54 protein-coding genes, 2 tRNA genes, 1 other RNA gene and 1 riboswitch (2 of these 58 cut by a window edge) are annotated in these 55,411 nt (G+C 66.5%); of the genes, 26 read left to right on the plus strand and 31 right to left on the minus strand.

What is annotated here, in order from left to right:
* The 8 genes from ACXYMN_RS04445 to ACXYMN_RS04480 form a co-directional block, all read right to left on the minus strand.
* On the minus strand, nt 1–283 hold the 5' portion of the coding sequence (locus ACXYMN_RS04445) for a LysR family transcriptional regulator (protein ID WP_459012245.1). 710 nt of this gene lie to the left of the window's left edge; 283 of the gene's 993 nt are visible here — the first part of the coding sequence; its start codon is at nt 281–283; its stop codon lies beyond the left edge, outside the window.
* Between the two features lie 144 nt (nt 284–427).
* Nucleotides 428–1,369, minus strand: coding sequence for a hypothetical protein (locus ACXYMN_RS04450; RefSeq protein ID WP_459012246.1), 942 nt, complete (start codon nt 1,367–1,369; stop codon nt 428–430).
* A gap of 199 nt (nt 1,370–1,568) precedes the next feature.
* A complete protein-coding gene (locus ACXYMN_RS04455) occupies nt 1,569–1,910 on the minus strand; it encodes a hypothetical protein (RefSeq protein WP_459012248.1) in 342 nt (113 codons plus the stop codon).
* The gene (locus ACXYMN_RS04460; RefSeq protein ID WP_459012249.1) at nt 1,907–2,449 is read right to left on the minus strand and encodes a DUF3592 domain-containing protein; all 543 of its coding nucleotides are present in this window, start codon (nt 2,447–2,449) and stop codon (nt 1,907–1,909) included. The genes ACXYMN_RS04455 and ACXYMN_RS04460 overlap by 4 nt, the downstream gene beginning before the upstream one ends.
* Nucleotides 2,418–2,861, minus strand: a complete 444-nt coding sequence (locus ACXYMN_RS04465) for a DUF3592 domain-containing protein (protein WP_459012250.1) — start codon at nt 2,859–2,861, stop codon at nt 2,418–2,420. Before ACXYMN_RS04465 ends, ACXYMN_RS04460 begins: the two co-directional genes overlap by 32 nt.
* 125 nt (nt 2,862–2,986) lie before the next feature.
* On the minus strand, nt 2,987–3,499 hold the full coding sequence (locus ACXYMN_RS04470) for a DUF805 domain-containing protein (protein ID WP_459012251.1): 513 nt from the start codon (nt 3,497–3,499) through the stop codon (nt 2,987–2,989).
* A gap of 226 nt (nt 3,500–3,725) precedes the next feature.
* On the minus strand, nt 3,726–4,145 hold the full coding sequence (locus tag ACXYMN_RS04475; protein WP_459012252.1) for a hypothetical protein: 420 nt from the start codon (nt 4,143–4,145) through the stop codon (nt 3,726–3,728).
* A 13-nt stretch (nt 4,146–4,158) separates the two neighbouring features.
* On the minus strand, nt 4,159–4,608 hold the full coding sequence (locus tag ACXYMN_RS04480; protein ID WP_459012253.1) for a cupin domain-containing protein: 450 nt from the start codon (nt 4,606–4,608) through the stop codon (nt 4,159–4,161).
* A gap of 106 nt (nt 4,609–4,714) precedes the next feature.
* On the opposite strand from ACXYMN_RS04480, the gene ACXYMN_RS04485 reads away from it, so the two are divergent.
* Entirely contained in the window at nt 4,715–5,656 is a 942-nt protein-coding gene (locus ACXYMN_RS04485) for a LysR family transcriptional regulator (RefSeq protein WP_459012254.1), read from the plus strand.
* Between the two features lie 298 nt (nt 5,657–5,954).
* Here the strand turns inward: ACXYMN_RS04485 and ACXYMN_RS04490 are convergent.
* A tRNA-Ser gene (locus tag ACXYMN_RS04490) sits at nt 5,955–6,044 on the minus strand.
* A 206-nt stretch (nt 6,045–6,250) separates the two neighbouring features.
* On the opposite strand from ACXYMN_RS04490, the gene ACXYMN_RS04495 reads away from it, so the two are divergent.
* The 9 genes from ACXYMN_RS04495 (at nt 6,251) to ACXYMN_RS04535 (ending at nt 14,326) form a co-directional block, all read left to right on the plus strand.
* The gene (locus ACXYMN_RS04495; RefSeq protein WP_459012255.1) at nt 6,251–7,165 is read left to right on the plus strand and encodes an SPOR domain-containing protein; all 915 of its coding nucleotides are present in this window, start codon (nt 6,251–6,253) and stop codon (nt 7,163–7,165) included.
* A gap of 72 nt (nt 7,166–7,237) precedes the next feature.
* Nucleotides 7,238–8,437: a D-alanyl-D-alanine carboxypeptidase family protein gene (locus ACXYMN_RS04500; protein WP_459012256.1), complete on the plus strand. Its 1,200-nt coding sequence runs from the start codon at nt 7,238–7,240 to the stop codon at nt 8,435–8,437.
* On the plus strand, nt 8,434–9,066 hold the full coding sequence (gene tmk, locus ACXYMN_RS04505; protein ID WP_459012257.1) for a dTMP kinase: 633 nt from the start codon (nt 8,434–8,436) through the stop codon (nt 9,064–9,066). The genes ACXYMN_RS04500 and tmk overlap by 4 nt, the downstream gene beginning before the upstream one ends.
* Nucleotides 9,063–10,208, plus strand: coding sequence for a DNA polymerase III subunit delta' (locus tag ACXYMN_RS04510; RefSeq protein WP_459012258.1), 1,146 nt, complete (start codon nt 9,063–9,065; stop codon nt 10,206–10,208). The genes tmk and ACXYMN_RS04510 overlap by 4 nt, the downstream gene beginning before the upstream one ends.
* A 172-nt stretch (nt 10,209–10,380) precedes the next feature.
* Nucleotides 10,381–11,184, plus strand: a complete 804-nt coding sequence (locus ACXYMN_RS04515; RefSeq protein ID WP_459012259.1) for a TatD family hydrolase — start codon at nt 10,381–10,383, stop codon at nt 11,182–11,184.
* Nucleotides 11,184–11,984, plus strand: a complete 801-nt coding sequence (locus ACXYMN_RS04520) for an MBL fold metallo-hydrolase (RefSeq protein ID WP_459012260.1) — start codon at nt 11,184–11,186, stop codon at nt 11,982–11,984. The genes ACXYMN_RS04515 and ACXYMN_RS04520 overlap by 1 nt, the downstream gene beginning before the upstream one ends.
* Before the next feature lie 17 nt (nt 11,985–12,001).
* Nucleotides 12,002–12,931: an AEC family transporter gene (locus ACXYMN_RS04525; RefSeq protein ID WP_459012261.1), complete on the plus strand. Its 930-nt coding sequence runs from the start codon at nt 12,002–12,004 to the stop codon at nt 12,929–12,931.
* Between the two features lie 158 nt (nt 12,932–13,089).
* Nucleotides 13,090–13,563: a hemerythrin domain-containing protein gene (locus ACXYMN_RS04530; protein WP_459012263.1), complete on the plus strand. Its 474-nt coding sequence runs from the start codon at nt 13,090–13,092 to the stop codon at nt 13,561–13,563.
* A 187-nt stretch (nt 13,564–13,750) separates the two neighbouring features.
* Nucleotides 13,751–14,326 carry a DJ-1/PfpI family protein gene (locus ACXYMN_RS04535; protein WP_459012264.1) on the plus strand — a complete coding sequence of 192 codons (576 nt, stop codon included), beginning with the start codon at nt 13,751–13,753 and terminating at the stop codon, nt 14,324–14,326.
* Nucleotides 14,327–14,346: 20 nt separating this feature from the next.
* On the opposite strand, the gene ACXYMN_RS04540 is transcribed toward ACXYMN_RS04535, so the two are convergent.
* The 5 genes from ACXYMN_RS04540 to ACXYMN_RS04560 all read right to left on the minus strand — a co-directional run bounded on the left by ACXYMN_RS04540 (nt 14,347) and on the right by ACXYMN_RS04560 (nt 17,445).
* Nucleotides 14,347–15,219: a formate/nitrite transporter family protein gene (locus tag ACXYMN_RS04540; protein WP_459012265.1), complete on the minus strand. Its 873-nt coding sequence runs from the start codon at nt 15,217–15,219 to the stop codon at nt 14,347–14,349.
* 90 nt (nt 15,220–15,309) lie between these two features.
* Complete coding sequence (locus ACXYMN_RS04545; protein ID WP_459012266.1) at nt 15,310–15,819, minus strand: GNAT family N-acetyltransferase; 510 nt, start codon at nt 15,817–15,819, stop codon at nt 15,310–15,312.
* Nucleotides 15,820–15,936: 117 nt separating this feature from the next.
* A complete protein-coding gene (rpmG, locus tag ACXYMN_RS04550; protein WP_007799108.1) occupies nt 15,937–16,104 on the minus strand; it encodes a 50S ribosomal protein L33 in 168 nt (55 codons plus the stop codon).
* Between the two features lie 102 nt (nt 16,105–16,206).
* Nucleotides 16,207–16,610: RNase P RNA component class A (rnpB, locus tag ACXYMN_RS04555), an RNA gene on the minus strand.
* 103 nt (nt 16,611–16,713) lie between these two features.
* Entirely contained in the window at nt 16,714–17,445 is a 732-nt protein-coding gene (locus tag ACXYMN_RS04560) for an alpha/beta fold hydrolase (RefSeq protein ID WP_459012359.1), read from the minus strand.
* Nucleotides 17,446–17,583: 138 nt separating this feature from the next.
* On the opposite strand from ACXYMN_RS04560, the gene ACXYMN_RS04565 reads away from it, so the two are divergent.
* Together ACXYMN_RS04565 and ACXYMN_RS04570 are read left to right on the plus strand one after the other, a co-directional pair.
* On the plus strand, nt 17,584–18,768 hold the full coding sequence (locus ACXYMN_RS04565; RefSeq protein WP_459012267.1) for a BaiN/RdsA family NAD(P)/FAD-dependent oxidoreductase: 1,185 nt from the start codon (nt 17,584–17,586) through the stop codon (nt 18,766–18,768).
* Nucleotides 18,769–18,887: 119 nt separating this feature from the next.
* Nucleotides 18,888–19,574: a hypothetical protein gene (locus tag ACXYMN_RS04570; protein WP_459012268.1), complete on the plus strand. Its 687-nt coding sequence runs from the start codon at nt 18,888–18,890 to the stop codon at nt 19,572–19,574.
* Here the strand turns inward: ACXYMN_RS04570 and murD are convergent.
* The 8 genes from murD to mraZ form a co-directional block, all read right to left on the minus strand.
* Nucleotides 19,547–20,950 (minus strand): UDP-N-acetylmuramoyl-L-alanine--D-glutamate ligase, encoded by a 1,404-nt coding sequence (gene murD, locus ACXYMN_RS04575; RefSeq protein ID WP_459012269.1) that lies wholly within the window; start codon nt 20,948–20,950, stop codon nt 19,547–19,549. The two genes, ACXYMN_RS04570 and murD, sit on opposite strands and share 28 nt — an antisense overlap.
* 61 nt (nt 20,951–21,011) lie before the next feature.
* Nucleotides 21,012–22,094, minus strand: coding sequence for a phospho-N-acetylmuramoyl-pentapeptide-transferase (mraY, locus tag ACXYMN_RS04580; RefSeq protein WP_459012270.1), 1,083 nt, complete (start codon nt 22,092–22,094; stop codon nt 21,012–21,014).
* A 36-nt stretch (nt 22,095–22,130) separates the two neighbouring features.
* Nucleotides 22,131–23,561 (minus strand): UDP-N-acetylmuramoyl-tripeptide--D-alanyl-D-alanine ligase, encoded by a 1,431-nt coding sequence (locus tag ACXYMN_RS04585; protein ID WP_459012271.1) that lies wholly within the window; start codon nt 23,559–23,561, stop codon nt 22,131–22,133.
* 67 nt (nt 23,562–23,628) lie between these two features.
* Nucleotides 23,629–25,119 (minus strand): UDP-N-acetylmuramoyl-L-alanyl-D-glutamate--2,6-diaminopimelate ligase, encoded by a 1,491-nt coding sequence (locus tag ACXYMN_RS04590; RefSeq protein WP_459012272.1) that lies wholly within the window; start codon nt 25,117–25,119, stop codon nt 23,629–23,631.
* A 101-nt stretch (nt 25,120–25,220) separates the two neighbouring features.
* Nucleotides 25,221–27,002, minus strand: a complete 1,782-nt coding sequence (locus ACXYMN_RS04595; protein ID WP_459012273.1) for a peptidoglycan D,D-transpeptidase FtsI family protein — start codon at nt 27,000–27,002, stop codon at nt 25,221–25,223.
* On the minus strand, nt 26,999–27,346 hold the full coding sequence (ftsL, locus tag ACXYMN_RS04600) for a cell division protein FtsL (protein WP_459012274.1): 348 nt from the start codon (nt 27,344–27,346) through the stop codon (nt 26,999–27,001). The genes ACXYMN_RS04595 and ftsL overlap by 4 nt, the downstream gene beginning before the upstream one ends.
* Nucleotides 27,346–28,341 (minus strand): 16S rRNA (cytosine(1402)-N(4))-methyltransferase RsmH, encoded by a 996-nt coding sequence (rsmH, locus tag ACXYMN_RS04605; RefSeq protein ID WP_459012275.1) that lies wholly within the window; start codon nt 28,339–28,341, stop codon nt 27,346–27,348. Before rsmH ends, ftsL begins: the two co-directional genes overlap by 1 nt.
* A 3-nt stretch (nt 28,342–28,344) precedes the next feature.
* The gene (gene mraZ, locus ACXYMN_RS04610) at nt 28,345–28,866 is read right to left on the minus strand and encodes a division/cell wall cluster transcriptional repressor MraZ (RefSeq protein ID WP_459012276.1); all 522 of its coding nucleotides are present in this window, start codon (nt 28,864–28,866) and stop codon (nt 28,345–28,347) included.
* 759 nt (nt 28,867–29,625) lie between these two features.
* Nucleotides 29,626–29,816: riboswitch (cobalamin riboswitch) on the plus strand.
* 151 nt (nt 29,817–29,967) lie between these two features.
* Between mraZ and ACXYMN_RS04615 the strand changes: the two genes are divergently transcribed.
* The 13 genes from ACXYMN_RS04615 to ACXYMN_RS04675 all read left to right on the plus strand — a co-directional run bounded on the left by ACXYMN_RS04615 (nt 29,968) and on the right by ACXYMN_RS04675 (nt 45,397).
* Entirely contained in the window at nt 29,968–31,866 is a 1,899-nt protein-coding gene (locus ACXYMN_RS04615; protein WP_459012277.1) for a TonB-dependent receptor plug domain-containing protein, read from the plus strand.
* Nucleotides 31,867–31,936: 70 nt separating this feature from the next.
* Nucleotides 31,937–32,707: an ABC transporter substrate-binding protein gene (locus ACXYMN_RS04620; protein WP_459012278.1), complete on the plus strand. Its 771-nt coding sequence runs from the start codon at nt 31,937–31,939 to the stop codon at nt 32,705–32,707.
* Nucleotides 32,707–33,696 carry a FecCD family ABC transporter permease gene (locus tag ACXYMN_RS04625; protein ID WP_459012279.1) on the plus strand — a complete coding sequence of 330 codons (990 nt, stop codon included), beginning with the start codon at nt 32,707–32,709 and terminating at the stop codon, nt 33,694–33,696. The genes ACXYMN_RS04620 and ACXYMN_RS04625 overlap by 1 nt, the downstream gene beginning before the upstream one ends.
* Entirely contained in the window at nt 33,693–34,442 is a 750-nt protein-coding gene (locus tag ACXYMN_RS04630; protein WP_459012280.1) for an ABC transporter ATP-binding protein, read from the plus strand. The genes ACXYMN_RS04625 and ACXYMN_RS04630 overlap by 4 nt, the downstream gene beginning before the upstream one ends.
* A gap of 69 nt (nt 34,443–34,511) precedes the next feature.
* Complete coding sequence (locus ACXYMN_RS04635) at nt 34,512–35,120, plus strand: MotA/TolQ/ExbB proton channel family protein (RefSeq protein ID WP_459012282.1); 609 nt, start codon at nt 34,512–34,514, stop codon at nt 35,118–35,120.
* Nucleotides 35,117–35,503, plus strand: a complete 387-nt coding sequence (locus ACXYMN_RS04640; protein ID WP_459012283.1) for an ExbD/TolR family protein — start codon at nt 35,117–35,119, stop codon at nt 35,501–35,503. Before ACXYMN_RS04635 ends, ACXYMN_RS04640 begins: the two co-directional genes overlap by 4 nt.
* Entirely contained in the window at nt 35,500–35,886 is a 387-nt protein-coding gene (locus ACXYMN_RS04645) for an ExbD/TolR family protein (protein WP_459012285.1), read from the plus strand. The genes ACXYMN_RS04640 and ACXYMN_RS04645 overlap by 4 nt, the downstream gene beginning before the upstream one ends.
* A complete protein-coding gene (locus ACXYMN_RS04650; RefSeq protein ID WP_459012287.1) occupies nt 35,883–36,962 on the plus strand; it encodes an energy transducer TonB in 1,080 nt (359 codons plus the stop codon). The genes ACXYMN_RS04645 and ACXYMN_RS04650 overlap by 4 nt, the downstream gene beginning before the upstream one ends.
* A 257-nt stretch (nt 36,963–37,219) precedes the next feature.
* Complete coding sequence (locus tag ACXYMN_RS04655) at nt 37,220–37,429, plus strand: DUF1127 domain-containing protein (protein ID WP_459012288.1); 210 nt, start codon at nt 37,220–37,222, stop codon at nt 37,427–37,429.
* Between the two features lie 914 nt (nt 37,430–38,343).
* Nucleotides 38,344–41,514, plus strand: coding sequence for a valine--tRNA ligase (locus ACXYMN_RS04660; protein WP_459012289.1), 3,171 nt, complete (start codon nt 38,344–38,346; stop codon nt 41,512–41,514).
* Nucleotides 41,515–41,690: 176 nt separating this feature from the next.
* Nucleotides 41,691–42,221, plus strand: coding sequence for a heme oxygenase-like domain-containing protein (locus tag ACXYMN_RS04665; protein WP_459012291.1), 531 nt, complete (start codon nt 41,691–41,693; stop codon nt 42,219–42,221).
* On the plus strand, nt 42,218–44,797 hold the full coding sequence (locus ACXYMN_RS04670) for an HWE histidine kinase domain-containing protein (RefSeq protein ID WP_459012292.1): 2,580 nt from the start codon (nt 42,218–42,220) through the stop codon (nt 44,795–44,797). The genes ACXYMN_RS04665 and ACXYMN_RS04670 overlap by 4 nt, the downstream gene beginning before the upstream one ends.
* A gap of 186 nt (nt 44,798–44,983) precedes the next feature.
* Nucleotides 44,984–45,397 carry a c-type cytochrome gene (locus ACXYMN_RS04675; RefSeq protein ID WP_459012293.1) on the plus strand — a complete coding sequence of 138 codons (414 nt, stop codon included), beginning with the start codon at nt 44,984–44,986 and terminating at the stop codon, nt 45,395–45,397.
* 105 nt (nt 45,398–45,502) lie between these two features.
* Here the strand turns inward: ACXYMN_RS04675 and ACXYMN_RS04680 are convergent.
* The 8 genes from ACXYMN_RS04680 to ACXYMN_RS04715 all read right to left on the minus strand — a co-directional run bounded on the left by ACXYMN_RS04680 (nt 45,503) and on the right by ACXYMN_RS04715 (nt 53,304).
* A tRNA-Thr gene (locus ACXYMN_RS04680) sits at nt 45,503–45,578 on the minus strand.
* A gap of 65 nt (nt 45,579–45,643) precedes the next feature.
* The gene (locus ACXYMN_RS04685; RefSeq protein WP_459012294.1) at nt 45,644–46,609 is read right to left on the minus strand and encodes an ABC transporter ATP-binding protein; all 966 of its coding nucleotides are present in this window, start codon (nt 46,607–46,609) and stop codon (nt 45,644–45,646) included.
* Nucleotides 46,606–47,592 (minus strand): ABC transporter ATP-binding protein, encoded by a 987-nt coding sequence (locus ACXYMN_RS04690; RefSeq protein WP_459012295.1) that lies wholly within the window; start codon nt 47,590–47,592, stop codon nt 46,606–46,608. The genes ACXYMN_RS04685 and ACXYMN_RS04690 overlap by 4 nt, the downstream gene beginning before the upstream one ends.
* Nucleotides 47,589–47,996: a hypothetical protein gene (locus ACXYMN_RS04695; RefSeq protein ID WP_459012296.1), complete on the minus strand. Its 408-nt coding sequence runs from the start codon at nt 47,994–47,996 to the stop codon at nt 47,589–47,591. Before ACXYMN_RS04695 ends, ACXYMN_RS04690 begins: the two co-directional genes overlap by 4 nt.
* A 111-nt stretch (nt 47,997–48,107) precedes the next feature.
* Nucleotides 48,108–49,073 (minus strand): ABC transporter permease, encoded by a 966-nt coding sequence (locus tag ACXYMN_RS04700; RefSeq protein WP_459012297.1) that lies wholly within the window; start codon nt 49,071–49,073, stop codon nt 48,108–48,110.
* Nucleotides 49,073–50,059, minus strand: coding sequence for an ABC transporter permease (locus ACXYMN_RS04705; protein ID WP_459012298.1), 987 nt, complete (start codon nt 50,057–50,059; stop codon nt 49,073–49,075). The genes ACXYMN_RS04700 and ACXYMN_RS04705 overlap by 1 nt, the downstream gene beginning before the upstream one ends.
* A 6-nt stretch (nt 50,060–50,065) precedes the next feature.
* Nucleotides 50,066–51,622 (minus strand): ABC transporter substrate-binding protein, encoded by a 1,557-nt coding sequence (locus tag ACXYMN_RS04710; RefSeq protein WP_459012299.1) that lies wholly within the window; start codon nt 51,620–51,622, stop codon nt 50,066–50,068.
* A 104-nt stretch (nt 51,623–51,726) separates the two neighbouring features.
* Entirely contained in the window at nt 51,727–53,304 is a 1,578-nt protein-coding gene (locus tag ACXYMN_RS04715; RefSeq protein ID WP_459012300.1) for an ABC transporter substrate-binding protein, read from the minus strand.
* A gap of 241 nt (nt 53,305–53,545) precedes the next feature.
* On the opposite strand from ACXYMN_RS04715, the gene bhcR reads away from it, so the two are divergent.
* Complete coding sequence (gene bhcR, locus ACXYMN_RS04720; protein ID WP_459012301.1) at nt 53,546–54,382, plus strand: HTH-type transcriptional regulator BhcR; 837 nt, start codon at nt 53,546–53,548, stop codon at nt 54,380–54,382.
* Nucleotides 54,383–54,461: 79 nt separating this feature from the next.
* On the opposite strand, the gene ACXYMN_RS04725 is transcribed toward bhcR, so the two are convergent.
* On the minus strand, nt 54,462–55,411 hold the 3' portion of the coding sequence (locus ACXYMN_RS04725; protein WP_459012302.1) for a Hint domain-containing protein. It continues 94 nt past the right edge of the window; the window shows 950 of its 1,044 coding nt (coding positions 95–1,044); the start codon falls outside the window, past its right edge; its stop codon occupies nt 54,462–54,464.

A 55,411-nucleotide genomic window follows, 5' to 3' on the forward strand; every position in this document is an offset into this window, starting at 1 on the left:
AACTGGCGGGGTCGAACGGACCCGCACCGGCCAGGGTCTGCTCCAGACCACTCAAATGCGCACGGATCGGTTCGCGCAGTGCCCTTGCGAAGTCCGTCGGGCGCAATGCCGCCCCTTCGCGAACGAAAAGCGGATCATCCAAAGCCGTTCTCAGCCGCCCCAACGCCGCCGAGACAGCAGGCTGTGACAGACCGACACGGCGAGCGGCCCGCGTGGTCGACCCCTCGATCAGCAACGCATCGAGGACTTTCAACAGATTGAGGTCAAAGCTTGCGAGGTTCATGACCGGCCCTTCCGCAGGCGATCTTGCCGCGATCGGAGGGATTTGTCACGGTGCCTGGCGATCAGATGCCTCGACCCGACCACCCCGGACAGGGCGGTCCACAGGGGGGCGGGGCCAGGTCGGGCGTCGGACCCCGACCTTCTGTCAATGCCCTGCGGTTTCCAGGTTCGCCGCCTTGATTTCGGCGATAAGCTCCAGTGCTTCGACTTTCGTGTTGCGGATGTTGGGCCGGAACCCCTGGCTTTCCGCGCGCAGCCTGATGTCCGTCTCGGTCTCGGAGCCAGCGGCGTAGCGCGCCGATCCCAATGAGAACTCCTGATTGAGCTTCTTTCCGCGCGCTGCATATTCAGTCCAGGCAGGCGACTGGATGCGTGTGCCTTCATAGTTAATCAGAAAATACCACTTCTGACCCGTCGGCTTGATCTGCTGTTCGATGAAGTCGTAGACCTCGGTGACGTCGCGGGAATTCTCGAACGACAGATCCGAAAAATCGACCCGCATGATCTGCTCATCGGGCACAAAATCGACCCGCCAGTTGTAATCCTCGGGACTCAGGCTTGGCGTTATGACCGTCTTTTTCTTCCGCCTGGAGGGCAGCGCGCGAAGACGTTCCAGCGCTTCTTCGCGATCGTAGAACAGGTTCGGATTGAATGCCTCGGTGCCTGCGTCCCGCTCGATCTGGCGGCGCGTCACTTCGGAGGCGTCAAAGCGAACGCTGCCCATCGAATGGGCTTCGTTCAGCTCTTTTCCGCGCCGCGCAAACGCAAACCACGCATCCTGGTCGATCCGCGCGTCGCAATAGTTGACAAGAAAGAACCACAGCGGCTCGCCCGTGGCGGCAATGCGGTCTTCGATGTGATCGTAAAACACGTTCACATCCATGGAGTTCGCCAGCGTCAGCCCTTCAAAGCTGACCTCCATGATCTCGGCATCGTCATGAAAGATCACGCGCGGCGCGATGTCAGCGGTGGAAAACGTGGCTTCGACCATCAAAGGAACTCCGCAAGGCAAGATATTCTCGGGTTGCGCCCTCATAGTCGGGTGCCGCAATTGTATGCAATGGCACACAACGTCGCAGCGCAGCATACCGGCAGATTTGCACCGGGAAGGGCGCTGTCCGGTCCGTCCTGGCCTGCCTGACCTGCGCTCCGCCTCTGCCCGTCTGTCCTGCCGGGCGGTGCCTGCTCCGACCGCTGCCATATCGTCGCGACATCCTGCCTGTGCAGACGCGGTGGCGTCGGGTGATCTGACCGGTCCCGGGCGCAAGGTCTGTCGTTCCTGCGCCCTACGAAGCCATGAAGTTGGCCGCATAGATCCAGAAGCCGATATGCGACACCAGGCCCAGGATCATCAGATTGAACAGGTAGCTGCCGATCCGGCTTTGCAATTGTCGTCCGGCGACGTGACGCTTGAACGACCGGTTGGCAAGGTAGCCCGGCAGAAGTTTCTCGCGCACCCAATCGAACCTCGGTGTGGTTTCTTCGGTCTCCGCGATAACCCTGGCACCCACGAAGAACTTGTCGATCTGCCAGCCAAGAAACCCGACAAGCGCCAATATCGCCGACCCCAGCATCCACCATGTGGTCCATTCGATGTCCGAGACCGGAACGCCATAGATTGTCATCATCCTTGCTCCTTCATCCGGCGGCGCAGGCCGCGCGTTGCAGCGCCCGTCATGAACAGGTTGGCGACACCGATAAACAGCAGGATACCGATGATCGTCAGCGCCCCGCGCATCGACTTTCCGCGCATCGCAGGGTCGATTTCGCGGATTTGCGGATCGTCGGGCAAATATCGTATCGCAACCCGATCCGGCGGGTCATGGCTGTCGTAAAAGGCGCGGGTCACGGTCACGGTGCCGCGCCGCATCGTGTCGCCGACGCTGAACCCGACCGTCATGTCATAGGCATGGCGCGGGCGATCGCCGCCACCGCGACGTATCCGTTTCGAAATGATGGTCGCCTGGGTTTCGACACCCAAGGCGTCCAGATCGCCATAATAGCTGCCGGTGCTGTGATAGGTCCAAAACCCGTAGAGCATTGCCAGGATAAACGGCATGGCAAGAATGACGCCGCGCTCAAGAGAGAGTTGGCCTGCGTCACCCCCGGCTTCTCCGGGTTTTGAGCGAACGGGCTTATCCATGGGACATCGCCAGTGCGCGGCCACCCTTCAGCCATCGGATTACGAAAAACGCAGCAATGGCCGCCGGAATGAGACAGATCAGACCGATCAGAAAAATGGTCACCGGCAAGGCCCAAAGCTGCTCAAAGCGGACCTGCCTGACATTGCGTTTCAGGTCCGGATCGAACAGGATATCATGCGTCGTGCCGATATCGAAATTCCAGTTGGGTGACGACTGGCCGGTGCTGGCCTCGGTCATTTCCGTGTCGGAGAACCGATACCGGAATACCGGGGAATAGTCGGTGGTCGCGCCGTCCCAGGGATTCCATCCCTCCCAGGAATAGACGCGGACCACCTCTCCTTTCGTGCGCTCGGCATTGGCGACGAAGATATAGCTTTCCAGTGCAAGCGCCGCGGCAGTCCCGAGAAACAATACCGGAAGCAGAAAGATAAGCACCCAGACCCGCCATGACGCTTGCCGCTGTCCGTCCGGTCCTGTCCGAAACAGGAAGAGTTGCTTTGTATTCAACTGAATAAGAGCGGTACGCAGCATCGCGACATTCCTTTCCTCGCCGGTCGATCTCAGGCAGCCTGCGGCTCAGCGGTCCCGCCCAGGGGATCCGGCCCGTATTCGTTGTCGCCCGGCACACCCTTCAGGAAGCCCAGTTCGACGACCATCCACAGCGCCATCGCCGTCGCGAACCACATCACGACCGTCGCGCCAATGCCCGGCACCATGATCTGCGTGCCCGCCAGTTCGACCGGAGCATAGCCGATCTGGAAGATGCTCGTGATCTGCATGAGAATACCCGGCGCCACAAAGATGATTGCCCATGGCACGCCAGGCTTGCCGCGATCGTGCAAGCGTTTCACAAGGATCGCGGACCAGATATAGATCATCCCGGCAGACACGATCAATTGGCCCGCCATCAACGCTCCGCCCTTTGGAAAGACCGAGATCATCCCGAGACCGGCAACAAGGGAAATCCCCACCAGTCCCAGAAAGCCAAGCCAGAATCCCTTGCGGGAAATACGCCCTTCGAAGCTTGTAAACAGGTCCATTTCTTTTTTCCTTCTGTTTTGTCCCAGTGCCATTGTCGATCCTGGGTGGTGATGGTCAGTGTCGCCTTGATATCGGTGCCGTGGAGGCACCAGGGAAAAGGTCGCCCCGGATCACGGCATTGCCGGTCAGTTTGCCGGGGACAGACCTGGCCAACGGGCGGCGCGGAAATGTCCGAATTGCCACGATCTTGTGAACTCAGTTGCGCAATCGCGTCGCGAGGCCGCTGGGATCTCTTTCCGATCCTGTCAGGACAGGGATCTATTCCCCGGGTTGCGCGGCGAATTCCCGGCTGTCCGGCGCGGCCGTTTCCGGTCCAACGCCGTGACGCAGGACCATAAATCCGAACATTGCCATCGAAATGACCGCAAGGACGGACCCGATCTTCGCCACCGTCTCGCCCTGGCCGGTAATGGCCAATACGATCCCGGGTGTCAGGGTGACAACCGTCGCCACGACAACCGCGTAATGGATCATCGCCAGTCGCGTATGCGCGGCGCGCGGTGTCAGTGCGTAATAGGTTCCGAACACCGACATGGCCACAAAGCCGATCAGGTTCAGATGTCCGTGCGCGGGTGACAGCGCATGGTCGTGACTTGCCGACATCTGGATGCCCCATGCCATGCCGACAAGGGCGCAAAGCGCTGCGGTTGCGAAGAACCATTTGGAAATCGAGATCATGGGAACTGCCTTTCTATTCGTCATGAAGGGGCGGACCCGTGAAGCTCAGCGCGTATTCCGCGCCGATCTCTGCGATTGCCGCCATATCCTCGGGGATGCGAAGCTTTTCTTTCGCCATCCTGGTAAAGAACCTTTCGAAACCACCGGGGGTCAGGATAACCAGATGCCGGGACGGAATATCGCTCACGACCCGGAACGTGTGCTGCTTGCCGCGCGGCACGAAGACGGTGTCCCCCGGTCCGCGCATGACCCGCGCCCCTTCCAGCCAGAATTCCGCATCACCCGTAAGCATGACAAAGGTTTCGTCCGCATCGTGGTGCACATGACGTGGCGGCCCTGACCCCGGGGGCGACACCGAATCCGTGATCGACATGGCCCCGCCAGAGTCGGCGGAGGCGAGGATCGTGCGGTATTTCGCCCCCAGCCACTCGACAAAATGGGGCGCAAGTATCTGATCTTTCATCGTTTCCTCCAATGGCCCTGATGGAAACGAAAGCGCTTTCGATACCGTCACGATATCAAAGCCAAGGCTATATAAAAAATAGATTGTTTATATTAACACTATCCACATGGCGAATTTATCCAGCTTCGACCTCAATCTGCTACGCGTTCTCGACGCGCTCTTGCGAGAGCACTCGACAGTGCGCGCAGCCGAACGATTGGGGCTGTCGCAACCGGCGGTGTCCGCAGCCCTCGGGCGGTTGCGGATCACATTGGGGGACGATCTGTTTTTTCGTCGCGGCCAGGGACTTGAACCGACGCACTATGCGCTTTCGCTCGCGACACCGCTGCGAGAGGTTCTGAACCGGGTGGAAAATCTGATCCAGGGGCCGGACACCTTCGACCCGGCGACCTCAAATCAGGGCTTTCGGCTTTCCGGCAGCGACTTTTTCGCCGAATTGCTCATGCCGCGTCTGGCCGAGCACTTGCAGGCGCATGCCCCGCTGATGCGCGTTCATCTCGTCGATCTCGTACCCGACAACTACATCAACACTCTCGACCAATACGAGGTCGACCTGGCGCTGCTCCCGACAACCGATCTGCCTGACTGGGTCGAAAGCCAGACGGTTTTCCGGGCGGGGTTCGCGGTCGTGGCGCGGCAGAACCATCCACGACTGCAAAGAGCCGGGATCCTGCCGTCCGAAGCGATTCCGATGGACCTGTTCTGCGACCTCGGCCATGTGCTGTTTTCGCCAGAGGGAAAGAGCCACGCCATGGGGGACGCGGCCCTCGCGCGCGTCGGTCGAAAACGCCGCGTGGTGATGACCATGCCGGTTTTTTCCGGCGTCTACCGCGCGGTCGCGGGGTCAGATCTTGTGGCGCTTCTGCCAAGCGTGCTGGCCCGTCACGTGGCCCCGGCGGCGGGTCTCGACATATACACGGCACCGATGCCGGTGCCTGTCGCGCAACTCGACATGGTGTGGCACAGACGGTACTCGGCCAGTCAGGCCCACCGCTGGATGCGCACGCAGATCGCGGACCTGTTGAAACCTTTGGACGAGCAGGAATAGTGACGTTGCCCCCTGGTCCGCGCCCCTGGTCGGCGCCCCTGTTTCACGCCCCTGCCCCGCGCCCCCTGCCCCGCGATGCGGTCGCGGTCGTTCGGAACGGGCGCGCCCTGACCGCCTGGTCCGCTTCAGTGCGATGGTGCGCGGCGCGAGCTGACCGCGTGCGTGGCCGCAATGCCGCCCCCGCCCATTCTGCGTCAAGCGCCCGGTCTCCGAAGAGCGGATGGCCCGGCCAACGCCCTTGAAACAAAAAGACAAAAGGCCCCAACAGGGGCCCTTGGACGGATTCAGTGTCTGAATGTGGCGGAGGAGGTGGGATTCGAACCCACGGTACGCTCTCACGCACGCCGGTTTTCAAGACCGGTGCATTCGACCACTCTGCCACTCCTCCGGGTCCGCACGCCTTAGACCTCTTCACGCGATTCTGAAAGCCGCGGGCCAGGGGAAATTCGCCTAATGGTGCGCACGGGCTTTTCTTGTGGCCGCACGCCTTGTATCGTCGCGCGGGAACACGCGCATCCACGCAGGCGCGTCGTCCGGATTCCGGGGCGGAAGATCCCGGTGGCGGACAGGGCACAGGCAAGGCGGAGCTTCATCATGCAACACTTCTTCACGCGAGGCGGCAGCGGCGTCGTGCTGGGCGTGGCACTCTTGGCGTTGACCGCCTGCGACAGTGCCGACATGCCGGGTTTCCTGCAGGCCAAACCCACAGGCACCGCCGCATCGGGTGACCAGGCGGTGACCCGCGGTGCGACCAGCGAACGCGACGTCGAGGCGCCCGAGGTCTTCGAGGCCCGCGAAGCCGGGCTCTGGGACGGACGCCCTTCGCTTGGCGGTGTCTGGGTTGCCCACCCCTCCGTGACCGAGCCCGAGCGCGTCATCATCCGCAACGACACCAACGGCCAGTTCGTCATCGGGGCGCTGTTCAAGCGCGAACGCGAAACCCCAGGTCCGTTGCTGCAGGTGTCGTCCGATGCCGCCGCCGCGATCGGCATGCTGGCCGGTGCACCGACCAATCTGCATGTTGTCGCCCTGCGCCGCGAGGAAGCCGCCAGCCCGCCGCCGGTCGCCGCAACCGAGACCGCCGCGACGGGCGGCGAAGCGCTGCCCGATGCAGGCGCGATCGAAAGCAGCACTCTGGATCCGGTGGCTGCGAATGCCGCGGCAGCCCTGGCGTCTCCTCCGGCGTCTTCTGCCGCCCCCGCACCGACGCCCGCCGCCGCACCGGCCCCCGCGCCGGTGCCTCCCGCCCCTGCCGCGACACCCAAACCCAACGCGCTGGCCAAGCCCTTCGTGCAGATCGGCATCTTCTCGGTCGAACAGAACGCCAAGAATACCGCCGTCGCCATGCGCCAGGCCGGCATGGTCCCCACCGTCAAGAAGCAAAGCTCGTCCGGCAAGACCTTCTGGCGCGTCATCGTCGGCCCGGCCCAGTCGAAATCCGAGATCGACACCCTTCTCAAGAAGATCCGCGCCGCGGGCTTTACCGACGCCTACGCCGTGTCAAACTGATCCCACATGGTCCGGGCCGCGTGTGCCGTCCGCCCGGGCCAATTCCTGTTCCCCAGGTTCTGGAGCTGCCCCATGACCTCACGCCTCAAGACCCTTGTCGGTGCCGCCGTGGCGCTTGTCCTGGCCGCCTCGACTGCCCTTGCTTTCGACACCTCGGCCCGCGCGGCCTTCGTGCTCGACCAGAAGACCGGGACCGTGCTTCTGGCCAAGAACGCCGACGACGCCCTGCCGCCCGCCTCGATGTCGAAACTGATGACGCTCTACATGGCATTCGAGGCGATCCGCGACGGACGCCTCTCGCTCGATGAACGTCTGCCGGTCTCGAGCCACGCAATGTCCTATGGCGGCTCGACGATGTTTCTCGATACCACGGACCGCGTCTCGGTCGAGGACCTGTTGCGCGGCATCATCGTGCTTTCGGGCAACGATGCCTGTGCCGTGATCGCCGAGGCGCTGTCGCCCGACGGCACCGAACGCGGCTTCGCCGACCTGATGACCCGCCGCGCCCAGCAGATCGGCATGACCAATTCGACCTTCCGCAACTCCAACGGCTGGCCCGCGTCCGGCCATGTGATGTCGACGCGCGATCTGGTGCTGCTGGCCAACCGGATCATCACCGACTACCCGGATTTCTACAAGATGTTCGCCGAACAGCGCTTCGCGTTCGATGGGCGTGCGCCGCAGAACGTGCTCAACCGCAACCCGCTTCTGGGGCTGGGGATCGGAGCCGACGGGCTCAAGACCGGCCACACGCAGGAAGCGGGCTACGGGCTTGTCGGGTCGGCCAGGCAGGGCGACCGCCGGGTGATCTTCGCGATCTCGGGCCTCGACAGCGAACGCGCCCGGGCCGAGGAAAGCGAAGCCATCGTCAACTGGGCGTTCCGCCAGTTCGCCGAAAAGGAAGTGGTGACCGGTGGCAAGACCCTGGCCGAGGCGGATGTCTGGATGGGCGCCTCCGAAACGGTGGGGCTGGTCACCGAAGCTGACGTCACCCTGTTGATCCCGACCCTGACCGGTGCCCCCTTGGTCGCCGAGGTGGTCTATACCGGCCCGCTCAAGGCTCCGATCAAGGCCGGTCAGAAGCTGGCCGAACTGATCATCCGTCCCGAGGGCCTGCCCGAGCACCGGGTGCCGCTGGTGGCCGCGACGGACGTGCCCGGTGCCGGGTTCGTCGACCGCGTCATGACCGTCGCAGGTGTCCTGGTGGGGCGCGTTCTCGACAATGGCGACACCGGTCAGACCGACGCCAGTGCGGACGCCGACGCCACGTGAAACGCGGCACCTTCGTCAGCTTCGAGGGCATCGACGGGTCGGGCAAGTCGACGCAGGCGCGGCGACTGGCGGCGCATCTCGCCGATACAGGCCGTGACGTGGTGATGACCCGGGAACCCGGCGGCTCCCCCGGGGCCGAGGAGATCCGCAAGCTCGTCCTCGAAGGCGATCCGGACCGCTGGTCCGCCGAGACCGAGTTGCTGCTGTTTACCGCAGCGCGCCGCGACCATCTCGAACGCACGATCTGGCCCGCGCTGCGGCGCGGGGCCACGGTGATCTGCGACCGTTTCGCCGATTCCACCCGCGCTTATCAGGGCCGGACCCGTGGCGGCCTCGGCAACATGGTGGACCGGTTGCACGATCTGGTCATCGGGGTGGAGCCGGATCTGACGCTGCTCATCGACATGGATCCCGAAGCGGCGCTGGCGCGGGCCGAGGACCGTGGCGGTCCGGAACTGCGCTTCGAGGATTTTGGACTTGCAATGCAGCAGGAGGTGCGGACCTTCTTTCTCGATCTGGCCCGCGCGCACCCGGCGCGGTTCGCGGTCATCGACGGGGCCCGCGCGCCCGATGCGGTGCAGGCCGATGTGGTCGCCGCGGTGACCGCGCATCTGGACCTGACCGCATGAAGACCGTCTCGCTGCCCGATCCGACCCAGGTCGACGGCGCGCCGCACCCGCGTGAGACGCTGCGACTGATCGGCCAGGACGCCGCCGAGACCGCCTTTCTCGACGCGTTCAACGGCGCGCGGCTGCACCACGCCTGGATGCTGATCGGCCCCAGGGGTGTCGGCAAGGCGACGCTGGCCTGGCGCATCGCGCGCTTCCTGCTGGCGACCCCCGATGTCTCTGCCGACGGCGCAAGCGACGGCCTCTTCGGCCCTGCCCCGTCCCCCGTCACGCTCGACATCGATGCCGATCACCCGGTCATGCGCCGCACCCGGGCCGGATCGGAGCCGGGCCTCTTCGCCCTCACACGTGGCCCCAACGACAAGGGCGACCGTCTGGCGACCGAGATCCGCGTCGACCAGGTGCGCAAGCTCAAGTCGTTCTTCGCCCTGTCCTCGACCGATGGCGGACGCCGCGTGGTGATCGTCGATGCCGCCGACGACATGAACGTAAACGCCGCCAATGCCCTGCTCAAACTGCTCGAGGAACCCCCCGCCCGCACGGTGATCCTGCTGGTCTGCCATCAACCCTCCCGACTGCTGCCCACCATCCGCTCGCGGTGCCGCGAATTGCGCCTGTCCGCGCTCGGGCCGGATGACATGAAATCCGCGCTCGACCAGGCCGGTGCCACGCTGTCGCCGCAGGAAACCGACGCCCTGTCGGAGCTTTCGGCAGGCTCCGTCGGCGCGGCGATGCGGCTCGCCGGTCTGGACGGTCTGGCGCTCTATGCCAGCCTCATGGACGTGATGGCCAGCCTGCCCGAACTTGACCGCCCGCGCGCGCTCAAGCTTGCCGACAGCCTCGCCCAGCGCGGTCGCGAAGACCGGCTCGACCTGTTCTTCACCCTTGCCGACCTGGCCTTCGCCCGGCTCGCCCGCACCGGTGTCACCGGCGCCGCCCCGGCCCGCGCCGCGGCACCGCAGGAGGCGCGTCTGCTGGCCCGCCTGGCCCCGGACCCCGCCGCCGGACGCGCCTGGGCCGACATCGCCCAGATCGCCGCCGATCGCGCCCGGCACGGCCGCGCCGTCAATGTCGATCCGGCCTCGCTGGTCTTCGATACGGTGATGAAGATGCGCGAAACCGCCGCCGCCATCCTCCGCTGAGCCGCCTCCCGGAAAACGCCGCCCTGCCAGCCTTTCCATTTTCCAAATACGCATTCCCACATCGCCACCGCCTGCCGCCCGCACGGCAAGGGCGCGCCGCCCCGCCACCTTGACCCTGTCAACGCCATCCTAGATACCGACGCACGAACCCGCCCCGGCCCACGGAGTGTCCATGAGCGAGCCACGCATCACCGACAGCCACTGCCACCTCGATTTCCCGGATTTCGACGCCGAGCTTGACGCGGTGATCGCGCGCGCCGAAGCCGCCGGCGTGCACCGCATGGTCACCATCTGCACCCGGCTGCGCCAGGAACCGCAGGTTCGCGCCATCGCCGAGGCACATCCGTCGGTCTTCTACGCCGCGGGCACCCACCCGATGAGCGCCGCCGACGAACCGCTGGCATCGGTCGACGACCTCGTGCAACGCGCGCAGCATCCGAAATTCGTCGGCATCGGCGAAACCGGCCTCGATTATCACTACACCGCCGACAGCGCCGACATCCAACAGCAATCGCTGCGCATCCACATCGCGGCGGCGCAGGAAACCGGGCTGCCGCTGATCATCCACGCGCGCGATGCCGATGACGACATCGCCGACATCCTCGAGGCCGGGTTCAACCGCAAGCCCTATACCTGCGTGATGCACTGCTTCTCGTCCGGGGCCGAACTGGCGCGCCGGGCGCTGGCGATGGACTTCTACCTGTCGATGTCCGGCATCGCCGCCTTTCCCAAAAGCCGCGACCTGCGCGCCATCTTCGCCACCGCCTCGCCGGACCGCATCCTGGTCGAGACCGACAGCCCCTATCTCGCCCCGCCGCCCTATCGCGGCAAGCGCAACGAGCCGGGCTACACGGTTCACACCGCCCGCGTCGGAGCCGAGCTTTTCGGTATGGACTATGCCGATTTCGCCGCCCGGACCGAGGCCAATTTCGACCGCCTGTTCGCCAAGGCCGCGCAGTATCCCGAGGCCGCGTGATGGCCGAGTTGCGCTTTACCATCCTCGGCTGCGGCTCCTCGGGGGGCGTGCCGCGTCTCGGCGGGCATTGGGGCGACTGCGATCCGGAAAACCCGAAGAACACCCGCCGCCGCTGCTCCATGCTGATCGAGCGCGAAACCGATGCGGGCGTGACCCGCGTCCTCGTCGACACCTCTCCCGACCTGCGCGCACAGCTTCTGGGCGCGGGCATCGGCACGCTCGATGCGGTGGTCTATACCCACAGCCATGCGGATCACGTCCACGGCATTGACGATTTGCGCATGATTGTCTTCAACATGCGCGCGCGGCTGCCGGTCTATGCCGACGGCGCCACCCAGGACAGTCTCTATTCGCGCTTCGGCTATGCCTTCACCCAGCCCGCCGACAGTCCCTATCCGCCGATCCTCGACATGCACACCATCTATGACCGTCCCTTCACCATTCAGGGGGCCGGTGGCGACGTCACGCTGACCCCGTTCGAGGTCAATCACGGCTCAATCGACGCGCTAGGCTTCCGGGTGGCGGACCTTGCCTACCTGCCCGACGTGGCCGCGATCCCCGCGGCCAGCTGGCCGGTGCTGCAGGACCTCGATTGCTGGGTGCTGGACGCGCTGCGCCGCAAGCCGCATCCGACCCATGCCCATCTGGACCGGGCGCTGGAATGGATCGAACGGGTCGGCCCGCGCCGTGCCGTGCTGACCAACATGCATATCGACCTCGACTACGACACCGTCGACGCTGAAACCCCCGACCATGTCACCCCGGCTTTTGACGGCATGGTCATCCGCTATGCGCTCTGAGCCGGGCTGAGCGGCGCATGCAGGCTCTGCTGGACGTCATCCTGCCGGTTTTCGTGCTGATCGGTGCGGGCTATGTCGCGACCTGGCGCGGCCTGCTGTCGAACGGTGCCGTCGACGGCTTGATGGTCTTCACCCAGCAATTTGCCATCCCCTGCCTGCTGTTCCGCGCGATCTGGACGCTGGATCTGGGCGGCAGTTTCCATCCGGCGCTGCTGATCTCGTTCTATACCGGGTCGGCCACGGGCTTCACGCTGGGGCTTCTGGCGGGCCGCTATGTCTTCCGGCGCGACTGGGAAGACGCGGTCGCCATCGGCTTTTGCTGCCTGTTTGCCAACTCGCTGCTGCTGGGCCTCGCGATTACCGAACGCGCCTACGGGTCCACCGCCCTCGAGGCGAACTTCGCCATCATCGCCCTGCACTCGCCGTTCTGCTACGGCATCGGCATCACCGCGATGGAGATCGCGCGGGCACGCGGGGCCTCTGCCGCGGCGCTTCCCGTCACCGTGCTCAAGGCCATGTTCCGCAACGCTCTGGTGATCGCGATCCTGCTCGGGGCGGGCTTCAACCTGCTCGACCTAGGCCTGCCCGCCCCGATCGAGGAAGCGCTCGACATGATGGTGCGCACCGCCCTGCCCGCAGCGCTTTTCGGCATGGGCGGCGTGCTCTACCGCTACCGCCCCGAGGGCGACCTCCGCATCATCGCCTTCATCTGCGTCGTCACGCTGGTCCTGCATCCGACGATCACCTGGACGCTGGGGTCGCTATTCGACCTCTCGGTGCCGGAATTCCGCTCGGCGGTGATTACCGCCGCGATGGCCCCGGGCATCAATGCCTATGTGTTCGCCAACATGTACGGGCGCGCCCGACGCGTCGCCGCGTCCTCGGTGCTGCTGGCCACCGGCCTGTCGGTGCTGACCACCTGGGTCTGGCTCGCGCTTTTGCCCTGAGCCCGGGAACCCGACGCCCACTGGCACGTTGACCCGCAGCACCACATGCGCGACGGGCGCGGGTTATGAACCTCGGCCCGTGACCGCCGCGCATGTCGGTCAGTCATGCCCATGCCCGTTGCGCATGGTTCCGCACCATCACCGCCAGGAGACCGCCCATGTCCATCTATGACGCCATCAAAGCCGATCACGACCAGCACCGCACCCTTCTGAACAAGATCGCCGACACGTCCGGTGCCAGCGATGCGCGGGTCGATGCATGGAAGGAATTCTACTACGACGTCAAAAGCCACGCCGCCGCCGAGGAAGAGACCTTCTATTCCAAGCTGATGTCGAAGACCTGGGGCCAGGACAGCGCCCGCCACTCGGTCGAAGAGCACGCAGAACTCGACACCCTGATGGAAGAGCTGAACGATATGGACATGTCGAGTTCGGGCTGGCTCAACAAGTTCAAGACGCTCAAGCACGATTACGAGCACCACATGGACGAGGAAGAAAAGGACGTCTTCGGTCGCGCCCGCGAGGTCATCCCCGAGGACGAGATCAAGGGCTACGGCGAACGCTTCAAGGAGCGCAAGCAGGAAGAACTGAAGCTCGTCGACAAGAAGCGCGAAGACTCGCTCGAAGACTGATCTTACGCCGGGGCGTCCTGCCACGCCCCGGGCCACGCAACTGCCGGGCCGCGCATCCTGCTGATCGGGACGCGCGGCCTTTTTGTGTCTGCGTCCGCGCGGCCCGGCGCATACGGGCGTCCCCTCCGCCGGTTGACATCGCTCCGGCGGTGCGCTTGCCTCTGACGGCCCGAACCGGAGCCGCCCGATGACCACGCCCAAGATCGCCATCCTCGTTTCGCCCGGATTTGCCGATTGGGAATATGCCCTGATTGCCGGCACAGGCGGGCCGTTCTACGGGCTCGAAGTTGATTTCTACGCCACCGAACCGGGCCTGGTCGCGTCACAGGGCGGGCTGATGGCTCAGGTCTCCCGCGGCATCGACGATCTGGCCGACGCGCAGCCGGACGTCGTGGTGGTGGTCGGCGGCATGATCTGGGAAACCGCCGACGCCCCCGATATCGCGGCCCCGCTGCGCGCGCTGCATGACCGCGGCGCTGTGATCGCGGGTATCTGTGGCGGCACCCTGGCGCTGGCGCGCGCGGGGTTGCTGGACGCCACGCCGCACACCTCGAACGATCTTGGCTTTCTTGCGACCCATGCCCGGGGCTATGACGTTGCCGCCCGGTATCGCCACAGCGCGGCAGCCGTCGTGTCGGACAGGATCATCACCGCCCCCGGAACTGCCCCGGTGTCGTTCACCGCCGCGGTGTTCGAAAGCGCAGGCCTCGCGCCCGAGGCCGTCTCGGCCTTCCGGGCGATGATGGCGGCCGAGCACGCCTGACGGCACCCGGCGCGACAGCACTACTTCCGGCCGTTGGTCTCGGGGTCGATCTCCCATGCGACCTGGCCATAGGCCAGCAGCGCGAACAGTCCGGTGCCGCCCAGCACGTTGCCCAGGAAGGCAGGCAGGATCAGGCCGAAGACCGCCTTGGCCGCCGAAATGTCGCCTGCCAGCATCAGCAGGAACGCCTCGTTCGACCCGGCGACCACATGGGTGAACTCGCCCATCGCGATCAGATAGGTGAACAGGAAGATCACGAAGATCTCGAAGCCTTCGGACGACGGCAGCATCCACACGATCGAGGCGATGAAGAACCCCGCCGGGATGCCGTACTTGAACGCCTCCAGCGCCGAGTAATCCGAGAAGTGATGCGAGATCGCCTTCATACCCGCGACATATTCCGGCACCACCGTGCCGCCGTGGATCGTCAGCAGCGCCACGATGAAGGTGCCCACCATGTTGGCCGCGAACACGACCCCCCAAAGCCGCGCGGCGCAGCTCAGCATGCTCAGCGACTTCTCCTTCAGCACCGGCAGCACGACGGTTATGGTGTTTTCGGTGAACAGCTGGATCCGCGCGAGGATCACCAGGATGAAGCCCACCGAATAGCCCATGTTCTCGATCGCCGCCTGATAGGGGTGGCCCTCGAACATCGTGTGCAGGATGCCCTCGGCCAGGACCGAAGTCGAAATGCAGATCCCGGCGGCGATACCGGACCACCACAGCGACCACAGCGGACGCTTGAGCTCTTCGCGACCCTCGAGGTTGATCACCTCGTAGACGGCCCGGGGGGCCAGCGCGCGGTGCTTGGCGATCTGGATCGCTTCTTCGCGGGAATAGATCTCCTTGTCGGCGCGGCTGTCTTCGACCTCGCGGTCCGTCTCGTTGCTCATGTCAGCCCTTCACGCCAAACGCCCGGTGCCATCGGGGCATCGGGTCTGTGATGGAGGAACCGGTCAAAGCCGGTCCGGTTCCCTCGCACACTACAATATGGCGTGCATGCGCACGGCGGGAAAGGCCACCCCGGCGGTCATCGGCACATTGACCGGCCCCACCTCGGCAAAGCCCATGGCCTTGTAAAACGGCACCGCGTTCAGCGTCGAAAGGCAGCTGAGCGCGCTCAACCCCTGCCCGCGCGCGTTGATCATCAGGTAATCGAGAAGCCGCCGGCCGATGCCCTGACGCTGGAACCTGTGGTCGCTGACCACGTGCCGCACATGGCCCGTGCCGGGCGTCTCGCAGCCGCTGCCCGGTGCCGCGCGTGTCCATCCGCCCGCCCCCAGCAGACGGCAGCCGCGATGCACCAGAAAGAATGTGCCCGAGCGCACTAGATCGGGCTGCGCGCGCGAAATGACCGGCATCACCGCGACCCGCACAGAGGGCGCATAGGCCTCTCTGAGCAAGACCGGGTAGCTGTCTGAAAAAAGCCGGTCGACGGCGGCGAAATCCGAGGCTTCCGCCACACGGATGGTGAACGGATCGATCATGCTCATTGGCGCGGCTCCTCCTCCTGCCATGGAGGTCAAGGATACGCGGAACCGGCGTCATGCCCAGAAAAAACGCCGCCCGGGGTACGGACGGCGCGGTCAGGCGTCAAACAAGAGGCACTCTTACTTGATCTTGCCTTCCTTGTACTCGACATGCTTGCGCACCACCGGGTCATATTTCCGGACCGTCATCTTTTCGGTCATGGTGCGGGCGTTCTTCTTGGTCACGTAGAAGTGGCCGGTGCCTGCGGTCGAGTTCAGGCGGATCTTGATGGTGGTCGGCTTCGCCATGGTCGTGTCTCCTGCAACGGACCGGCACGGGGCCCGTGAAATCCTTGAAGCCCGCCTTTTACCGACGCGCGCACCCGAGTCAACCGGCGGGCGTCGGAAATCATGCGCGGAGGGCCTGTAAGCCGGATTTTGTGTCGGGCGGGTTGCCCCGCCCCAGACGACCATTCCTCTGGGCCGGATCTTGCGATCCGGCTCTAGCTGCCAACCCGGACCCCTCGGGCTGAAGCGGCCCTGCGGCGATATCCCCGAAAGGATCAGCCCGCGCGGGGTCCCTATTTGGCATTGCTCCCGGTGGGGCTTGCCGTGCGGGTCCTGTTGCCAGTCCCCCGGTGGGCTCTTACCCCACCGTTTCACCCTTGCCGCCGGTTGCCCGGCGGTGGTCTGTTTTCTGTGGCGCTCTCCGTCAGGTTGCCCTGCCCGGGCGTTACCCGGCACCGTTGCCTCAGGGAGTCCGGACTTTCCTCTCAACCGGGTTGCCCCGGCAAAGCGGCCGTCCAGCCCTCCGCGCATGCGGGGCATAGGCCGGTGCGGCGGCGCGGTCAATCGTGCGGGTGCGATCCGGGGTGCTGTGCAGCCAGATCGTGGCGCACCGGACAGCGCCGCGCGCGCTCAGCGCAGGACAAACGGCGCCTCCAGCGCGGCCTCGAGCGCGGCAGTCACCGCATCGGGCGCATCCAGCATCGGGAAATGCCCCGCGCCGTCGATCCGCGTCAGGGTCGCGTCCGGCACCAGCCCCGCCAGCACATCCTGCCGCCGGATCGGGTTGATCGGATCGGCATCGCCGCAGATGAAGGCGATCGGGGCGGCGCAGCGCCGCAACACGCCCTGGTAGTCGCCGCGCCGTTGCAGCGCGCGGGACTGGCGCAGAACCGCCTCGGGGCCCAGCGTTTCCGCCATCGCCGTCAGCCGCCCCAGGATCGCCGTGCGCGTCGCCGGATCGCCGGGCACCGAGGCGCCGAACTCGGCCTTCACCCAATCGGCGACCCGCCCGGCGCGCAACGCGATCATCCGCGTCTCGCGGTCCGCCGCTTCGGCGGGGGTTTCGGGAAACGGCTTGCAGGCGATCAGCGCCAGCCGCGCCACCCGCTTGGGGATGCGGCGCAAAAGTTCCAGCGCGACAATCCCGCCCAGCCCGTGACCGACCAGCGCCACGCGCGGCGGCAGGTGCGGAAGGATGCCCGCGGCGATATCCTCGACCCGTTCGCCGCGTACCGGCAGCGCCAGGGTCACGGGCCGGTCCTGCGACAGCCGGGCGATGGCATGATCGAAAAGCCGGGCATCGGTGCCCAGACCCGGAATCATCACCAGGGCCTCGGTCGGTTCAGCGTTGCGCAACGGCATGTTCACGGCTGGGACTTCCTGCTCGGCACGCCTGTTTCGCGGCGCTTTGACACAGAGCGTAGCAAATCCGGCGCCCCGGGCCAGCCTCGCGCGGCCGCGACCCTTGCGAAAAGCCGCGGCCCGTGCTTTCCGCGCGACATGAAGGTCAACACGCTCATACTCGGGGCCGGTGCCGCCGGCATGATGTGCGCCGCCCATGCCGGGCCGGGCACTCTGGTGATCGACCACGCAAAAGCTCCGGGCGAGAAGATCCGCATCTCGGGCGGCGGGCGCTGCAATTTCACCAATCTCGATATCCAGTTCGACCGCTACCTGGGCCAAAACCCGCACTTTCCGAAATCCGCCCTGTCGCGCTACACGCAATGGGATTTTATCGCCCGCGTGTCCGAAGCCGGAATCCCGTGGCACGAAAAGACGCTCGGGCAGCTTTTCTGCGATTCCAGTGCCAAAGACATCATCGCCCTCTTGCGTCACGATATGGCCGCCGCCGGGGCCGAGCTTTGGCTGCGTACGGCGCTGATCGACCTGACCCATGCGGACGGGGTGTTCACCGCCATCCTCGAAAAAGAGGGCACGCGCCACCGCATCACCGCGCGCAACCTCGTGCTGGCCACCGGCGGCAAGTCCATCCCCAAGATGGGTGCCACCGGCCTGGCCTATGACATCGCCGCGCGCTTTGGACATGCCATCTGCGAAACCCGCCCCGGGCTGGTGCCGCTGACCTTTCCCGACGGGCGGTTCAAGCCGCTCTCGGGGGTGGCATGCCCCGCGCGGGTGGCCTGCAACGGCACCGGTTTCGACGAGGCGCTGCTGTTTACCCATCGCGGATTGTCGGGGCCGTCGATCCTGCAAATCTCAAGCTATTGGCGCGAAGGCGACAGCCTGACGCTCGATCTGCTGCCCGGTAGGTCGCTGGCAGCCCTGTTGTCCGACAAGCGCCGAAGCGACGGCAAGAAACAGATCGCGACCGAACTGGCCCGCCACCTGCCGCAACGTCTGGTCGCCTATCTGGGCGACAGCCTCGATCTGTCCGGACGTCTGGGCGATCTTTCGGGTCCGCGCATCGCCGCGCTCGAGACCGCGCTGAAGTCCTGGCAGGTCCGTCCCGGCGGGTCCGAAGGCTATCGCACCGCCGAGGTGACGCTGGGCGGCATCGCCACCGACGCGATCTCGTCGCAGACCATGATGTCGGCGCAGCTGCCCGGCCTCTACATGATCGGCGAGGCGGTGGACGTCACCGGCTGGCTGGGCGGCTACAATTTCCAGTGGGCCTGGTCCTCGGGCTGGGCGGCGGGTCGGGCAATTGCCGCACGGTCCGACTGACCCCGATGGGAAAACCGCCCTCGCGCCCGCTTGCCTGCGCCGGACCATGCGCCCCGGCATCCCCCCATCGGTCGACGCACCACCTTGAAACCTTCCGCCAGCAAGGCCACCCTCAGCACATGTCCCGCCGCACCTCGACCTCCCCCCTGGCCGCCCTGCGGCGCGCGCTCGATGCGCAGGTGCCGCAGAAAGCCCTGCGCGACCTCACGAACCGCCTGACATACGGCCCGGACGCGCCGCTCAGCGATGAATGCATCTGGGTCGATCCGCTGGCGGTCAATCATTTCTACACCGGCCAGAAGGCCCGCCCGCTGCGGCGTGGCAATTCCGGCCAGGTCATTCCCGGCGACTGGGACCTCGACCGCGCCCCCTGGACCGAGACCGAAAAGGCGCAGTCCTGTCGCCTGCATTTCGTTCAGGGCGTGCCCTGGTCCGAAACCCCGATCTATGCCCGCCTGCTGCGCGAAATCGCCGCCGGCAAGCGCCCCGACGGGCTGAACAGCCAGGCCGACCTCGATGCGCGCTATGCAAGGCTCGATACGCTCTGGCACGACGCCCGGCGCAACGGGCTGTCACCGCGCAGCGAAACGCCCGCCGGCTACCGGCGCGAACATGGCGGCATCCTTGTGCATGTGGGCCGCGACGGCACCCTGATCCGGTCCGGCGGCGCGATGCACCGCTTCGCCATCGCGCGGCTTCTGGAACTGCCGAAGGTTCCGGCGCAACTGGGCGCGGTCCACCCCGAGGCGCTGGCCGCCGGGCATCTGCGGACGCTGCGTCAGCCGCCAAGTACCCGGGCGACCTGAGCCGCGAAGTCGTCGCCGCGTTGCTCGAAGTTGTCGTACTGATCGAAGCTGGCCGCAGCCGGTGCCAGCAACACCACCTCGCCCGGGCGCGCATCTTCCGCCGCGCGGGCCACCGCTGTCGCCATATCGGTGCAGACCTCGGCATCCAGCCCCGTCAGACCCATGGCGAATTGCGCCGCCTCGCGACCGATCACATAGGCCTTGGCGACATGGCCGAACCCCGGCTCAAGCGCGCCCAGACCGCCCTCTTTCATCAGCCCGCCACAGACCCAGCGCACCCGGTCAAAGGCCTGCAGCGCCTTCAACGCGGAATCCACGTTGGTCGCCTTGCTGTCGTTGACAAAGCGCACGCCGTCCCGCTCGGCGACGATCTGGCTGCGATGCGGCAGGCCCCTGAAGGTGTGCAGCGCCGCCTCGATCTGGCGCGGCCCCAGCGCGAGGCTGCGGCAGGCGGCGTAGGCCGCACAGGCATTCTGATGGTTATGCGCGCCCGGCAGCCCGGCGATGTCGCGCAGGTCGATCGACCCCACCTGCCGCCCCTTGCGCCATTCGGAAAGATACCCCTTCCGCGCGTAGACATGCCAGCCCGGCCCGGTCAGCTTCTGCCCCGATGACACGCGGATCACCCGGTCGTCGCTGCGCGCGGTCGACAGCTGATTGGCCAGGAACTGCCCCTCGCGCTCGTCGACGCCGATCACCGCGCGATCCGGCCCGCCCTCCGAGAACAGCCGCCGCTTGGCCGCGAAATAGCCGCCAAGCCCTGCGTGCCTGTCCAGATGATCGGGCGTAAGGTTGGTGAAGACCGCCACATCCGGCGTCAGCGCCCGGGCCAGTTCGGTCTGGTAGGACGACAACTCGAGCACCACCACGCCGCCCTCGCCCGGCGGATCGATATCCAGCACACCGCGCCCGATATTACCCGCCAGCCGCACGTCCCGGCCCGCCGCGTCGAGAATGTGATGGATCAGCGCCGAGGTGGTCGACTTGCCGTTCGACCCGGTGACCGCGATGACCTTGGGCGGCACGTCGAAACCGTCCCAGTCTCCCGCGCCCAGCGCGCGGAAGAACAGCCCGATATCGTTGTCGACCGGCACCCCCGCCGCGAAAGCCGCCGCGATCACCGGGTTCGGCGCCGGGTAAAGATGCGGAATGCCGGGGCTGGTGACCAGCAGCGTGAGGTCGTGCAGCGCGCCGGTATCCGCCAGCGCGCGGATCTCGAAGCCTTCCCTGGCGGCGGCCATGCGCGCGTCGGGGATGTCGTCCCAGACGATCGGCAGCGCCCCGCCCTGGCGCAGCGCGCGCGCAGTGGACAACCCGCTGCGCCCGAGGCCCAGGATGCCGATCTTCTCGTCCTCATAACCATGCACCGGTATCATGCGCGCGTCCCTTGCCCTTGCCTGCCTGTCATGTCTCAAGCGCCCGGCGCGCCTGGCCCGCTCAACGCACCTTCAGTGTCGCCAGCCCGATCAGCGCCAGGATCAACGAGATGATCCAGAACCGGATTACGATCTGCGGCTCGGCCCAGCCCTTCTTTTCGTAGTGGTGATGGATCGGGGCCATCAGGAAGACACGCTTGCCGGTGCGCTTGAAATACAGCACCTGGATGATCACCGACAGCGCCTCGACCACGAACAGCCCGCCGACGATGGCCAGTACGATCTCGTGCTTGGTGGCCACCGCGATGGCGCCCAGCGCGCCGCCCAGCGCCAGCGATCCGGTATCGCCCATGAACACCGCCGCGGGCGGCGCGTTGTACCACAGAAAGCCCAGACCGCCGCCGAAGATCCCCGCCGTGAAGATCAGCAGCTCGCCGGTGCCCGGGACGTAATGCACATCGAGATACTCGGTCACGTCGACCCGCCCCACCGCATAGGCGATGATCCCCAGCGTGCCCGCCGCGATCATCACCGGCATGATCGCCAACCCGTCCAGCCCGTCGGTCAGGTTGACGGCGTTGGCCGCCCCCACGATCACGATGATCGCGAAAGGCACGAAGAGAATGCCCATATCCAGCAGGAAGTTCTTGAAGAACGGAAAGGCCAGCTGTCCGGTCAATGCCTCGGGGTGATAGAGACTTGCCCAGAACCCCGCGATCCCGGCGATCAGAAAGCCCAGTCCCAGCCGGACCCGGCCCGATACCCCCGCCGAGGTCTGCTTCTTGACCTTGGCGTAGTCATCCGCAAAGCCGATGGCCGCGTAGGACATGGTCACGAACAGCACCAGCCACACGAATGGATTGTCAAGCCGCGCCCAGAGCAGCGTCGAGCTCAAGAGCGCGCCGACGATCAGAAGCCCCCCCATGGTCGGCGTTCCGGCCTTGGCCACATGCCCCTCGGGGCCATCGTCGCGGATCGGCTGGCCCTTGCCCTGCCTGCGTCGCAACACGTTGATCAGCGGTTGCCCGAACAGGAACCCGAAGACCAGCGCCGTCAGAAAAGAGCCACCGGCGCGAAAGGTGATGTAGCGAAACAGGTTGAACGCGCCGCCCCCGTCCGACAAGTCGGCCAGCCAGTATAGCATGAGGTGTGATCCCTTCTCAGATCGCCAGTGCAGATATCACTCTGGGTCAGCGCCGTGGCGCATTTTGCGAATTGCGTCAACCAGGCGACCCAGCCCCATCGACAGCGATGCCTTGACCAGCACCACATCCCCGGCATCGAGATCCCGCGCCAGCCTCAGCCGCATGTCCTCGACCTCCGGCGCCCAATGGCCGCGCTGGGTCTCGGGCAAGGCCTGCCAGAGCGCGCGCATCAGCGGGCCCACGCAATGCACCCGGTCGATCCGCGCCATCGCCGGATGCACCGCCAGCCCGACATGCATCGCCTCGGCCTCCGGGCCCAACTCCTTCATGTCGCCAAGATAGGCGATCCGGCGGCCCTTGCTGACGCGGCCCACATCGTGACGCGGCACCGCCCCGGCCAGAACCTCGAGTGCCGCCGCCATCGAGGCGGGGTTGGCGTTGTAGCTGTCGTCGATCAGCTCGAGCCAGGCATCGGTCGAGGCCATATCGAGGCTGATGCGTTCGCGATGCCCGCGTCCGGCCCCGGGCGTCCAGGTCCCCAGATCGCAAAGCGCCGTCGCCCGATCAAGCCCCAGCGCATCGACCGTGGCCAGCACCGCCAGCGCATTGACCGCGAAATGCCGCCCCGGCACGGCAACCTTGTAAAGCACGTCCTCGTCGCCAAGACGCATCCGCGCCACCGTGGCACGATCGCCCACCTTGATGTCGCGCGCGCGGCAGTCGCAGCCCTTTGTCACGCCGAAACTGACGCCGTGCGCGCCCTGCGCGCGCGCCGCCTCGGCCAGGATCGCTGCGGTCTCGCCGTCGCCGTTGAAGATCGCGGTGCCGTCCGGCTCCAGCCCCTGGAAGATCGCGGCCTTCTCGTGGGCGATGCCGTCGATATCCCCGAACGCCTCCAAATGCGCCGGTGCCACGATGGTCACCAGCGCCACATGCGGCCGCGCGATCCGCGCCAGCGGTGCGATCTCTCCGGGATGGTTCATGCCGATCTCGATCACCGCGAACTCGGTGTCCCTCGGCATCCGCGCCAGCGTCAGCGGCACCCCCCAATGGTTGTTGTAGGAGGCCTCGGCGGCATGGGTCCGGCCCTGCCCGCCCAGCACGCGGCGCAGCATGTCCTTGGTCGAGGTCTTGCCGACGGATCCGGTCACCGCCACCACCCGCGCGTCGGTCCGGGCCCGCGCCGCGCGGCCCAGCGCCTCGAGCGCGGCCTGCACATCGTCCACGATCAACAGCGGCGCGTCCTCGGCCACCCCCTCGGGCACATGATCGACCAGCGCCGCCGCCGCGCCGCCCGCCAGCGCTTCGGCGACAAAGTCATGCCCGTCCCGCGCCGCCTTCAGCGCCACGAACAGATCGCCTGGCTTCAGCGTCCGCGTGTCGATCGACACGCCCTTCGCGACCCAGTCCGACGTCGCGCGCCCGCCCGTCGCCGCCGCCGCCTCGGCGCTGGTCCAAAGGCTCATCGCTGGTTCCTCCGCGCAGGCCCCATGGCCTTTCCATTTTCCAAATACGCACACACCACACCGGCCCTCATGGCACACCGCCGTCAAGCGCGGCCACCGCGACAGAAGCCTGTTCGGCGTCGTCGAACGGATAGACCACGTCGCCGACGATCTGACCGGTCTCGTGGCCCTTGCCGCAGATCAGCAGCGCATCGCCCGGCTCAAGCGCATCGACGCCGCGCAGAATGGCCTCGGCGCGGTCGCCGACCTCGATGGCCCCGGGCGCGCCCGCCAGCACCTCGGCCCGGATCGCGCCAGGCACCTCCGAGCGGGGGTTGTCATCGGTCACGATGACCAGATCAGCATGGTCGGCAGCGGCCTGCCCCATCAACGGGCGTTTGCCCGCGTCGCGGTCGCCACCGGCGCCGACAATGGCCACCAGGCGGCCCATCACATGCGGGCGCAGCGCCTGGATCGCGGTCGCCACCGCGTCGGGCGTGTGGGCGTAATCCACGAACACCGTCGCGCCGTTCTCGCGGCTGGCGGCAAGCTGCATGCGGCCGCGCACCGTCACCAGCCGCGGCAGCACATCGAACACCGCATCGGCGCTTTCGCCGCAGGCGATCACCAGCCCGGCGGCGATCAGCACATTCTCGGCCTGGAACCCCCCGATGAGGTTCAGCCGCAACTGCCGGACGGCACCGCGATGACGCAGCCGAACATCCTGGCCCGTCGCATCGAAGCGCTGCGCCATCAGGCACAGATCCGCCCCCTCGGCGCGCCCCACGGTGATCAGGTCCTGACCGCGCGCCCGGGCGATGGCGGCCATGTCGATGCCGCGCGCATCGTCGATATTGACCACCGCCGTCGCGTCCTCGGGCAGCACCCGGGCAAACAGCCCGGCCTTGGCGGCAAAGTAATCCTCGAAACTGGCGTGATAATCGAGGTGATCCTGGGTGAAATTGGTGAACCCCGCCGCGCGCAGCTGCACCCCGTCGAGCCGGCGCTGCTCAAGCCCGTGCGACGACGCCTCCATCGCGGCGTGATCGACTCCCGCCGCCGCCGCCTGGGCCAGGGCGCGGTGCAGGGTGATCGGCTCGGGCGTGGTGTGTTTCAGCGGTGCGAACCAGTCGCCCTCGACCCCCGTGGTGCCCAGATTGACCGCCCTCAGGCCCAGCTCCTGCCAGATCATCCGGGTAAAGCTCGCGACGCTGGTCTTGCCGTTGGTGCCGGTCACCGCGACCATGGTCTCGGGTTGCCGTCCGAACCAGAGCGCCGCGGTATAGGCCAGCGCCTGGCGCGGATCGGCGGCGATGATCAGCGCCGCGTCCGAACCCTCGAGCACGTCGCGCGCGATCTCGGCGCCCTCGGCATCGGTCAGGATGGCCGCCGCGCCCTGTCGCAGCGCGTATTGGATGAATTCGCCGCCATGCACCCGTGTGCCCGGCAGCGCCGCAAACAGGGTGCCTTCCTTCACCTCTCGGGAATCGACCGCAAGGCCGCTGATCTGGACCTCGCGCCCGCCGCGCGCGGTCAGGCCCAGTTCGCTCAATGGTTTCAAGCTGTTCTCCACGTCCATCGTCCCGCCCCGCAAATCGTCCGATGGCGCAGGCCGCGCGCGGCCTGCCCCGACAACCTGTTGCCCTGTTTCACCCCTTGGTTTCAAGGGGCAAGACCGGCTCAGTCCGATGCCAGATGCATCGGATCGGGGGTGCCGTAATCGGGACGCAGGCCCAGAAGCGGCGCGATCCGGCCGATCATCTCGGCGGCCACGGGCACCGCTGTCCAGCCCGCGGTGCGGCGCGGCTTCTCGCCCATGGTGTCCACCGGTTCGTCCAGCGTGACGATCAGAACGTATTCGGGGTCGTGGGCCGGAAACATCGTGGCGAAGGTCGCGATCACCTTGTCATTGTAATAGCCGCCGCCGCGTTCCTTGGGCTTGTCGGCGGTGCCGGTCTTGCCGCCCACATGGTAGCCCTTGACCTCGCCGAAGCTGGCGGTGCCCTCGGTGACCACCTTGCGCAACATGATCCGCGACCGCTCTGCCGAGCGTTCGGACATCACCCGCGGGCCGTATTGCGGGCCGGTCTGCTTGAGCAGCGTGGGCTTGACCGCGAAGCCGCCATTGGCCACCGCCGAATAGCCCGCCGCAAGATGCAGCGGCGACGCCGACAGGCCGTGGCCGTAGGAAATCGTCACGCTCGACAGGTCGGTCCAGCGCTTGGGAAGCAGCGGCTTGCCGCCCTCGGCCTCGGATATCTCGAACGGGGTCGGCTCGAAAAAGCCCAGCCGTTTCAGGAAATCCTGCTGCCGCGGCGTGCCGATCTGCAGCGCCAGTTTCGCGGTGCCCCGGTTCGAACTTTTGACGATGATGTCCTCGACGCTGAGCGTGCCGTAGTTCTTGCCGTGAAACTCGCCGATATTGAACCCGCCGACGCGCATCGGCGGTCTGGTGTCGATCATCGTGCCGGGAGCCACCAGGCCCAGCTCCATCGCCTGGGCGGCGGCGAAGATCTTGAAGGTCGAGCCAAGCTCGTAGACGCCCTGCACCGCGCGGTTGAACAGCGGGCTGTCGGCGGGCGTGCCTTCGGTTGGCGGCGCCGGACGGTCGTTGGGATCGAAGCTTGGCAGCGACGCGATCGAGATCACCTCGCCGGTATGCACATCCATCAGCACCGCGGCGGCGCCCTTGGCGTTCATCAGCATCATGCCGCCGGTCAGGACCCGCTCGACCGCGGCCTGCACCGTCAGGTCCAGCGACAGCTGCAGCGGCGCGCCTTCGCGGGCCGGATCGCGCAGCGCGTCGTTGAAATAGCGCTCGACCCCGGCGGTGCCCACGACCTCGGCGGAATGCACGCCCTCCTGGCCGAAGCGGGTGCCGCCCATCACATGCGCGGCCAGCGACCCGTTGGGATACAGCCGCAATTCGCGCGGCCCGAACAACAGCCCCGGCTCGCCGATGTCATGCACCGCCTGCTTCTGCTCGGGGCTGAGTTTCTTGCGTACCCAGACGAACTTGCGCTTGCCCGAGAAGTCCCTGAGCAGGCGCTCCTTGTCGAGATCGGGGAAGATGGCCGCCAGCGCCTCGGCGGTGCGTTCCGGCTCGATCATCTGCTGCGGATGCGCGTAAAGCGAAAAGGTTTCCATGTTGGTGGCCAGGATGCGGCCGTTGCGGTCGACGATATCGGCGCGCTGCGACACGATCGAGGCCCCTTCGGTCTGCGCGCGCGGCTCTGCCGGCTCCGACGCCGCCAGCGTGGCCATGCGCGCCCCGGTCACCGAGAAGGCACAGAAGAACGCCACCCCCAGAACCAAGAGCCGCCCCTCGGCGCGCAACCGCGAACTGTCGCGCATCTGCTCGTGCCGGATGCGCAGGTTCTCGCGTTCGATGGCATCGGGGTTTTCGCCCTTCTGGCGGGCCTCTAGGATGCGCGCAAGCGGGCGCAGGGGTGTGCGGATCATGGGCGCTGCCCTCCTTGGCTGGACAGATCGACAGGTTGGGTCAGCTCCATCACCGGTGGGGCCGGGTACGAGATCTGATCGACGCGCCCGAACTGGTCGGGGCGGAACGACAACAGGCCCAGCCGCTCGAAATTCAGCTCGGCCAGATCGCGCAGCCGGTCGGGCCGGTTCAGAAACGCCCACTCGGCGCGCAACACGCCAAGACGTTCGCGGTTGGCCCCGATGGCGCGGCGCAGATCCTGCACCTGCGACAGGGTCTCCTGCGTCTTGTAGTTCTCGTGGTAGGCCCAGAAGGCCAGCCCGATCACCGACATGAAGGTGAGGATATAGAGAAACGTGCGCATCAGCGTCCGCCTTTCCTGAGTTCAGGCATGTTCAACGACTTCGAGTCGATCTCGCCCGGGGGCGCGTCGGTGCGGCGTGCGACCCGCAGCTTGGCCGACCGCGACCGGGGGTTTTCGGCCAATTCCGCGGCGTCCGGCCCGATGGCCTTTTTCGAGATCAGTTCGAATTGCGGATCGGGTTCATCGCCCTGCGGTTGAAAGCGGTTGGCGCGGCCCATCTGGCCGGCGCGCGACTGCAGGAACCGTTTGACCATGCGATCCTCGACCGAATGGAAGGTCACGACCGCCAGCATGCCGCCGGGCTTCAGCGCCCGTTCCGCCGCCATCAACCCTTCGTAGAGCGCGCGGTATTCGTCGTTCACCGCGATGCGCAGCGCCTGGAAGGACCGCGTCGCGGGGTGGGACTGGTTGGGCTTGGGGCGCGGCAGGCAGCCCTCGATGATCCCGGCCAGCCGCAGCGTCGTGGTGATCGGCTCGATGTCGCGCTCGCGCAGGATGGCCTTGGCGATACGACGCGAGGCGCGTTCCTCGCCATAGGTGAACAGGATGTCCGCCAGCGCCACCTCGTCGGCTTCGTTGACCAGATCGGCCGCCGATGGCCCGTCCTGCCCCATCCGCATGTCGAGCGGACCGTCACGCATGAAGGAAAATCCACGCTCGGCCAGATCGAGCTGCATGGACGACACGCCAAGGTCCAGAACGACCCCGTCGACGCCCGTCGCCACGTCGTCCATCTGTGCGAAGTTGGCCTCGACCACGCGGATCTTGCCGCCGTAGTCCGGCAGCCAGTCGGCGGCCATCTGGTGCGCCAGAGGATCGCGGTCGATACCGATGACCTGCTCGGCCCCCGCCGCGATCAGGCCGCGCGCATAGCCGCCCGCGCCGAAGGTGCCGTCGATCCACACGCCCCGCACCGGCGCCACCGCGGCCAGGAGCGGTCGCAGCAGAACAGGCACATGCGGCGCATCAGGCTGGGGCGCGGTGCCCGTGGTCATGGGTCAGTCTCCCGATGCAGGCTTTTCCGGCAGAAAGGTCAGCGGATCCACGTCTTCGGGAAGCTTGTCGAGCCACTCGTCGGTGCGGGATTGCTCGACCTCCTGATAGGTTTCGGGGTTCCAGATCTGGAAGGTGTCGCCCGAGGCGATAAAGAAGGCTTCGCTGTCCAGCGAAACGCCGATCTTGTCGCGCAGTTTCTGGGTCATCACGAAGCGGCCGGTCTCGTCGACGGCGGCGTCCACGCTGAGGCCCGAATAAAGCCGTTCCAGCATCTTGCGCTCGTTCGACCCGCGCTGCAGGGCCTCGATCCGCTCTTCGACGTCCTCGATGGCCTGGATCGTGTAGCATTCAAGGTATTTGCGGCGGTGATCGCCATAGACGATCACGAATTCAGGGGATTTGCCGGTATCCCAGCCCGGGTCGCCCGCTTCGAGGACACGGCGAAAAGAGGCCGGAATCGAGACCCGCCCCTTCTTGTCCACCTTCTGGTGGCCTTCACCTCTGAACCTCAGCCTGCGGCCCACTGCCCGGCCCCTTCACTGTCTGCCCCCGAAACGGAAAAACGGCGAGTTGATCTGCTGCCATTGATCAACCCGCCGCCTTGGTCCCGCTTGGGCGGGAGGATCCCGATCGCGCGCGCCACCTGGGGGGATGCTGCTCGCCCGCGCGCCGGAATTCGGTTTTGTCGACGAGAGCGAGGTGCCTGTATGAAACCCGCTCTATTATTTTTATTCGGGAGAAGTGTTGCGGTTGGTTTTTGTGTCCGCTGTCTTCCCTGCCCTCGTCGATGAAACATGGATGGCATGGGATTTTATGGGGCGCAACGGTTTTTTTGCCGCTTCCGGCACCGGATATTGTTCCGCGGTCCCGGTTTGAACAACATCTTGACGCAGGTCGATGCGCGGATTCCAGCCTATATAGACGCGATTTACCCAAAGACCACCATATGTAGCGACCCATCGCGCCGACCAACCAGGCCCATGAATTCCAAGAATTTTTCTTCCAGGGCGATTTCCTATGTCCTCGATTGCTCAAAAGTCCTGCATTCTGTGGCGAAACGAACACACCAAAACGCGGGAATCCCGGTGAATCACCCGCAATTCCCGGAATCACCCCGATGCAGAACCGCAATTCCCCGCCCGCGACCCATCCCATCCCATACGGGTGCCCATCATTTCCCAAACCGGCGCCTTCCAGGACCGGACACCGGGACCGAAACGCCGATCCCCGACGCGAAAGTCCGGTCTTGCCACATCGGCTCTTGATTTCACCCCGCGACGCTTCTAGGCGAGGGACGCCTCGGTCCGGGTGTCATGCCCGGTGAATAGGGAACGTGGTGAAACTCCACGGCTGCCCCCGCAACTGTCAGCGGCGAGCGCGCGCGGCACATGCCACTGGGCCAGATCGCCCGGGAAGGCCCGCGTAGCGTGATGACCCGTGTAGCCAGGAGACCTGCCGCGGCGATCACCCTTTTCGGGCGCGGGGCGCGTCCCGGGAAACGGCCTTCCGGCGTGGTGATACTCTATTCGCCGTTCACCGGGGGGGCCTGCCCTTTCCAAGAACACATCACAGACTGGCCCCGGACGCCTGCACTGGCTTCGGGGCACGGAAAGGAAAGGACAGACATGTCCCGTTTCTTGCTTGGCGTTTCCGCCATAGCGCTGCTCATGCCAGCCGCCGCCCGGGCCGAGGTTCTCGACCTTGCCCCGATCACCGTCTACGGCAATGTCGGCAGTCTGCCGCTGTCGCGCACCGGCGCAACCGTGTCGATCATCGACGCCGAAGAGCTTGAGGACGCGCCGTCGGAAAACCTGGCCGAGACGCTGGCCCAGATCCCGGGCGTCACCTATTCGCAGAACGGCCCCACCGGACAGACCGGCTTCGTGCGCCTTCGCGGCCTGCCCCAGCGCTATGCGCCGGTACTGCTGAACGGCATCAACATCTCGGACCCGACCGGCGTGCAGACGCAGTTCGACTTCGGCAACATCCTGCAGGGCGGCCTTGGCAGCGTCGAGATCGTCAAGGGCGCGCAATCGGCGCTCTATGGCTCTGACGCGGTTGCGGGCGTGATCGCGCTGACCGGGGCCACCGCGCCGCGCGATCCGGGCCGCTTCCTGACGCTGGGCGCGGAATACGGCAGCTTTGATACGCTGCGCACCCAGATCGAGGCCGGGTTCGCCACCGAACGCGTGGGCGTCGCCTTCTCTGTGGCAACGCTCGATGCCAGCGGCCCGTCGGCCATCGCCAGGGGTGGCAATGTCAGCCTGTTCGACCCGGTGACCTTTGCCAGCGCCAGCCCGGAATACGACTATGACGAAGACGACGCCGTCTCGGGCCGCCAGTTCACCTTCGATGCCTATGTCGATGCGACCGACACCATAAGGCTGGGCCTGACCGGCTTTGGCCAGCGGTTCCTGTCGGACTACGATCAGGGCTTTGCCGATTACGATTCCGTCACCGGCGCGGTGCTGACCGACCCCGAAACCGGCGATACCGAAACCGACCAGCGCGGCCTGCGCGCCTATGCCGAGATCGAGGCGCTGGGTCTTTTCCACACCATCGAGGCGTCGCGCTTCGAGATCGACCGCGCCTCGACCAATACCTTCGGCACCAACGACTTCGACGGCAGCCGCACTGACTTTGGCTATGTCGGCGAATGGGCCTTCGGCAGCGGCTCGATCCTCAGCTTCGGCCTCGACCGCAAGACCGAGGAGGCCGACGCGGCCCCCGACGACGTGACGGTCACCGGCTATTTCGGCGAGGTGGTCTATGCCGCGCGCCCCGATCTCGACCTGTCGCTGTCGCTGCGCCGCGACGACCATTCGGAGTTCGGCGAATTCGTCGCCGCGCGTGCCGCCGCCACGTGGCGCGCCCGACCGGATCTGACCTTCCGCGCCAGCGTTGCCAACGGCTACCGCGCGCCGTCGCTCTACGAGCTGTTCGATCCCACCTACGGCAATGCGTCGCTCGATCCCGAGGAAAGCATCACCGCCGATCTGGGCGTCGAGAAGACCTTCGACAACGGTGCCGCGCTGACCGCCACACTGTTTTATGCCGAGATCGAAGAGCTGATCGCCTTCGACTTCGTGGCGGGCTATCAGCAATCGAACGGCATCTCGGTCAGCCGCGGGGTCGAGCTTTCGGGGCTCTATCCCGTCTCGGACCGGCTGACCCTGACCGGGGCCTTCACCTATACCGACGCCCGCGAAGCGGATGACGACCCGCAGGTGAACGTGCCGCGCTACGACCTCAGCCTCGGCGTGCAGGCGGACATCACCGACCGGCTGTCCGGCGGCATGACGCTGCGCCACGTGGCCGACCTGCCCCCGGCCTCGAACGCCGCCTTCGGCACCGAGACACTGGACGATTACACCGTCGTCAACGCCCAGGCCTCCTATGCCATCCGCGATGGGATCGAGGCCTATCTGCGGGTCGAGAACCTGTTCGACACCGACTACGAGATCCTGCCCGACTACGAAGCGCCCGACCGCTCAGCGTATTTCGGGATCCGTGCGTCGTTCTGAGCGCATAACGCGCAAAGCCGCGCTGGCCTTGGCCGGTGCGGCTTTGGCGGCGTCTGTCTGGACGTCGGCAATGGCGCAGTCGGGTGCGGATATCGCACCGGCGCGCGTGGTGTCGCTCAATGTCTGCACCGATCAGCTGGCCTTCCTGCTCGCCGCCCCGGGGCAGTTGGTGTCGGTGTCCCGCCTCGCCCGTGATCCGCGCTCGTCCTCCTATGCGGCGGACATGGCGCATTTGCCCACCAACGGCGGCGGCGCCGAAGAGGTAGTGCTGCTGGCCCCCGACCTGGTCCTTGCGGGCACCTTCACCACCCGCGCGACGGTCGCGATGCTGAAGCGGCTGGGCTATGACGTCGCGGTCTTCGCGCCGGTCACGTCGCTGGACGAGGCCGCCGCCAACATGGCCCGCATGGGCGCGCTTCTGGGCCGCGACGATGCGGCGTCTGCCATGATCGCCGATTTCAACGCCCGCCGCGCGGCGATCCGGCCTGCCAAGGCGGGACCGCGCACCCTGCTTTATTATCCCATGGGGGCCACCGCGGGCCGCGGCACCATGGCCGATGCCCTGCTTGAGGCGGCGGGGCTGACCAACATCGCCGCCGAAATGGGCCTGACCTACGGCACCCTGCATCTGGAAGAGGCGGTGCTGTCGAACCCGGAGCTGATCCTTGTTCCGCAGGCCTATGCCCGCCCGACCCGTGCCACCGATGCGCCCCGCCATCCGGCCCTGCGCCGCGCCGGGGCCGTCCACGAAATCGACGCCGGGGCCGACTGGAGTTGCGAGACCCCGGCCCTGCTGGACGCCATTGCGCGCCTGAAGACCCTGGCCGAGGCGACGCGGTAATGCGCAGCCTCGTCCCCTTCCTCGGCCTTGGGCTTGTCGCAGCACTGCTCTTTGTCGCCTCGCTTCTGGTGGGCTACGCGCCGCTGTCGCTGCCAGAGGCGCTGGCCGCGCTGTTCGGGCAAGGCGACGCGCTGACCGTCATCGTGATGCAGGACATCCGCCTGCCGCGCGCGCTGCTGGCCGCGTTGGTGGGGGCCGCGCTTGGCATGTCGGGCGCGGCGATGCAGGGCTATCTGCGCAACCCCTTGGCCGAGCCGGGCCTGATCGGTGTCTCGGGCAGCGCCGCCCTGGGCGCGGTCATCGCCATCCAGACCGGCCTTGCGGGTGCTTTCGCGCTGGCGCTGCCGCTGGTGGCGCTGGTGTTCGCGGCCTCTGCCGTGGCGCTGCTTCTGGTGCTGGCGGGGCCGCGCGGCGGGTCGCTGACCCTGATCCTCGCGGGCATCGCGGTGTCGTCCCTGGCGGGCGCGCTGACCGCGCTGGTGCTGAACCTGTCGCCCAATCCCTATGCCGCCGCCGAGATCGTGTTCTGGCTTCTGGGCTCGGTCGCGGACCGCGCCATGTCGCATGTGTGGCTGGCCGGCCCGGTGATCGTGGCGGGCATGGCGCTGCTGGCCACCTCGGCGCGGAGCCTCGATGCGCTGACCCTGGGGGAAGACGCCGCCGAGGCGCTTGGCGTGTCGCGCCGCGCCCTGCGGGTCAAGGTCCTGCTGGGCACCGCCGCCGCCGTGGGGGCCGCCACCGCCGTCGCGGGCGCCATCGGCTTCGTCGGGCTGGTGGTGCCGCATCTCTTGCGCCCCGCGATGCGCGCGCGCCCCGGTGCGCTGCTGCCCGCCAGCGCGCTTGGCGGCGCGGCGTTGCTGCTGGCCGCCGACCTTGCCGTGCGGCTTGTCCTGCCCGAACGGGATCTCAAGCTGGGGGTGGTGATGGCGCTGATCGGCGCGCCGCTGTTCCTGCACCTGATCTTTCGCACGCGAAAGGATTTGATGTGACGCTTTTGACCCTCGATGGCCTGACCGTGCGCCGGGGGGCCTGCCCCGTGGTCGATGCGGTCGACCTGCGCGTGGCACCGGGCGAGGTGCTGGGCCTTTTGGGGCCGAATGGCGCGGGCAAGACCACGCTGATGCGCGGCGCGTTGGGGTTGATGCGCGCCGAGGGCGCATCGTCGCTGGCCACCCTGAACGCGCGCGCCCGTGCCCTGGCCTGCGCCTGGCTGCCGCAGGCCCGCGAGATCGCCTGGGGTCTGCGCGTCGAGGATGTGGTGGCGCTTGGACGGATGCCGCATGGCAGCGGCAGGACCGAGGCCGACCGCGCCGCCGTGACCCGCGCCATCGACCACATGGGCCTTGCCGGGTTTCGCCACCGCATCGCGACCGAACTGTCGGGCGGCGAACAGGCCCGCGTCCTCATCGCCCGCGCATTGGCCCAGGAGGCCCCGCTGCTGATGGCGGATGAACCGATCGCGGGTCTTGACCCCGCCGCCCAGATCGCCACGCTGCAGGTGTTCGGCGATCTGGCCCGCGCGGGCGGCGCGATCCTGACATCGCTGCACGATCTCGGGCTTGCCGCGCGCTACTGCACCCGGCTTGTGCTGCTCGACCAGGGCCGCAAGGTCGCCGACGGTGCGCCGCGCGACGTGCTGACCGAGGCCAACCTTGCCCGGGTCTTCCACCTTGACGCGCGCATATCTGAGACCCCGCGCGGGCTGATCATCGAACCCGTCGGGGTGCTGGCATGACCGGCCCCCGCCCCGCCGCAACGCCCGCGCGTCCCCGCGCCGCGCCCGCGCCCGAACAGGAGTGACATGATGGACAAGCTGACAGCCTTTCTCGACCGGGGCGGGCCCGCGCTTTGGGTGATCGCGGGCCTGTCGGTGGTGACGCTGGCGATCATCCTGTGGAAGACCTGGGCGCTGGTGCGCATGGGCGCATGGCGGCGCGGACCGGCGGAACGGGCGGTCACGCTGTGGGAAGAAAACCGGCACGACGCGGCAGTGGCGGCGCTGGCCGGGCGGTCGGGCCTGCGGGCGCGGGTGCTGCGCGCCACCATCCACGCCGCCCGCACCCGCCCCGCCGAGGCCGCCCGCGAAGAGACGTTGCGCATGGCCCGCGCCATCCTGATGGAGGCAGGCACCGGGCTGCGCGCGCTTGACCTTATTGCCACCATCGCGCCGCTGGTCGGGCTGCTGGGCACCGTGCTTGGCATGATCGACGCGTTCCAGGCCCTGCAGGAGACCGGCGCGCGAGCCGATCCCGCGGCCCTTGCGGGCGGCATCTGGGAGGCGCTTCTGACCACCGCCGCCGGCATGGCCGTGGCGATCCCGGCCTCGGTCGCGCTGTCGTGGTTCGATTCGGTCACCGACCGGGTTGCCCATGACCTTGACGATCTGGCCAGCCGGATCCTCAACGGCGCATGAGCCTCGGGCTGGCATATGCACGCGGGCGCAGGCGGCCTCCGTCGCTGACGCCGATGATCGACGTGGTGTTCCTGCTTTTGGTCTTTTTCATGCTGGCGGCGCGGTTCGGCGCCGATCAAGCGCTGGCGCTGGCACCGGGCGGCACCGGGGCGCTGGCCTATACCGGCCCGCCGCGTCTGGTCGCGGTGGGACCTGAGGGGCCGACGCTGAACGGGCAAAAGGTCGACGGCGATGTCTTGATCGCGGCGCTGCGCGATCTGACCCGGGGGCCGGACGATGTGATCGTGCTGCGCGGCACGCAGACCGCGACGACCGCCGATCTGGTGGCGATGATTGCGATGCTGCGCGGCGCAGGCTTTGACGCGCTGGCGGTGGTCGAATGATGCGCGCGCGGCTCGTGCCACGCCGCCGCCGCACCGCGCGCGAGACGGTGGTGCCGATGATCAACGTGGTCTTCCTGCTGCTGGTGTTCTTCCTGCTGACCGCCCAGATCGCCCCCGCGCCACCCTTCGATCTGACCCTGCCCGAAGCGTCCGCCGAGGCCGCCGAGCGTTCGACCGGCCCGCTTTATGTCGCTGCTGACGGACGGCTGGCCCTGGGCGATCTGCGCGGCGCGGCGGCCCTTGCGGCGGCGGCGATGGCGGGTGCGGTGCATCTCGAGGCCGACGCCGCGCTGCCCGCCCGCGACCTTGCGCGGCTGCTGGCCCGCCTTGCGGACGCGGGCGCGACCGAGATCACCATCGCAACCGACGCGCCGCCCACATGAGGGTGCTCGAGGCCCTTGCCTTTGGCAGCTGCGCCGCTGTGCTGCATGTGGCGGCCTTTGCGCTGGTGACGCTGAGCGAGGCTCCGGGTTCGGTGGGGGGCGGCGACGGCGGCGCGGCGGATGCGACGGTGCTGGCCACCGGCGGGCAGATCGCCGCGCTGGTCGCCCGGTGGCAGCAATCGCCCGACGCGGTGCAGGCGGTTGCGGCCCCCGTGCCGCCACGGTCGGACGTGGCACCGCGCCGCGACACGCCGCAGGCCCCGGTGCCGCGGCGTCTGGCACAGCCGGGCACGCTTGTCGCGACCGACACCGCGGAGGGACGCACGGCACCCGCACCGGACCTGCCCGCGCCGCCGCCGCCCGCACCTGCCGCCCTTGTCGCGCCCGAGAGCCTGGCCGCGCTGCCGGTGCCCCGGCCCGACGCGCTGGCCAGCCCCCGCCTGCCCGATCCCGCAACACCGCGTCTGGTGGCCCCCGCGCCGATGCGCCGCCCGGATGCCGCACGAGAGGCGGCGCCGCAGGCCATGACGCAGACCGCGCGGGCATTGACCGACCCGACCAACACCGCGTCCCTGGCACCGGACCGGTCCGCCCGTCCGGCGCTGCGCCCCGACACGCTTGCGCCCCCGCCACAGGCGCGCCCGGCCAAGGCCAGACCATCCGGCCCGCAACCGGCCCCGCCCGCGCGCGCCGCGCAACGGGCCAAGGGGGCGGGCGCGACGGCGGCTCCGGCCCCTAAAGCGCAGGTCAGGACACAACCCAAGGCGCAAGCCGGGCCCAGCGCGGGTCAGGTGCAGGCGGCGCAGGCGCAGTGGGGCGCGCAGATCCGCAGCGCGGTGGCGCGGGCACAACGCTACCCCGGCAACACCCGTGCGACGGGTCGGGCGACGGTCCGGCTGGACGTCGCGCCTTCGGGCCAGCTGCGCGCGGTGCGACTGGTGCAATCGTCAGGACATTCGGCGCTCGATCAGGCGGCGCTGACGGCGGCGCGGCGTGCCCGCCTGCCCCGCGCGCCGGGAATTCTGCGTGCGGCCAGCTACAGTTTCAATCTGCCATTGAGTTTCGCCCGCCGCTGATCGCGCATTCCGGGCGCACGCGCCGCATCGCAGCGTTAGCGGGTGTCATTTCTGCCTGAAAAGCGTGCAAATCGGGGTCCATGACGTTAGGTCAAAGGCCCGGCCACCTCAGGAACCTTTTTCAAAGCATTGTTTTTGAACTACTTTAACTATGCGCGAGACGCATATCAGGTTTGAACCAATTGTTATTGTGCAACTGCAGCATTGGCCCCATCTTCAATCCAACAGACGAACACATACCCAAAAGGTTTCACACCATGGCACACGCACAGACACAGACTGACGCTTCCCGCGGCGGCTTCTTTGCTCGCCTGATCGACGACATCCGCGACCGCCGTGCACGGCGTCGCATCTACGTGCAGACGCTTACCGAACTGCAGCGCCTTTCCGATCGCGAACTGAACGATCTGGGTCTTGGCCGCTCGCAGCTTCCGAATGTCGCATGGCAGGCAGCCTACGAGCGCTGAGCGCAACATATTCAGCGGTCGGTCGACACGGCCTGTCCGCAACACAGGTCTTCTTGCAGGCATCCTGCAGGACTTCAACACGGGAAAGCAGCGTTTTCCCACCATATTCGAGAGCTGATGTCCTCCCCTGAGGCTCTCGGACAAAAGCGGCGGCACGTTTCTCCTCCCTGGTGTCGCCGCACCTTATTCGAAGCCCGGACGCGCTTGCGGCCCGCGCTTCACCAGAGCTGAAGGCCTTCTCCTCCCTTGGGCCTTTGGACCCTGCGGCGGTTCCCCGTTTCCTCCTCCCTGAGGGGACCGCCGCTTCCAGTTTTCGCCCCGGCGCTTCGGCCCGCGGCACACGAGACGGAGCCCCCTCTCCTCCCTTGGGGTCTTCGATAGCGGCGGTGGCTCCCTCCTCCTCCCTTGGGGGCCGCCGTCCACAACCATTCGGAGGGCATGATCGCCATGGCGCGGATGCTTTCTACACGAGACGAAGGCCCTTCTCCTCCTCCCTGAGGGCTTTCGGAACTGGCGGCGATCCTCTCTCCTCCCTGGGGATCGCCGCTTTCAGGAATACGCCAGCGGCACGATGCCGTGGCGACAGGACTGAAGGCCCTCCTCCTCCCTGGGGCCTTCGGGATCGGCGGCGGCCCTCTTTCTCCTCCCTTGGGGGGTCGCCGCCACTCTATCCTGGCCTCGGCAGGCGCAACGCGCGTGCCCGGGCCGACGAGACGAAGGCCTCACCTCCTCCCGGGGTCTTCCATCTGGCGGCGGTCCTTTTTTCTCCTCCCTTGGGGCCGCCGCCGCTTTTTGTCCCCGCTCGACCACCCGACTTGCGCCTTTCGGCCCCCGCATCTGCGTGCGGCGCTTTCCCTTGCGCCCGCGCTTCGCTAGGAAACAGGGCAACGAGACGAAGGAGGCTTGGGCACACCATGGCGATGGACAAGAATTTCGACGCGGCATCCGCGGAACAGCGCATCTGCGAGGACTGGGACAAGGCCCGTGCCTTTGCCGCGGGCGCGAATGCCGCGCCAGGGGCGCAGACCTTTTCGATCATGATACCGCCGCCGAACGTGACCGGCAGCCTGCACATGGGGCACGCCTTCAACAACACCTTGCAGGACATCCTCGTGCGCTGGCACCGGATGCAGGGGCACGACACGCTGTGGCAGCCCGGCACCGATCACGCGGGCATCGCCACGCAGATGGTGACCGAGCGCGAAATGGCCGCCAACAACGAGCCCACCCGCACCGAGATGGGCCGCGCGGCGTTCCTCGACCGGGTCTGGCAGCAGAAGATCGCTTCGCGCGGAACGATCATCGGGCAGTTGAAACGGCTCGGCGCGTCCTGCGACTGGTCGCGCGAGGCGTTTACCATGTCCGGCGCGCCCAATGCGCCCGCGGGCGAAGACGGCAACTTCCACGACGCGGTGATCCGGGCCTTCGTCGACATGTACGAGAAAGGCCTGATCTATCGCGGCAAGCGGCTGGTCAACTGGGACCCGCAGTTCGAAACCGCGATTTCCGACCTCGAGGTCGAGAATGTCGAGGTGCAGGGGCATATGTGGCACTTCAAGTACCCGCTGGCGGGCGGGGCCACCTATACCTATGTGGAAAAGGACGAAGACGGCACTGTGCTGTTCGAGGAAGAGCGCGACTACATCTCGATCGCCACGACGCGGCCCGAAACGATGCTGGGCGACGGCGCGGTTGCGGTGCACCCGTCGGACACGCGCTACGCGCCGATCGTCGGCAAGCTCTGCGAGATCCCGGTGGGGCCGAAAGAGGACCGCCGCCTGATCCCGATCATCACCGACGAATACCCCGATCCGACCTTCGGCTCGGGCGCGGTGAAGATCACCGGCGCGCATGATTTCAACGACTACGCGGTGGCCAAGCGCGGCGGCATCCCCTGCTACCGGCTGATGGACGCGCGCGGCGCGATGCGCGACGACGGCGAGGCCTATGCCAATGCCTCGGCCATGGCGCTGGCGGTCGCGCGGGGCGAAGAGACGCTGACCGAGGCCGAGGCCGACGCGGTCAACCTCGTGCCTGACGACCTGCGCGGGCTCGACCGGTTCGAGGCGCGCAAGAGGGTCGTGCGGCAGATCACCGACGAAGGGCTCGCCGTGATGGTCCCCGCCCACGATCCGCGGCTGGGCAAGAAGGCCGCAAAGCCGCTCGCCCCCGAGGAAGGCGGCGAAGCACGCGCGGCGGACCTGGTGCCGCTGGTCGAGGAAAAGCTGATCATGCAGCCCATGGGCGACCGCTCGAAGGTGGTGATCGAGCCGATGTTGACCGATCAGTGGTTCGTAGATGCCGAAAAAATCGTCGGCCCCGCCCTCGATGCGGTGAAGGACGGCACCGTCGCGATCCTGCCCGAGCGCGACAAGAAGGTCTATTTCCACTGGCTCGAGAATATCGAGCCCTGGTGCATCTCGCGGCAGCTCTGGTGGGGGCACCAGATTCCGGTCTGGTACGGTCTCGACGTGTTCAACACCGGCTTCGTCGATGACGAGGGCGACGGCGATCTTGACGAGGTCGAACTGGGCCGCCTGCTGATCGACCGCGCCTTCAACCATGCCGATCCGACGTTCCATTGCGCCGCCGATCTGGACGCGGTGGCCGACAAGTTCCATGCGGACCTGCGCGCCCTGCCCGCGCCGCTGCACGCCGCGCGCGTGGTCGAGGTTGCCGATCGCGACGCCGCCATCCACCTGCTCGCGGAGAGCCTGGCGGACTACAATGTCAACCAGGACCCGACGCATCTGGTCTACCCGGTCTGGCGCGATCCCGACGTGCTCGATACCTGGTTTTCCTCGGGGCTGTGGCCGATCGGCACGCTGGGCTGGCCCGAACAGACGCCGGAGCTTGCGAAATATTTCCCGACATCGGTGCTGATCACCGGTTTCGACATCATCTTCTTCTGGGTCGCCCGGATGATGATGATGCAATATGCCGTGGTCGGGCAGCGGCCCTTCGACACCGTCTATGTCCATGCCCTGGTGCGCGACGAGAAGGGCAAGAAGATGTCCAAGTCGCTGGGCAACGTGCTTGATCCGCTTGATCTGATTGACGAATACGGCGCGGACGCGGTGCGGTTCACGCTGTCGTCGATGGCCGCCATGGGCCGCGATCTGAAGCTGTCGAAAGAGCGGATCGCGGGCTATCGCAACTTCGGCACCAAGCTTTGGAACGCCTGCCGGTTCGCCGAGATGAACGGCGTCTTCGAGGGCCGCAGCGCCACCGCCATGCCCCCCGAAGCGCGCGAAACCGCCAACCGGTGGATCATCGGCGAAACCGCCCGCGTGCGCGAAGCCGTCGACGAGGCGCTGGCGCAATTCCGCTTCAACGACGCCTCGAGCGCGCTTTACGCCTATGTCTGGGGCGTGGTTTGCGACTGGTACGTGGAGTTCTCCAAGCCGCTCTATGCCTCCGAGGATGCAGCCGTGATCGCCGAAACGCGCGCCACGATGGGCTGGGTTCTGGACCAGTGCATGATCCTGCTGCACCCGTTCATGCCCTTCATCACCGAAGAACTCTGGACCCTGTCGGCCAAGCGCGACGGCCTGTGTGCCCATGCCGACTGGCCGACCTACAAGGCCGCCGATCTGGTCGATCCGGTCGCCGATACGGAAATGCACTGGGCCATCGCGCTGATCGAGGGCACGCGGTCCGCCCGCGCCCAGATGCGCGTGCCGGTGGGGCTTTATGCGCCGATGCTGGTTACCGGTCTCGATGCCGACGGACAGGCCGCATGGGATCGCAACGCGGCCCTGATCAAGCGGCTCGCACGGATCGAAAGCCTTGAAATCGTGGACACATTCCCGAAAGGCTGCGTCACCATCCCGGTGGGCGCCACCACCTTCGGGCTGCCGCTGGAAGGGCTGATCGACGTCGGAGAAGAGATCGCGCGCCTTGAGAAGACCCTTGCCCGGGTCGAGAAAGAGGCGAAAAGCCTGCGCGGACGGCTGTCCAACCCGAAGTTCGCCGAAAGCGCGCCCGAGGATGTCGTCGCCGAAAGCCGCGACAACCTTGCCGCCCGCGACGCGGACATCGCCACGCTGCAGAACGCCTTGTCGCGGCTGCGGGAAATCGGCTGATCAAACAACGGCCTTGCAGTCTTGACGATTGCAGGGCCCGCGCCTTTTGGTTCACAATGTTGCGTGAAGGGATGGTTTGGCCTTGCCTGCCCGACATCGGCGCGTGACAGCATTGGTTTTCCGACATGCGACAAAACCGTATCATAACCCGGGACGGCGTCGCGCACCGCTGCGCGATGTCCCTGCTTCGGGACGAAACCGCGGCGGCGCATGCCGAGGTCGAGGCGCGCTATGCCGCATTCATGGCGGCACCGGCGCCCCACATGAGGCGCTTTCTGACCGCGCAGCTGATCGCGTTCCGCGCGCTGTCGGCGCATGATGCGGGCCCCGCGCGGCCCGGCGACGCGGTGCTGCTGTCGGGGGTGATCGCCGATCTGACCCGCGATCTCGGCGGGCAGGACGGGCCCGATTTGCCGCTGGGCGCGCCGTTATGCACCGATGCGGTGGCCTATCTCACGCTTGGATCACGGCTTGGAACCGAGGTCATCAAGCGTCACCTGACCGCCCATGGCCTGCAGCACCCCCGCGCCTTCGACGCGCCGCCGCCGAAAGCCGCGTGGCTGGCGTTCCGCCAGCGTATCGATGCGATGGATCCGCAGGAGCCCGCGTTCGCGACCCTGCTGCGGGACGCCCGCACCGGCTTTGGATTCTTCGCGACCGCAGCAACCCTGACCGGTTTCGCGCCCCGGCGGGAGGCCGCAGCATGAGCGTGAACCAGACAACCCTGTCCGGACAGGCACGTCAGGACCCGGACGGTCCCGATCTGACCGCATGCGACCGCGAGAACATCCACTTGCTGGGGCGGGTGCAATCCTACGGTGCCCTGCTCGCGGTGACGTCGGACTGGGTCGTGCAGCACGCGTCGGAAAACCTCGGGGCGGTCCTGCACATCGCGGCGCGCAATGCGATCGGGGCCAGCCTCGCGACGCTTCTGGGGGTCGAGCCGCTGAACCGGATCCGCCAGCGCATGCGCGACGGAGACGGCGATCCGCGCACCATGCGGATGTTCGATTTCACCATCGGTCGAAGGCGCTACGACCTGTCGATCCACCAGAGCGGCCGTTACCTGGTGTTCGAGTTCGAGCCATGCACCACGGTCTCCGGTCGCGACGTTCTGAGCGACACCTACCTGCTTGTCGACCGCCTGCGCCGGGCAACGACGCTTGATGCGCTGTGCCGCGAAGGCGCGCGTGGCCTGCAGGCCCTGTCGGGCTTTGACTCGGTCATGGTCTACCGGTTTGGCCGCGACCGGTCTGGCACGGTGATCGCCGAGACGCTGCGCGGCAATGGCCCGACCTATCTGGGCCTGCGCTTTCCGGCGTCGGACATTCCGCAACAGGCCCGCGCGCTGTACAAGCGGTCGCTGCTGCGGCTGATCGCCGACGTTTCGGACCCCGGTGCGGTGATCCTGCCTGAAAGCACGCCCGGCGACAGCCCGCTCGACCTGTCACTCGCGGTCACCCGCGCGGTGTCGCCGGTGCATCTGGAATACCTGCGGAACATGGGGGTTCAGGCCTCGATGTCGGTGTCGATCCTGAAGGATGACGACCTTTGGGGGCTATTCGCCTGTCACCACCCGACCCCGCGCTACATCACCTTCGAGCAGCGCACCGCGATCGAGTTGTTCGCGCATCTGTTTGCCTTCGAGCTGATGCAGTTCGCCACCCGGCAGGCGAACCGGACCGAAGCGCTGGTCGCACAGGTACAGACGGCGGTACTGCTTCAGGTGACGGTCGGATCGGACCTGGCCCCGGCGATCCGCGACGTTGCGGGCGAATTGCGCTCCGTTGTCGCGCATGACGGCGTGATGCTCTACACCGACCGGACGCTGACATGCTGGGGCGATACCCCCGACCGCGAAACCTTTCCCGATCTGCTGCGGTTTCTGCACACCAACACCACCGAGACGATCTTCGTCTCCGACAGCCTGAGCGAGGACTACCCGGAGGCGGCGACTTTCCTGCCCGGCTGCGCCGGTATCCTGGCCATTCCGTTTTCGCGCAGCAAACAGGACTACCTGATCTTCTGCCGCCGCGAGGTCGCGGGCACGGTGTCCTGGGCCGGCAAGCCCGAGGCCAAGCAGGACAAGGTCGCGGCTGACGGTCGCCTGACGCCGCGCAAGAGCTTCGAGACGTGGCAGGAAACCGTCATGGGCAAATCCGAAGCCTGGAGCGACACGGACCTGCACGCCGCCAAGCTGCTTCGGGCCTTGCTGCGCGAGGTGATCCTGCGCGTGGGCGACGAGGTGGCCGACGAACATCACCGCGAGCAAGAGCGGCAGGCGCGGCTGATCGCCGAATTGAACCACCGCATCCGCAATATCCTGACATTGACGCGGGGCCTGGTGTCGCAATCGCGCGACGATACCATGACCGTCGAGAGCTTCGCCCAGAACCTCGACGGACGGTTGCACGCGATGGCGCTGGCCCATGACCAGTTGTCACGGACATCCCGGGAACCGCTGTCGGTCGCCGACCTGCTGGGCCTGGAATTCGCGGCCTATGCAACCGGGGCCGCGACGCGGCTGCGGCTGTCCGGGGACGATGTCCTGGTTTCGCCCGCGGCCTATGCGGCATTTGCACTGGTGTTTCACGAACTGGTCACCAACGCGGCCAAGTACGGCGCACTCAGCGTGGCCGACGGCCATGTGGAGGTTGCGCTTGGCAGAACCTCCGAGGGCGACTTGCGGATCGACTGGAAGGATGTGGGCGGCCCGCCGGTGTCCGCGCCGACGCGGCGGGGCTTCGGGTCGTCGATCATCGAAAGCGCCATTCCCTTCGATCTCGGCGGCACCGCCGTCATCGACTATCCGCCGGACGGCCTGACCGCGCGGTTCACCGTGCCGGGAAAGCACCTGACCGACGCGGCGCAGGATCTGCCCGCAGGCGAAAGCGCCGGGTCCGCCACGGGCAAGATCCCGAGCCTGACCGGCAAGGCGCTGGTGGTCGAGGACTCGATGATCGTGGCGATGGACGCGAGCGGCATCCTGAGCGATTTCGGGGCCACGACGACCGAGGTCGCGGGCACCGTCCACGACGCATTGGCGCTGATTGAGCGGCATGATTTCGAGGTGGCGCTTCTGGATGTGAAGTTGGGGCAGGAGCAATCAGTCACGGTCGCGCAGCGGTTGGCCGATCTTGGTGTGCCCTTCGTGCTCAGCACCGGGCACGGCGATGTCGATGCGCTGCGGCGTCGCTATCCCATGTGCAAGGTGGTGCAGAAACCGTTTTCGACCGAATCGATCGCGGCGGCGCTGGTGCAAAGCGGTCTGCGCACGCGCTGACCGGGCGGCGGTTTTGCGCTTTGGGCTTTATGCGCTGCGCATTGCGTGCAGAATGGTGACACAGGCAGCGGCACCGCCTGCCACCGCCCGCCGCCGTCCCCGTCACGCGCGCCCGGCTTGACCGGGATCAATGTGGCCGCGGCGGATCGGCCCTAACCTGTGGATCACTCAGCCGGAAGGTGCGCCATGTCCCGCCGTATCATGCTTCTCCCCTTGCTCGTCATGGGGTGCACGCCCGAAACGCCCGCCCCCGGTCGCGCGCTCTATGTGGAAAATTGCGCGGTCTGTCACGGGATGGACGCGGGCGGCAACGGGCAGATGGCGGCAAGCCTGACCAAGAAGCCGCCCGATCTGACCCGGATCGCAGACCGGCGCGACGGCGTCTGGCCGATGCTCGAGGTGATGTCGATCATCGACGGATATTCCAGCGGCATCCAGCCGCGCGAAGGCATGCCGGTGTTCGGAAAGTTCCTCGATGAACAACTGGTCGATTTCGACACCGGCAACGGCGTCGTCGTCGCCGCCCCGCGCAACCTGATAGCACTGGTGGAATACCTCGAAGCGATCCAGTCCCCGGCCGCCACCAGCTACGTGCCGTGAGAGATGCAGGAGCGGTCGGTAAGGGACCGGTCTGTCGCAACGCCGGAAAAACCCCGGCCCGTCCGCCCGCCGCAGGGTCGGTGACACGTCTCGCTTGCCGGAAAATGGTGCCCCCACACGGACTCGAACCGCGGACCTACTGATTACAAATCAGTTGCTCTACCAGCTGAGCTATAGGGGCACTGAGGGGCGGTTTACTGCGACAGGCGGCACGGTGCAATATGCCCCGTGCGCTTTTTCCGCGCCCTATTCGGCAAGATGGCAGGCGACGCGCGTCTCGCCCAGGGGGCGCAGTTTCGGGCGTTCGCTGCGGCAGCGATCGACGGCAATCGGGCAGCGCGGATGAAAGGCGCAGCCCGGGGGCGGATTGATCGCATCGGGGATTTCGCCTTGCGGCGGGTCGATGTCGCGCCCGAAGGCGTCCATGCGGGGGGCGGCATCGAACAGCATCTGGGTATAGGGATGTTTGGGTTCCGCATAGAGCGTGTCGCGCGGGGCCTCTTCGACCAGCGCGCCCAGGTACAGCACCCCCACCTTGTCGGCCATGTGGCGCACCACGGTCAGATCGTGGCTGATGAACAGATAGGTCAGGCCCAGTTCTTCGCGCAGGTCGGTCATCAGGTTCAGAACCTGGCTCTGCACCGACACATCGAGCGCCGAGGTCGGCTCGTCGCAGACGATGATGCGCGGACCGGAGGCCAGCGCGCGGGCGATGCAGATGCGCTGGCGCTGCCCGCCCGAGAACTCGTGCGGATACTTGCCCGCATCCTGCCCCGACAGGCCCACCTGTTCCAAGAGGCGCTCTGCCAGCCCCTTGGTATCGCCGCCGCGCGCGGCGACCGGCTCGGCGATGATGTCGCGGACCCGCCAGCGCGGGTTGAGCGAGGCATAGGGATCCTGGAAGATCATCTGGATGTTCTCGCGCACGGCGGCGCGGCGGGGCCCCTCGGGTTCGGTGGCCAGATCGACGCCGTCGATCACGACCTGGCCCGAGGTCGGCGGCACCAGCCCGACGATGATCTTGCCGATGGTCGATTTGCCCGACCCGCTTTCGCCGACCAGCGCATAGACGGAGTTTTCCTCGATCTCGAAGGACACGTCGGACACGGCGGTCAGCAGCGCCTTGGGCGTGCGTTCGATCACCCGGTTGAGCCAGGGTTTCGAGACGTCGAAGATGCGGGTGAGGTTCTCGACCTCGATGAGCGCGCTCATGCGGGGGCCTTTTCTTCTACGGTCAGCGGGAACCAGCAGGCGGCACGTCCGTCGCAACTGGCCAGATCCGGTCCGGGGTTCTGGCGGCAGCGGGCCTCGGCGCGGTCGCAGCGGGGATGGAAGGCGCAACCGTCGGGCAAGGCGTCGAGGCGGGGCATCGCACCGGGGATCTGGCGCAGGCGCTTCTGCCCCTGACTGGCCAGCGGGGTCGAGCCCATGAGTCCCGCGGTATAGGGATGGCGCGCGCGGGTCAGCACCTCGCGCACGGGGCCGAGTTCCGCCAGACGCCCCGCATACATCACCGCCACGCGGTCCGCGGCCTCGGCGATCACGCCCATGTCGTGGGTGACCAGCATCACCGCGACGCCCTTGTCCCGGCAAAGCCGTTTCAGCAGGGCGATGATCTGCGCCTGCACCGACACGTCGAGCGCGGTGGTGGGTTCATCGGCGATGACGAGATCCGGTTCGGCGCAGAGCGCAAGCGCGATCACCACGCGCTGCCGCATGCCGCCGGAAAACTCGTGCGGGTAGCTGCCGATCCGTTGCGCGGCGGCGGGGATGCCGACTTCGTCGAGCGCGGCGATGGCACGTCTGAGGGCCTCGGACTGGCTGACGTCGAGATGTTCGAGGATGGTCTCGGTCAGCTGGTCGCCGATGGTCAAGAGCGGGTTGAGCGAGGTCAGCGGGTCCTGGAAGATCATGCCCATGCGCTTGCCGCGCAGGCGGCGCAGCGCCTCGCCGCGCGCGGTATGGACCGGCGCGCCCTTCAGCAGCACCTCGCCCGCGACGATGCGCGCGGGCGGGTCCAGCAGGCCGATCACGGCGTTGCCGGTCATCGACTTGCCCGCGCCGCTTTCGCCGACAACGCCAAGGATCTCGCCCTCGGCGATGTCGAAACTGACGTTGTCCACGGGCCGCAGCACACCGCGACGGGTGGGGATTTCGACGGTCAGGTTGCGGACGGAAAGGACGGGTGTGGTCATCGCATGCTCGCAATCAGTTTTTCTTCGGCTTCTTCGATAGCGTCATTCAAAGTCCTGATTTCACCTATCAGTTCCGATGCCTGTTCTCTGGATATGTTACCTTCAAAAGTAAGAGCCTCATTGAGCAGATCTTTCACCTTCTGTCGTATTCCCGCTTTTCCGTAGGAAATTTCGCCCAATACTCGGTTCGCTCGCAGTGATAGGTTTCCTCTGACAAGGTCTGCAGCCCTGTCTAAGTCGTGCCTCGCCCTGCCGACATGAAACTCTCGGTCATTGAACTCAGGGAGGACTGTCGCGATTTTGTTTTCGGAAGGATACCGGCCGCTTTCAATCTCACGCAGAAGAGCCAACACACCGGCAGGGGTGAAATAGATTTGTCGAAGGCAATCTATCAGTCTCTGCATGGACCGCAAATCCCGAGGCCCCGACGAATTCTGTCTGGGTTCCACAGTACGCGCTAACTCAGCCGCTCCCCTGACAATTTCAATCAGTGAAGAGTATTCCATTAGGATTCATCACCTCAGCTTCGGATTGAGCGCATCGCGCAGCCAGTCGCCCAGCAGGTTGATCGACAGTGCCAGCGCCAGAAGGGTGACGGCGGGGAAGAACAGGATCCACCATTCGCCGGAGAACATGAATTCCTGCCCGATGCGGATGAGCGTGCCGAGCGACGGCTTGGTCGGCGGCGCGCCGACGCCCAGGAAAGACAGCGTCGCCTCGGCGATGATCGCCAGCGCGAGGCTGATGGTGGCGATCACCAGCACCGGGTTCATCACGTTGGGCAGGATGTGGCGGACCATGATCGAAAACGGCGAGCGCCCGATCAGCCGCGCCGCCTGCACGTATTCGCGGTTCTTCTCGACCAGCGTGGCACCGCGCACGACACGGGCGAACTGCACCCAGTCCGACAGGCCAATGGCCAGGATCAGTACCCAGATCGCCATCTGGTCGCGGTATTCCGGCGGCGTGATGCCCTTGGCGATGCCGAAGATCAGCATCGCCACAAGGATCGCCGGAAAGGTCAGCTGCACGTCGGCGACGCGCATGATGATGGTCTCGGTCCAGCCGCCCAGATAGCCCGCGAGCAGCCCCAGCACGACGCCGATGACCAGCGCCAGCATCACCGCCGAAAAGCCCACGAACAGCGAAATGCGCATGCCGTAAAGGATGGTCGAGAACACGTCGCGGCCCTGATCGTCGGTGCCCAAGAGGAACAGATCGCCGGTGAAGGCATTGGCCGTGCCGGGGGGCGTGAAGCCGTTCATCAGGTTCAGCGTGGCGGGGTTGAAGGGGTCGTGCGGCGCAATCAAAGGGGCCAAGAGCGCCGACAGCACCAGCAGCACCACCACGAAGGTCGAGAGCATCGCCACCGGCGCGTGGCGGAAGGACCAGGCCAGATCGCTGTCCCAGGCACGCGCCAGCCGAGAGGGTGCGCGCGCCGGGGCGGGTGCGGGCGGGGTCGTGGTGTCGGTCTTTGCCATCAGTGCCCTCCGGCGGCGGTACGATCGGCGCGCAGGCGCGGATCGATCGCGAAATACAGCATGTCGACGATCAGGTTGATGCCGACGAACATCACCGAGATCATCATCAGATACGCGGCCATAACCGGGATATCGACGAACTGGATCGCGTTGATGAACAACAGCCCCACCCCCGGCCACTGGAACACCGTCTCGGTGATGATGGCGAAGGCGATGATCGAGCCCAGTTGCAGGCCGGTGATGGTGATCACCGGCACCAGCGTGTTCTTCAGCGCGTGGCGGAAGTTGATCGCGCGTTCGCGGATGCCCCGCGCGCGGGCAAAGCGGATGTAGTCCATGCGCAGCACCTCCAGCATCTCGGTGCGCACCAGCCGCATGATCAGCGTCATCTGGTAGAGCCCCAGCGTGATCGACGGCAGGATCAGCGCCTTGAGCCCGCTTGCGGTCAAAAACCCGGTGGACCAGCCGCCCAGCTGCGTGACCTCGCCGCGCCCGAAAGAGGGCAGCCAGCCAAGCTCGACCGAGAACAGGTAGATCAGCAGGATGCCGATCAGGAAGGTCGGCAGCGACACCCCGATCAGCGACACGGTCATGATGACATTGGCCGCGACGCCTCGCCTTCGGATCGCGGTGAAGATGCCGAAGCCGATGCCGCCCGCCAGCGCCAGCACGCCAGAGACGAAGGCCAGTTCAAGCGTGGCGGGCGCACGCTCGACCAGGATGTCGGCCACCGGACGGCCCTGGCGATAACTCAGTCCGAAATTGCCCTGTACCGCCTGGCCAAGGTACTTCCAGTATTGCACCACGAAGGGTTGATCGAGGCCAAGCTCGATCCGCAGGCGTTCGATATCGGCCTGCGTCCTTTCCTGCCCGAGCATGTTGTCGATGGGGTCGCCGACAAAGCGGAACATCGAGAACGCGACAAGCCCGACGACGAAAAGGACAAGGATCGATTGCGCGATCCGGCGGATGATATAGGCGAGCATGGCGCCTCAGTTCACATCGACCCAGCGCAGGATGAAGAAGTCGTCCTCGCGCTGGGTCAGGTCGATATTGGTGGCGGTCCCCCACAGCAGCGGCTGCACGTAGAGCGGCACATAGACCATGTCGTCCTGCACCAACCCCGCGATTTCGTCGAGCATGGCCTGACGGGCGGCGGGGTCGATCTCGGACTGGATCATGGGGATCAGGTCGTCGACGCGGGCGTTGGAATAGCCGCCGAAGTTCCAGGTGCCGATGTTGTCCTGCGGCGTATGGACAAGGAAGCGGAACGGGTGTTCGGCATCGAAGGTGCCGGGCGACCAGCCCAAAAGGTACATGTCGTATTCGTCGGCCCGCAGTTCCGGCCAGTAGTTGCGCACCGGCACCGCGTCGAGCTGCGCCTCGAGCCCGATCTGCGCCAGCATCGCGACGGTCGCCTGGCAGACGGATTCGTCGTTGATGTAGCGGTCGTTGGGGCATTTCAGCAAGAAGCGGAAGCCGTCCGGATAGCCCGCCCCGGCCAGAAGCGCCTTGGCGCCGTCCACGTCCAGCGGCGGGCGGTCCGACAGGCCGTCGGAATAGCCCGACATGGCGGGGCTGACCAGTTGCGCCGCAGGCTCGGCCGAGCCGCGCATGATGGTCTGCAGGATCGCGGGCACGTTGATCGCCTGGGCGACGGCCCGGCGCACGTCCGGGTTCCTGAACGGATTGCCCTCGACCGATCCATCGCCGCCTGCCAGCGTGTCCTTGTCCTGCGAAAAGCCGAACATCATCACCCGCGCCTCGACGCCGCGCTTGAGCGTCACGCCATCGGCCCGGTCAAGCCGGTCGGCATCCTGCACCGGCACCGGGTTGATCATGTCGACCTCGCCCGACAACAGCGCTGCCACGGCGGTCGCGGAATTGTCGATGGGGGTAAAAATGCCCTCGGTGACGTTGCCGCGGTCGTCGCCCCACCACGCATCGAAGGGCGTGAGCACGGTGCGCAGGCCCGGATCGCGGTCCGCCACGCGATAGGCGCCGGTGCCATTGGTGTTGATGGTGGCGAAGTTGCCCTGCTCGATGTTGGGGCGGGTGACGCCGTTCGCCTCTGCCCAGCCCTTGTCCATGATCATCCAGTTGGCGATGCTGTCGGGAAAGATCGGGTTCGGCGACGATGTGCGGATCTCGACCGTGTAGTCGTCAGGCGCCGTGACCTCGGTCACGGATGAGAACCAGCTTGCGGTGTCGGCCTCGGCAGAGGACGCGCGTTCGTAGGAAAAAACCACGTCCTCGGCGGTGAACGCCGCGCCGTCATGGAAGGTGACGCCTTCGCGCAGGGTAAAGCGCCAGCCCTCACCGTCGCCGATGGGGTCCCACGCGGTGGCCAGCGCGGGTTCGATCGCCATGTTGCGGTCGCGCCGGACCAGGCCCTCGTAGACGTTGTTCAGAAAGCCCAGCACGGGCGCGGAATTGCCGGCATGCGGGTCCATGGTGTTGGGGTCGGTCTGGCCGGCCCAGCGAAACGTCTCGGCGTTTGCGGGCAGCGCCAGCGCGCAGAGCGCGGCGAGCATCACGGGCGTTTTCATGTCGGCGGTCCTTCTTGTGAAAGAAAGCACCCGGGCACGCGTGCCTGTGCCCGGGTTCCGGTCTCGGTCCTCGCCCCCTTGGGTGCGGGGCGGATCGGTCGGGATCAGTTCATTTCCATGAACTTGAACTTCGGATCGTCCTCGGGGCTGACCTCGATGCCGACCGCGTCAGTCATCCCCCAGTTTAGCACTTGGTGGTGGATCGGGATATAAAGCTGTTGGTCCTGCACCACTTCCCAGATCGCGCCGATCTCGGCATTGCGCGCATCGAGATCGGTTTCAGAGGCAAGCCCGACGATCTTCGCATCGACATCCGCGTCCGAAAAGCCGGTGCCGTTCCAGCTGCCGCGATCCGCGCCACGGGTGTGCACCAGGAAGTTGAAGATGTATTCGGAATCGTAGGTCGGCACGCCCCAGCCCAGCATGTAGAAATCCGTCTGGCCATTGGTGATCAGCGGGAAGTGCTGCGCTTTCGGTTTCGCATCAAGGTTCACCGTCACGCCAATCTGCGCCAGCATGCCGACGGCGGCCTGGCAGATCGCCTCGTCGTTGACGTAGCGGTCGTTCGGGCAGTCAAGCTGAATCGAGAATCCGTCGCCGTAGCCCGCCTCGTCCATCAGCGCCTTGGCGGCGTCGATGTCGGTCTTTGCGGCGGCATCCATGGCTTCGGTCCAGCCGTTGACGAAGGGCGGCGCGATCATGCCCGCGGGCTGCGACTGGCCGCGCATCACCACCTGCCGGATGGCGTCGCGGTTGATCGCCATCGACATGGCGCGGCGCACCCGCACATCGGCCAGGGGGTTCTTGCCCTCGACATTGTCATTGGCGATATCGTCCGCGCCCATGTTCATGCCGAAGAAGATCACCCGGTTCTGCGGCGCGGTCTTGACCACAAGCCCGTCGGTCGCGCCGACGCGGTCCAGATCCTGCACCGGCACGTCCTGGATGAAGTCGACCTCGCCCGAGAGCAGCGCGGCCACCCGGGTCGCGGCGTTCTGGATCGGGGTATAGACGATCTCGGTGACGTCCATCGGGAAGTCGTCCATGCCCCAGTAATCGGCGTTCTGTTCGAGTACGGTCTTCACGTCCGGCTCGCGGCTGACCAGCTTGAACGCGCCGGTGCCATTGGTGTTGGTGGCGGCAAAGGTGGTCTCGCCGCCCTCGATGTCCTGCACCTTCACGGCGTCGTTGGCCTCGGTCCAGGTCTTGTCCATCATGAACAGGTTGGTGAGGTTGGACGGCAGGATCGGGTTCGGCCCGTCGGTGACGATCTCGACGGTCAGGTCGTCTACCGCGCGCACTTCGGTGATGGAGTTCAGCAACTCCTTCATGTCCGAATCCTCGGTCTTGGCGCGGTTGATCGAGAACACCACATCCTCCGACGTGAAGGCCGCGCCGTCATGGAAGGTCACGCCGTCGCGCAGGTTGAACACCCAGACGTTCGGATCGCCTTCTTTCGGGGCCCAGTCGGTGGCAAGGGCGGCCTGAAATTCACCGGTCATGTCGCGGATGATCAGCGGCTCGTAGATCTGATGCGCAAGCGTGTGGGTCGGGCCTTCGTTCTGCGCATGCGGATCGAGGGTCAGCGAATCGCCCGTCCGCGCCCAGCGCAGGGTTTCGGCCGACGCGCCAAGCGTGGTGCCGGCCAGAAGGGCCGCGGCAAGGATGCCTGTGGTTTTCATGGAAGTCTCCCTGGTTCGTCCGGTCGGGCTTGGTGCCCGAACTCATGAACGGCAATCCTAGCGATCACGCCGCGCGCTTCAAGCCACGAGGCAGATGACGCGGGATAAACCACCGCTGCCGCTGCGCGACGCGGGCGCACCCCCTGCCCGGCCCCCGATCCGCATCCGAAATTTCGCTTTGAAAACGTTTTTCAGAAAGCTAGACCCGAAGGTGCAGTCGAGGTCATCTGGCAATCAGATCATGCAACCCCCGAAACGGCCACGCGGTCGGCCCAAGTCGCAATTCACCGAAAGCTCGGCCGGGACGCTGCAATCGCTCGACCGGGCGCTTGGCGTGCTGATCGCCATATCGCGGGCGTCGCGGTTGACGCTGACCGACCTGTCGCAGGCCGTCGGCGTGCCCACGGCGACGACGCACCGCATCCTGATGACGCTTCAGAAGCACGACTTCGTCACATTCGACGAGGAACGCCAGGACTGGCAGATCGGGATCGAGGCGTTCCGCACCGGGTCGTCCTTCCTCAAGCGCAGCAACCTTGTGGATATCGGGCGGCCACTGATGCAGCTGCTGATGGAGGAAACCGGCGAGACCGCCAACCTTGCCGTGCCGCAACATTCCGAGGTGGTCTTCATCGGGCAGATCGAGACGCTGAACCCGATCCGGGCGTTCTTTCCGCCCGGCACCCGCACCGCGATGCATGCCTCGGGCACCGGCAAGGCGATCCTGGCCGAGATGCCCGCCGACAAGGTGGCCAGACTGCTGGCGACGGCGGGGCTCGAGGCGTTCACCGCCAATACCCTGACCACGCCCGAAGATTTGTCCGCCGATTTTGCCCGCACCCGCGCGCGCGGCTGGTCCTTCGATCGCGAGGAACGCCACGAAAGCATGTCCTGCATCGGCGCGGCGATCTTCGACGAACACGGCAACCCCTTTGCGGGCGTGTCGATCTCGGGGCCGAGCATCCGCTTCGACGCGGACCGCATCCCCGCCTTCGGAGCGGCGGTGGCCCGCGCGGCGGAAGAGATCACCCGTCGATATGGCGGCTTGCGGCCAGAGCGGCGCGGCACGCCGACCTAGCGCGGCCCGGCCCGGCCTGACGTACCCTGAATGTCCATGCGCGTGGGCGGTACGGTCGGTGCGGTCGGTGCGCCGCGGCTCAGCCCGCCCGCAACGCCCGGCCCGCGCCCGACGCGACCGCGGTTTGCGATGCGGGCAAGGTCGCCGCCAGCAACCGCCCCTCCGCGACGGTCAGCATCGCGCGCGCGGGAACCAATGACAGCGCCGCCGGACAGGGCTGTTCCCCCGGCCCCTGCGAGACGATCATGGCGTCATCCGAAAGGGCCAACCCGGATTGTCTGGCCATCAGCAACGACTCCGCCGGGCAGCCCTCGGCGTTCAGGATCGCGTGCCGGTCGAGCAGGACGTGATAGTAGTCGGCGGTCAAAGCCGACGTGTCGGGATGGATATGCACCCCGTCGATCAGCGCCTTGACCGGCACCAGCGCCTCGTCCATTCCGAACAGCATCTGCACCTGCCAGCCGCGTACCAGCACGCGGTGCAACGGCGACAGCCGCAACCGGCGGCGCGGCATGCGGTGCCCCAGGGCGCCGGCCTCGACGATGATGGGACGCAAGCCGGGATGCGCGGCAAGTTCGTCCGCCCGGACCCTGCGATGGCCAATCCAGCGCACCGGCTGGAACCCCGCGTCCTGCGTGAAGACGCAGTCCCAGGGTTTCAACTGGTCGACGCGCTTCCAGCCCAGGGTCGTCTGCAGTTCCGTCTCTGCCGAAAAGCAGATGATGATCGGCGCGGGATTGGCGGTGAAATCCTTTTCACCATTGTCCTTTGCAAGCACGGCGGCGGCGTAGACATTGCCGTCGGCGCCGGTGTATTCAAACCCGAATTCACCGACATTGTTGGGGTCGACATTGGTGTTGTAGGCCCCGACAAGATTGATTGCATCCGTCGGGTCGTAATCCTTGATGTCGATCTTCAGGCCATCGGAGTTGAACGTTCCCAACATGACAGTCACGCTGTCGGAATGGGAGTCGTCCTCGAACTCGATCCGGATCTTCTTGATCGACGTTTCCGAAGGATCGGCCACGA

The organism is Roseivivax sp. CAU 1753, assembly GCF_054482575.1.

Excerpts from the sequence above, each read along its gene's own strand:
- ACXYMN_RS04450 (WP_459012246.1), bottom strand. The coding sequence starts at position 1,369 with ATGCTGCGCTGCGACGTTGTGTGCCATTGCATACAATTGCGGCACCCG.
- ACXYMN_RS04455 (WP_459012248.1), bottom strand. The coding sequence starts at position 1,910 with ATGATGACAATCTATGGCGTTCCGGTCTCGGACATCGAATGGACCACA.
- ACXYMN_RS04470 (WP_459012251.1), bottom strand. The coding sequence starts at position 3,499 with ATGGCACTGGGACAAAACAGAAGGAAAAAAGAAATGGACCTGTTTACA.
- ACXYMN_RS04475 (WP_459012252.1), bottom strand. The coding sequence starts at position 4,145 with ATGATCTCGATTTCCAAATGGTTCTTCGCAACCGCAGCGCTTTGCGCC.
- ACXYMN_RS04480 (WP_459012253.1), bottom strand. The coding sequence starts at position 4,608 with ATGAAAGATCAGATACTTGCGCCCCATTTTGTCGAGTGGCTGGGGGCG.
- ACXYMN_RS04485 (WP_459012254.1), top strand. The coding sequence starts at position 4,715 with ATGGCGAATTTATCCAGCTTCGACCTCAATCTGCTACGCGTTCTCGAC.
- ACXYMN_RS04495 (WP_459012255.1), top strand. The coding sequence starts at position 6,251 with ATGCAACACTTCTTCACGCGAGGCGGCAGCGGCGTCGTGCTGGGCGTG.
- ACXYMN_RS04500 (WP_459012256.1), top strand. The coding sequence starts at position 7,238 with ATGACCTCACGCCTCAAGACCCTTGTCGGTGCCGCCGTGGCGCTTGTC.
- ACXYMN_RS04510 (WP_459012258.1), top strand. The coding sequence starts at position 9,063 with ATGAAGACCGTCTCGCTGCCCGATCCGACCCAGGTCGACGGCGCGCCG.
- ACXYMN_RS04515 (WP_459012259.1), top strand. The coding sequence starts at position 10,381 with ATGAGCGAGCCACGCATCACCGACAGCCACTGCCACCTCGATTTCCCG.
- ACXYMN_RS04520 (WP_459012260.1), top strand. The coding sequence starts at position 11,184 with ATGGCCGAGTTGCGCTTTACCATCCTCGGCTGCGGCTCCTCGGGGGGC.
- ACXYMN_RS04525 (WP_459012261.1), top strand. The coding sequence starts at position 12,002 with ATGCAGGCTCTGCTGGACGTCATCCTGCCGGTTTTCGTGCTGATCGGT.
- ACXYMN_RS04530 (WP_459012263.1), top strand. The coding sequence starts at position 13,090 with ATGTCCATCTATGACGCCATCAAAGCCGATCACGACCAGCACCGCACC.
- ACXYMN_RS04535 (WP_459012264.1), top strand. The coding sequence starts at position 13,751 with ATGACCACGCCCAAGATCGCCATCCTCGTTTCGCCCGGATTTGCCGAT.
- ACXYMN_RS04540 (WP_459012265.1), bottom strand. The coding sequence starts at position 15,219 with ATGAGCAACGAGACGGACCGCGAGGTCGAAGACAGCCGCGCCGACAAG.
- ACXYMN_RS04545 (WP_459012266.1), bottom strand. The coding sequence starts at position 15,819 with ATGAGCATGATCGATCCGTTCACCATCCGTGTGGCGGAAGCCTCGGAT.
- rpmG (WP_007799108.1), bottom strand. The coding sequence starts at position 16,104 with ATGGCGAAGCCGACCACCATCAAGATCCGCCTGAACTCGACCGCAGGC.
- ACXYMN_RS04560 (WP_459012359.1), bottom strand. The coding sequence starts at position 17,445 with ATGCCGTTGCGCAACGCTGAACCGACCGAGGCCCTGGTGATGATTCCG.
- ACXYMN_RS04565 (WP_459012267.1), top strand. The coding sequence starts at position 17,584 with ATGAAGGTCAACACGCTCATACTCGGGGCCGGTGCCGCCGGCATGATG.
- ACXYMN_RS04570 (WP_459012268.1), top strand. The coding sequence starts at position 18,888 with ATGTCCCGCCGCACCTCGACCTCCCCCCTGGCCGCCCTGCGGCGCGCG.
- murD (WP_459012269.1), bottom strand. The coding sequence starts at position 20,950 with ATGATACCGGTGCATGGTTATGAGGACGAGAAGATCGGCATCCTGGGC.
- mraY (WP_459012270.1), bottom strand. The coding sequence starts at position 22,094 with ATGCTATACTGGCTGGCCGACTTGTCGGACGGGGGCGGCGCGTTCAAC.
- ACXYMN_RS04585 (WP_459012271.1), bottom strand. The coding sequence starts at position 23,561 with ATGAGCCTTTGGACCAGCGCCGAGGCGGCGGCGGCGACGGGCGGGCGC.
- ACXYMN_RS04590 (WP_459012272.1), bottom strand. The coding sequence starts at position 25,119 with ATGGACGTGGAGAACAGCTTGAAACCATTGAGCGAACTGGGCCTGACC.
- ACXYMN_RS04595 (WP_459012273.1), bottom strand. The coding sequence starts at position 27,002 with ATGATCCGCACACCCCTGCGCCCGCTTGCGCGCATCCTAGAGGCCCGC.
- ftsL (WP_459012274.1), bottom strand. The coding sequence starts at position 27,346 with ATGCGCACGTTTCTCTATATCCTCACCTTCATGTCGGTGATCGGGCTG.
- rsmH (WP_459012275.1), bottom strand. The coding sequence starts at position 28,341 with ATGACCACGGGCACCGCGCCCCAGCCTGATGCGCCGCATGTGCCTGTT.
- ACXYMN_RS04615 (WP_459012277.1), top strand. The coding sequence starts at position 29,968 with ATGTCCCGTTTCTTGCTTGGCGTTTCCGCCATAGCGCTGCTCATGCCA.
- ACXYMN_RS04620 (WP_459012278.1), top strand. The coding sequence starts at position 31,937 with ATGGCGCAGTCGGGTGCGGATATCGCACCGGCGCGCGTGGTGTCGCTC.
- ACXYMN_RS04625 (WP_459012279.1), top strand. The coding sequence starts at position 32,707 with ATGCGCAGCCTCGTCCCCTTCCTCGGCCTTGGGCTTGTCGCAGCACTG.
- ACXYMN_RS04635 (WP_459012282.1), top strand. The coding sequence starts at position 34,512 with ATGGACAAGCTGACAGCCTTTCTCGACCGGGGCGGGCCCGCGCTTTGG.
- ACXYMN_RS04640 (WP_459012283.1), top strand. The coding sequence starts at position 35,117 with ATGAGCCTCGGGCTGGCATATGCACGCGGGCGCAGGCGGCCTCCGTCG.
- ACXYMN_RS04645 (WP_459012285.1), top strand. The coding sequence starts at position 35,500 with ATGATGCGCGCGCGGCTCGTGCCACGCCGCCGCCGCACCGCGCGCGAG.
- ACXYMN_RS04650 (WP_459012287.1), top strand. The coding sequence starts at position 35,883 with ATGAGGGTGCTCGAGGCCCTTGCCTTTGGCAGCTGCGCCGCTGTGCTG.
- ACXYMN_RS04655 (WP_459012288.1), top strand. The coding sequence starts at position 37,220 with ATGGCACACGCACAGACACAGACTGACGCTTCCCGCGGCGGCTTCTTT.
- ACXYMN_RS04660 (WP_459012289.1), top strand. The coding sequence starts at position 38,344 with ATGGCGATGGACAAGAATTTCGACGCGGCATCCGCGGAACAGCGCATC.
- ACXYMN_RS04665 (WP_459012291.1), top strand. The coding sequence starts at position 41,691 with ATGTCCCTGCTTCGGGACGAAACCGCGGCGGCGCATGCCGAGGTCGAG.
- ACXYMN_RS04670 (WP_459012292.1), top strand. The coding sequence starts at position 42,218 with ATGAGCGTGAACCAGACAACCCTGTCCGGACAGGCACGTCAGGACCCG.
- ACXYMN_RS04675 (WP_459012293.1), top strand. The coding sequence starts at position 44,984 with ATGTCCCGCCGTATCATGCTTCTCCCCTTGCTCGTCATGGGGTGCACG.
- ACXYMN_RS04685 (WP_459012294.1), bottom strand. The coding sequence starts at position 46,609 with ATGAGCGCGCTCATCGAGGTCGAGAACCTCACCCGCATCTTCGACGTC.
- ACXYMN_RS04690 (WP_459012295.1), bottom strand. The coding sequence starts at position 47,592 with ATGACCACACCCGTCCTTTCCGTCCGCAACCTGACCGTCGAAATCCCC.
- ACXYMN_RS04695 (WP_459012296.1), bottom strand. The coding sequence starts at position 47,996 with ATGCAGAGACTGATAGATTGCCTTCGACAAATCTATTTCACCCCTGCC.
- ACXYMN_RS04700 (WP_459012297.1), bottom strand. The coding sequence starts at position 49,073 with ATGGCAAAGACCGACACCACGACCCCGCCCGCACCCGCCCCGGCGCGC.
- ACXYMN_RS04705 (WP_459012298.1), bottom strand. The coding sequence starts at position 50,059 with ATGCTCGCCTATATCATCCGCCGGATCGCGCAATCGATCCTTGTCCTT.
- ACXYMN_RS04710 (WP_459012299.1), bottom strand. The coding sequence starts at position 51,622 with ATGAAAACGCCCGTGATGCTCGCCGCGCTCTGCGCGCTGGCGCTGCCC.
- ACXYMN_RS04715 (WP_459012300.1), bottom strand. The coding sequence starts at position 53,304 with ATGAAAACCACAGGCATCCTTGCCGCGGCCCTTCTGGCCGGCACCACG.
- bhcR (WP_459012301.1), top strand. The coding sequence starts at position 53,546 with ATGCAACCCCCGAAACGGCCACGCGGTCGGCCCAAGTCGCAATTCACC.